The organism is Paracoccus mangrovi, assembly GCF_042648425.1.
Classification (GTDB): domain Bacteria; phylum Pseudomonadota; class Alphaproteobacteria; order Rhodobacterales; family Rhodobacteraceae; genus Paracoccus; species Paracoccus mangrovi.
In genome coordinates this window covers 1-56,483 of the sequence record NZ_JBHRXJ010000012.1, presented here as the reverse complement: position 1 = coordinate 56,483, position 56,483 = coordinate 1, and the positions used below count along the sequence as shown (strand labels likewise).

The 56,483-nt window shown below is 63.7% G+C and carries 52 protein-coding genes, 1 tRNA gene and 1 pseudogene (1 of these 54 running past the window's edge); 24 read left to right on the top strand and 30 right to left on the bottom strand.

The window, feature by feature from the left end:
- Positions 1-857: the 5' portion of a lipoprotein-releasing ABC transporter permease subunit gene (locus ACFOMH_RS15195; RefSeq protein ID WP_377745528.1), read on the bottom strand. The gene continues 445 nt to the left of window position 1, outside the view; 857 of the gene's 1,302 nt are visible here — the first part of the coding sequence; the start codon lies at positions 855-857; its stop codon lies beyond the left edge, outside the window.
- A 126-nt stretch (positions 858-983) separates the two neighbouring features.
- Between ACFOMH_RS15195 and ACFOMH_RS15190 the strand changes: the two genes are divergently transcribed.
- Positions 984-1,481, top strand: coding sequence for a GNAT family N-acetyltransferase (locus tag ACFOMH_RS15190; RefSeq protein ID WP_377745526.1), 498 nt, complete (start codon positions 984-986; stop codon positions 1,479-1,481).
- Here the strand turns inward: ACFOMH_RS15190 and ACFOMH_RS15185 are convergent.
- Complete coding sequence (locus ACFOMH_RS15185; RefSeq protein ID WP_374426012.1) at positions 1,478-1,942, bottom strand: Lrp/AsnC family transcriptional regulator; 465 nt, start codon at positions 1,940-1,942, stop codon at positions 1,478-1,480. The two genes, ACFOMH_RS15190 and ACFOMH_RS15185, sit on opposite strands and share 4 nt — an antisense overlap.
- A complete protein-coding gene (locus ACFOMH_RS15180; protein ID WP_374426010.1) occupies positions 1,939-2,394 on the bottom strand; it encodes an Lrp/AsnC family transcriptional regulator in 456 nt (151 codons plus the stop codon). Before ACFOMH_RS15180 ends, ACFOMH_RS15185 begins: the two co-directional genes overlap by 4 nt.
- Positions 2,395-2,522: 128 nt before the next feature.
- On the opposite strand from ACFOMH_RS15180, the gene ilvC reads away from it, so the two are divergent.
- Positions 2,523-3,545: a ketol-acid reductoisomerase gene (gene ilvC, locus ACFOMH_RS15175; RefSeq protein ID WP_377745522.1), complete on the top strand. Its 1,023-nt coding sequence runs from the start codon at positions 2,523-2,525 to the stop codon at positions 3,543-3,545.
- A 194-nt stretch (positions 3,546-3,739) separates the two neighbouring features.
- Here ilvC and ACFOMH_RS15170 read toward each other — a convergent pair whose 3' ends face one another.
- Together ACFOMH_RS15170 and dnaE are read right to left on the bottom strand one after the other, a co-directional pair.
- On the bottom strand, positions 3,740-4,801 hold the full coding sequence (locus tag ACFOMH_RS15170; RefSeq protein WP_377745519.1) for a hypothetical protein: 1,062 nt from the start codon (positions 4,799-4,801) through the stop codon (positions 3,740-3,742).
- 49 nt (positions 4,802-4,850) lie between these two features.
- The gene (dnaE, locus tag ACFOMH_RS15165) at positions 4,851-8,336 is read right to left on the bottom strand and encodes a DNA polymerase III subunit alpha (protein ID WP_377745517.1); all 3,486 of its coding nucleotides are present in this window, start codon (positions 8,334-8,336) and stop codon (positions 4,851-4,853) included.
- Between the two features lie 93 nt (positions 8,337-8,429).
- On the opposite strand from dnaE, the gene ACFOMH_RS15160 reads away from it, so the two are divergent.
- The 6 genes from ACFOMH_RS15160 to ACFOMH_RS15135 all read left to right on the top strand — a co-directional run bounded on the left by ACFOMH_RS15160 (position 8,430) and on the right by ACFOMH_RS15135 (position 15,562).
- The gene (locus ACFOMH_RS15160) at positions 8,430-9,950 is read left to right on the top strand and encodes an ABC transporter ATP-binding protein (protein WP_377745515.1); all 1,521 of its coding nucleotides are present in this window, start codon (positions 8,430-8,432) and stop codon (positions 9,948-9,950) included.
- Positions 9,937-11,010, top strand: coding sequence for an ABC transporter permease (locus tag ACFOMH_RS15155; protein ID WP_377745512.1), 1,074 nt, complete (start codon positions 9,937-9,939; stop codon positions 11,008-11,010). The genes ACFOMH_RS15160 and ACFOMH_RS15155 overlap by 14 nt, the downstream gene beginning before the upstream one ends.
- Positions 11,007-11,360 (top strand): hypothetical protein, encoded by a 354-nt coding sequence (locus ACFOMH_RS15150; RefSeq protein WP_377745510.1) that lies wholly within the window; start codon positions 11,007-11,009, stop codon positions 11,358-11,360. Before ACFOMH_RS15155 ends, ACFOMH_RS15150 begins: the two co-directional genes overlap by 4 nt.
- The gene (locus tag ACFOMH_RS15145) at positions 11,357-12,244 is read left to right on the top strand and encodes an ABC transporter permease (protein WP_377745508.1); all 888 of its coding nucleotides are present in this window, start codon (positions 11,357-11,359) and stop codon (positions 12,242-12,244) included. Before ACFOMH_RS15150 ends, ACFOMH_RS15145 begins: the two co-directional genes overlap by 4 nt.
- A gap of 31 nt (positions 12,245-12,275) precedes the next feature.
- Entirely contained in the window at positions 12,276-13,352 is a 1,077-nt protein-coding gene (locus tag ACFOMH_RS15140; protein ID WP_377745506.1) for a BMP family ABC transporter substrate-binding protein, read from the top strand.
- Between the two features lie 242 nt (positions 13,353-13,594).
- Complete coding sequence (locus ACFOMH_RS15135; protein WP_377745504.1) at positions 13,595-15,562, top strand: hypothetical protein; 1,968 nt, start codon at positions 13,595-13,597, stop codon at positions 15,560-15,562.
- Positions 15,563-15,629: 67 nt separating this feature from the next.
- On the opposite strand, the gene ACFOMH_RS15130 is transcribed toward ACFOMH_RS15135, so the two are convergent.
- The 4 genes from ACFOMH_RS15130 to ACFOMH_RS15115 form a co-directional block, all read right to left on the bottom strand.
- Positions 15,630-15,863: an acyl carrier protein gene (locus tag ACFOMH_RS15130; protein ID WP_010397399.1), complete on the bottom strand. Its 234-nt coding sequence runs from the start codon at positions 15,861-15,863 to the stop codon at positions 15,630-15,632.
- 136 nt (positions 15,864-15,999) lie between these two features.
- Positions 16,000-16,737 (bottom strand): 3-oxoacyl-ACP reductase FabG, encoded by a 738-nt coding sequence (fabG, locus tag ACFOMH_RS15125; RefSeq protein WP_374425992.1) that lies wholly within the window; start codon positions 16,735-16,737, stop codon positions 16,000-16,002.
- 70 nt (positions 16,738-16,807) lie between these two features.
- Positions 16,808-17,734 (bottom strand): ACP S-malonyltransferase, encoded by a 927-nt coding sequence (gene fabD / locus ACFOMH_RS15120; protein ID WP_374425991.1) that lies wholly within the window; start codon positions 17,732-17,734, stop codon positions 16,808-16,810.
- Between the two features lie 81 nt (positions 17,735-17,815).
- A complete protein-coding gene (locus ACFOMH_RS15115; protein ID WP_377745615.1) occupies positions 17,816-19,156 on the bottom strand; it encodes an ATP-binding protein in 1,341 nt (446 codons plus the stop codon).
- Between the two features lie 57 nt (positions 19,157-19,213).
- On the opposite strand from ACFOMH_RS15115, the gene ACFOMH_RS15110 reads away from it, so the two are divergent.
- The 6 genes from ACFOMH_RS15110 (at position 19,214) to ACFOMH_RS15085 (ending at position 25,135) form a co-directional block, all read left to right on the top strand.
- Positions 19,214-20,080 carry an MBL fold metallo-hydrolase gene (locus ACFOMH_RS15110; protein ID WP_377745499.1) on the top strand — a complete coding sequence of 289 codons (867 nt, stop codon included), beginning with the start codon at positions 19,214-19,216 and terminating at the stop codon, positions 20,078-20,080.
- Between the two features lie 99 nt (positions 20,081-20,179).
- Positions 20,180-20,254, top strand: a tRNA-Asn gene (locus ACFOMH_RS15105).
- Between the two features lie 134 nt (positions 20,255-20,388).
- Positions 20,389-22,326, top strand: coding sequence for a tyrosine-type recombinase/integrase (locus ACFOMH_RS15100; protein WP_374425975.1), 1,938 nt, complete (start codon positions 20,389-20,391; stop codon positions 22,324-22,326).
- Positions 22,311-22,580, top strand: coding sequence for a hypothetical protein (locus ACFOMH_RS15095; protein ID WP_143793994.1), 270 nt, complete (start codon positions 22,311-22,313; stop codon positions 22,578-22,580). The genes ACFOMH_RS15100 and ACFOMH_RS15095 overlap by 16 nt, the downstream gene beginning before the upstream one ends.
- 291 nt (positions 22,581-22,871) lie before the next feature.
- Complete coding sequence (locus tag ACFOMH_RS15090; protein ID WP_114349983.1) at positions 22,872-23,195, top strand: hypothetical protein; 324 nt, start codon at positions 22,872-22,874, stop codon at positions 23,193-23,195.
- Entirely contained in the window at positions 23,192-25,135 is a 1,944-nt protein-coding gene (locus ACFOMH_RS15085; protein ID WP_377745496.1) for a hypothetical protein, read from the top strand. The genes ACFOMH_RS15090 and ACFOMH_RS15085 overlap by 4 nt, the downstream gene beginning before the upstream one ends.
- 6 nt (positions 25,136-25,141) lie before the next feature.
- On the opposite strand, the gene ACFOMH_RS15080 is transcribed toward ACFOMH_RS15085, so the two are convergent.
- From ACFOMH_RS15080 to ACFOMH_RS15070, 3 genes are all read right to left on the bottom strand, one after another.
- Positions 25,142-26,533, bottom strand: a complete 1,392-nt coding sequence (locus ACFOMH_RS15080) for a hypothetical protein (protein ID WP_377745495.1) — start codon at positions 26,531-26,533, stop codon at positions 25,142-25,144.
- Positions 26,534-26,693: 160 nt separating this feature from the next.
- Positions 26,694-27,173 carry a hypothetical protein gene (locus ACFOMH_RS15075; protein ID WP_143793990.1) on the bottom strand — a complete coding sequence of 160 codons (480 nt, stop codon included), beginning with the start codon at positions 27,171-27,173 and terminating at the stop codon, positions 26,694-26,696.
- Between the two features lie 54 nt (positions 27,174-27,227).
- Positions 27,228-27,533, bottom strand: a complete 306-nt coding sequence (locus ACFOMH_RS15070; RefSeq protein ID WP_377745493.1) for a hypothetical protein — start codon at positions 27,531-27,533, stop codon at positions 27,228-27,230.
- A gap of 81 nt (positions 27,534-27,614) precedes the next feature.
- Between ACFOMH_RS15070 and ACFOMH_RS15065 the strand changes: the two genes are divergently transcribed.
- Positions 27,615-27,875 carry a helix-turn-helix domain-containing protein gene (locus ACFOMH_RS15065; protein ID WP_255471223.1) on the top strand — a complete coding sequence of 87 codons (261 nt, stop codon included), beginning with the start codon at positions 27,615-27,617 and terminating at the stop codon, positions 27,873-27,875.
- Positions 27,876-27,997: 122 nt separating this feature from the next.
- On the opposite strand, the gene ACFOMH_RS15060 is transcribed toward ACFOMH_RS15065, so the two are convergent.
- Positions 27,998-28,441, bottom strand: a complete 444-nt coding sequence (locus ACFOMH_RS15060) for a hypothetical protein (RefSeq protein WP_143793988.1) — start codon at positions 28,439-28,441, stop codon at positions 27,998-28,000.
- A 137-nt stretch (positions 28,442-28,578) separates the two neighbouring features.
- Between ACFOMH_RS15060 and ACFOMH_RS15055 the strand changes: the two genes are divergently transcribed.
- Together ACFOMH_RS15055 and ACFOMH_RS15050 are read left to right on the top strand one after the other, a co-directional pair.
- Complete coding sequence (locus ACFOMH_RS15055) at positions 28,579-28,779, top strand: helix-turn-helix domain-containing protein (protein ID WP_185968546.1); 201 nt, start codon at positions 28,579-28,581, stop codon at positions 28,777-28,779.
- 890 nt (positions 28,780-29,669) lie between these two features.
- Positions 29,670-30,368, top strand: a complete 699-nt coding sequence (locus ACFOMH_RS15050; protein ID WP_374425971.1) for a thermonuclease family protein — start codon at positions 29,670-29,672, stop codon at positions 30,366-30,368.
- A gap of 76 nt (positions 30,369-30,444) precedes the next feature.
- Here ACFOMH_RS15050 and ACFOMH_RS15045 read toward each other — a convergent pair whose 3' ends face one another.
- The 4 genes from ACFOMH_RS15045 to ACFOMH_RS15030 form a co-directional block, all read right to left on the bottom strand.
- The gene (locus tag ACFOMH_RS15045; protein ID WP_377745491.1) at positions 30,445-31,317 is read right to left on the bottom strand and encodes a helix-turn-helix domain-containing protein; all 873 of its coding nucleotides are present in this window, start codon (positions 31,315-31,317) and stop codon (positions 30,445-30,447) included.
- Between the two features lie 416 nt (positions 31,318-31,733).
- Positions 31,734-32,225: a YciE/YciF ferroxidase family protein gene (locus ACFOMH_RS15040; RefSeq protein WP_377745488.1), complete on the bottom strand. Its 492-nt coding sequence runs from the start codon at positions 32,223-32,225 to the stop codon at positions 31,734-31,736.
- A 77-nt stretch (positions 32,226-32,302) separates the two neighbouring features.
- On the bottom strand, positions 32,303-34,363 hold the full coding sequence (locus tag ACFOMH_RS15035) for a catalase (RefSeq protein WP_377745486.1): 2,061 nt from the start codon (positions 34,361-34,363) through the stop codon (positions 32,303-32,305).
- A gap of 97 nt (positions 34,364-34,460) precedes the next feature.
- Positions 34,461-35,690 (bottom strand): NAD(P)/FAD-dependent oxidoreductase, encoded by a 1,230-nt coding sequence (locus ACFOMH_RS15030; RefSeq protein ID WP_377745484.1) that lies wholly within the window; start codon positions 35,688-35,690, stop codon positions 34,461-34,463.
- Between the two features lie 186 nt (positions 35,691-35,876).
- Here ACFOMH_RS15030 and ACFOMH_RS15025 point away from each other — a divergent pair, with 186 nt between their 5' ends.
- The 3 genes from ACFOMH_RS15025 to ACFOMH_RS15015 are packed head-to-tail and all read left to right on the top strand — an operon-like array spanning position 35,877 to position 37,338.
- Complete coding sequence (locus ACFOMH_RS15025; protein WP_377745482.1) at positions 35,877-36,293, top strand: CopG family transcriptional regulator; 417 nt, start codon at positions 35,877-35,879, stop codon at positions 36,291-36,293.
- 31 nt (positions 36,294-36,324) lie between these two features.
- Positions 36,325-36,669, top strand: coding sequence for a hypothetical protein (locus ACFOMH_RS15020; protein WP_377745481.1), 345 nt, complete (start codon positions 36,325-36,327; stop codon positions 36,667-36,669).
- Positions 36,670-37,338: an extracellular catalytic domain type 1 short-chain-length polyhydroxyalkanoate depolymerase gene (locus ACFOMH_RS15015; protein ID WP_377745613.1), complete on the top strand. Its 669-nt coding sequence runs from the start codon at positions 36,670-36,672 to the stop codon at positions 37,336-37,338.
- Positions 37,339-37,694: 356 nt separating this feature from the next.
- Here ACFOMH_RS15015 and ACFOMH_RS15010 read toward each other — a convergent pair whose 3' ends face one another.
- The 13 genes from ACFOMH_RS15010 to ACFOMH_RS14950 all read right to left on the bottom strand — a co-directional run bounded on the left by ACFOMH_RS15010 (position 37,695) and on the right by ACFOMH_RS14950 (position 53,124).
- Positions 37,695-37,856: a hypothetical protein gene (locus ACFOMH_RS15010; protein ID WP_377745479.1), complete on the bottom strand. Its 162-nt coding sequence runs from the start codon at positions 37,854-37,856 to the stop codon at positions 37,695-37,697.
- Entirely contained in the window at positions 37,853-38,158 is a 306-nt protein-coding gene (locus ACFOMH_RS15005) for a transposase domain-containing protein (RefSeq protein ID WP_377745477.1), read from the bottom strand. Before ACFOMH_RS15005 ends, ACFOMH_RS15010 begins: the two co-directional genes overlap by 4 nt.
- A 53-nt stretch (positions 38,159-38,211) precedes the next feature.
- A complete protein-coding gene (locus ACFOMH_RS15000; protein WP_114350811.1) occupies positions 38,212-39,966 on the bottom strand; it encodes a PHA/PHB synthase family protein in 1,755 nt (584 codons plus the stop codon).
- A gap of 83 nt (positions 39,967-40,049) precedes the next feature.
- Positions 40,050-40,697 carry a LutC/YkgG family protein gene (locus ACFOMH_RS14995; protein WP_377745474.1) on the bottom strand — a complete coding sequence of 216 codons (648 nt, stop codon included), beginning with the start codon at positions 40,695-40,697 and terminating at the stop codon, positions 40,050-40,052.
- The gene (locus ACFOMH_RS14990) at positions 40,694-42,127 is read right to left on the bottom strand and encodes a lactate utilization protein B (RefSeq protein WP_377745472.1); all 1,434 of its coding nucleotides are present in this window, start codon (positions 42,125-42,127) and stop codon (positions 40,694-40,696) included. The genes ACFOMH_RS14995 and ACFOMH_RS14990 overlap by 4 nt, the downstream gene beginning before the upstream one ends.
- 5 nt (positions 42,128-42,132) lie before the next feature.
- A complete protein-coding gene (locus ACFOMH_RS14985; protein WP_374303347.1) occupies positions 42,133-42,900 on the bottom strand; it encodes a (Fe-S)-binding protein in 768 nt (255 codons plus the stop codon).
- Between the two features lie 7 nt (positions 42,901-42,907).
- The gene (locus tag ACFOMH_RS14980; protein WP_374303349.1) at positions 42,908-44,677 is read right to left on the bottom strand and encodes an L-lactate permease; all 1,770 of its coding nucleotides are present in this window, start codon (positions 44,675-44,677) and stop codon (positions 42,908-42,910) included.
- A 186-nt stretch (positions 44,678-44,863) separates the two neighbouring features.
- Positions 44,864-45,328: a hypothetical protein gene (locus ACFOMH_RS14975; protein WP_374303351.1), complete on the bottom strand. Its 465-nt coding sequence runs from the start codon at positions 45,326-45,328 to the stop codon at positions 44,864-44,866.
- A gap of 65 nt (positions 45,329-45,393) precedes the next feature.
- Positions 45,394-47,160: a dihydrolipoyl dehydrogenase gene (lpdA, locus tag ACFOMH_RS14970; protein ID WP_377745468.1), complete on the bottom strand. Its 1,767-nt coding sequence runs from the start codon at positions 47,158-47,160 to the stop codon at positions 45,394-45,396.
- A 14-nt stretch (positions 47,161-47,174) separates the two neighbouring features.
- A complete protein-coding gene (gene aceF / locus ACFOMH_RS14965; protein WP_374303727.1) occupies positions 47,175-48,443 on the bottom strand; it encodes a dihydrolipoyllysine-residue acetyltransferase in 1,269 nt (422 codons plus the stop codon).
- Between the two features lie 24 nt (positions 48,444-48,467).
- Positions 48,468-51,122, bottom strand: a complete 2,655-nt coding sequence (aceE, locus tag ACFOMH_RS14960; protein ID WP_377745465.1) for a pyruvate dehydrogenase (acetyl-transferring), homodimeric type — start codon at positions 51,120-51,122, stop codon at positions 48,468-48,470.
- Between the two features lie 11 nt (positions 51,123-51,133).
- Positions 51,134-51,859 carry an acetoacetyl-CoA reductase gene (gene phbB, locus ACFOMH_RS14955; protein WP_272860136.1) on the bottom strand — a complete coding sequence of 242 codons (726 nt, stop codon included), beginning with the start codon at positions 51,857-51,859 and terminating at the stop codon, positions 51,134-51,136.
- A 92-nt stretch (positions 51,860-51,951) separates the two neighbouring features.
- Positions 51,952-53,124, bottom strand: a complete 1,173-nt coding sequence (locus tag ACFOMH_RS14950; RefSeq protein ID WP_377745462.1) for an acetyl-CoA C-acetyltransferase — start codon at positions 53,122-53,124, stop codon at positions 51,952-51,954.
- A gap of 399 nt (positions 53,125-53,523) precedes the next feature.
- On the opposite strand from ACFOMH_RS14950, the gene ACFOMH_RS14945 reads away from it, so the two are divergent.
- The 4 genes and pseudogenes from ACFOMH_RS14945 to ACFOMH_RS14930 all read left to right on the top strand — a co-directional run.
- Entirely contained in the window at positions 53,524-54,432 is a 909-nt protein-coding gene (locus ACFOMH_RS14945) for a FadR/GntR family transcriptional regulator (RefSeq protein ID WP_377745460.1), read from the top strand.
- A gap of 214 nt (positions 54,433-54,646) precedes the next feature.
- The gene (locus ACFOMH_RS14940) at positions 54,647-55,501 is read left to right on the top strand and encodes a DMT family transporter (protein WP_377745458.1); all 855 of its coding nucleotides are present in this window, start codon (positions 54,647-54,649) and stop codon (positions 55,499-55,501) included.
- Between the two features lie 312 nt (positions 55,502-55,813).
- Positions 55,814-56,059 (top strand): annotated as a pseudogene (locus tag ACFOMH_RS14935) (transposase); the annotation flags it as partial.
- 208 nt (positions 56,060-56,267) lie between these two features.
- On the top strand, positions 56,268-56,483 hold a 216-nt coding region (locus ACFOMH_RS14930), incomplete at its 3' end, for a hypothetical protein (RefSeq protein ID WP_377745457.1).

Sequence of the window (56,483 nt, the reverse complement as noted above, 5' to 3'; positions counted from 1 at the left end):
ATATCCAGCGCACGCAGGAAATCGCCCGAGGCATCGCGCCATGTCCAGACCTGCGCGCGCTCGCCCGCCGCATCCAGCAATTGCGGCGTCCAGTCGTCGATCTTTTCGGGGTCGGTGACGAAAACCTCGATCTCGTCGGCGACGCCCTCGCGGTTGAAAAAGCTCTGCGCTCCGGCCATAGGCATATAGATGCGGGTGCGGTCGATGTCATAGCGCCCGGCCGAAAACACATAGACCACGTCAAAGCTTTCGCGGCGGGGCGTGGTGCCAAAGGGGGTCTTGGCGCCCTGTGGCGCGGTCAGTTGCAGCTTGTCGCCGACGCCGACGCCCAGCTCGCGCGCAAGGCCCGCGCCGATGGCGATGCCATTCCCGAAATCGTCGATATTGCCGCCCGAGGTTTCCGGGTCGGCGATCCGCTCCATCGCCTTGAGCGCGTCCAGCGTGACACCGTAAACCTCGGCCACATTGGCGGCGTCGGCCTGGCTGGCCATGACCTGCGCGCGCACGACCGGATTGGCGCGGGTCACGCCCGGGATCCGGGCAATCTGCGCGGCCAGCGCGTCGTAATCCGAAATCCGGCCGGGGGAGATATAGGTTTCCTCGGTCAGGTCGTTATAGACCGAGGTCGGCGTGTAATAGACCGTGCTATGGGCATTGGCGCCCAGAATGGTGTCGACATATTCGGCGCGGAACCCCGCCCGCACCGCCAGCGTGGCGATCAGCGCCATCACCCCAAGCGCGATGCCGATCAGGCTGATCCAGGTCATCACACTGACCCCGCCCTCGGCCCGGCGCGCGCGCAGATAGCGCCATGCGATCAGGAATTCATAACGGGAAAAGGGGCGTGGGCTGGCCATCTGTCACCTTGTTTTTGCTGGCAACTGCTTGGCCCGCCGCGCGCGATTATGCAAGCCAACAAGGGCGTGACCACGGCTTGTCGGCGCAACCGGGGGCGGTTAATCTGCATGCAAAAGGATCCGATCATGCAAAGCCCCGCCGGCGACGTCATCAGCACCGCGATCAGACCGGCGCTTCCCGAGGATCTTGCGGCGATTCAGGCCATCGCCGAGGCCGCCTATCGCCCCTATGTCGCCCGCAACGGGCTTGAGCCGGCGCCGCTGAACGACGATTACGCCGCCCGCATCCGAAAGCGACAGATCTGGATCATGGTGCTTGAATACGCGCCGGGCGGCGTCGAACATGAACGCCCCTGTGGCTTTGTGGTTCTTGTCGAAGAGCGCGATCACCTGATGCTCGACAATATCGCGGTCGACCCGCTGGCCCAGGGCCGGGGCCATGGCCGCGCCATGCTGGAATTTGCCGAAGGCTATGCCCATTGGACGGGCCTGCCCGCGATCCGGCTTAATACACAGGAAATCATGGTCGAAAATCTCGTGATCTATACCGGGCGCGGCTATCTTGAGACGCATCGCGTCATCGAGCACGGCTTACCGCGCATCTATATGGAAAAGCGGTTCTAAAGCGGGCCGGGACGGCGTTCCTCGGACAGCATCACATTGGCCTCGACCTGGCCCACACCGGGAAGGGTCATGATCCGGCGGCGCAGGATGCGTTCGAAATCGGCGATGTCGCGGGCATGGATGCGCAGGCGGTAATCGAACTGGCCCAGAACATGCTGGACGGTCTGGACCTCGGGGATGGCGGTCACCGCGCGCTCGAAATCCTCAAGGCTGGTGCGCCCCTTGGCGGCCAGCCGGATGCCCAGAAAGACGGTGACGCCGAACCCCAGCGCGGCCGTGTCGACGACGATGCGGCGCCCGGCGATGACACCGGCATCCGTCAGCCGCCGGATCCGCCGCCAGATCGCCGGTTGGGTGACGCCCAGCTCACGTCCGATTTCGGCCGCGCTCAGCGTCGCATCCCCCGCCAACAGCCGCAGAATGGCCAGATCGGTCGCATCGGGCGTGACCGGTCCGCTCATATCGGCAGCTCCTGCACATCCTTGATGGTTGAAACCAGCATCAGGGCGTCGCTGTCGGACACATGCGGCAGGGTCAGGATGCTGTCGCGGTAAAGCTGTTGCCAATGCGCCATGTCCCGCGCGATCACCGAAAGCCGCAGGTCGACCGAACCCAGAAAGGTCTGGATTTCCGTGACCTCGGGCACCTTGCGGGCCGCGGCCATGAAATCGTCAAAGGCGCGCGGCTCGGTCTTGTCGAGGGTGAAGCGCAGGCTGACCTGAACCTCATATCCCAGCTTGCGCCAGTCGATGCGGGATTCGATGGCCCGGATGACGCCGGTTTCGCGCATCCGTTCCAGCCGCCGCCACAGGCTGGCGGGGGTGACCCCTGCCCGCTCGGCCAGTTCGGGATTCGGGATGGACGGGTCCGCCAAAAGCTGGCGCAGGATGCGGCGATCCGTGGTATCGGACATGATTACTTCACCTCTGCATTATCTATGACATGATATTTGCGAATTTTCCAGTCATATCGCGAAAATTGCACAGAACTGGCGCGAATATCTTGCTAAAACCCATGCATCGAACAAACGGAGAGACGCAGATGCGCGTTTACTATGATCGCGACGCCGATGTGAACCTGATCAAGGACAAGAAGATCGCCATGCTGGGCTATGGCTCGCAAGGCCATGCCCATGCGCTAAACCTGCGCGATTCGGGCGCCAAGAACCTCGTGGTCGCGCTGCGCCCCGGCAGCCCGTCGCGCGCCAAGGCCGAGGCCGAGGGTCTGAAGGTCATGGACATCGCCGAGGCCGCCGCCTGGGCCGACCTAATCATGTTCACCATGCCCGACGAATTGCAGGCCGAGACGTACAAGAAATACGTCCATGACAACCTGCGCGAAGGCGCGGCGATCGCTTTCGCCCACGGCCTGAACGTGCATTTCGGCCTGATCGAGCCGAAGCACGGCGTCGACGTGATCATGATGGCCCCGAAAGGCCCCGGCCATACTGTGCGCGGCGAATACACCAAGGGCGGCGGCGTCCCCTGCCTGTTCGCGGTCCACAACGACGCGACCGGCAAGGCGCAGGATATCGCGCTCAGCTATTGCTCGGCCATCGGTGGCGGCCGCTCGGGCATCATCGAGACCAACTTCCGTCAGGAATGCGAAACCGACCTCTTCGGCGAACAGGCCGTGCTCTGCGGTGGTCTGGTCGAACTGATCCGCATGGGCTTCGAGACCCTGGTCGAGGCCGGCTATGAGCCGGAAATGGCCTATTTCGAATGCCTGCACGAGGTGAAGCTGATCGTCGACCTGATCTATGAAGGCGGCATCGCGAACATGAACTATTCGATCTCGAACACCGCCGAATATGGCGAATATGTCTCGGGCCCGCGCATCCTGCCCTATGAGGAAACCAAGGCCCGCATGAAAGCCGTGCTGACCGACATCCAGACCGGCAAATTCGTGCGCGACTTCATGCAGGAAAACGCCGTGGGTCAGCCCTTCTTCAAGGCGACCCGCCGCATCAATGACGAACACCAGATCGAAAAGGTCGGTGAAAAGCTGCGCGGCATGATGCCCTGGATCTCCAAGGGCAAGATGGTCGACAAGGCTCGCAACTAAGCCGATCCGGCATGGAAATCAGGGGCGCGGCAGGATTGCCGCGCCCTTTTCATGTCACAACCCTGAATATGCCGGAAAACGGCCGCGCACGGATGGGCATGCCCGGCGCCCGTCCGGGAAAGGCGCGCGACATGAAAAAGGAAAAAGGGGCGCCCGAGCGCCCCCTTTCCCATCGACAAGTGCCGGATGCGGGATCAGGCGACGGCCTGCACCGCCCGCAGGCGCTGGATGGCGCGGTTTTCCTGTCCGGTCGTATAGCCGGCCTCAAGCAGGCGGACCAATTGCGCGATCAGCTTGGGATCGCTGGTCTGAAGGGCCGCGATCTGCTGATCCGGCAGCAGGTTGACATATTCCAGCGCGACATCGTCGCTATCGGTGAAATGCGCATCCTCAAGCCGGTCGAAAATGGCGCGCAGCCGGCGGGTATTCGTGCCCAGCCCGACACAGAACTTTGCCAGCCCCTTTTCGTCCATGTTGACGGTCACGCCCCAGCCGCCGGTGCGGAAGCGGTTGACGACAAACTCGCCATCCTGTTCGACATAGTTCAGAAAGCCATGCGCGACCTTGAAGCCGACCTTCGAGCTGGACAGATCCATGCGCAGGTCGAGAAAGCTCACCGGATCAAAGGTATAGGCGTTGTTCACCCGGTTCAGCCCGGCGGGCCAGCCCCGCGCGGGCGAGCCGAAGCTGTTCACCTCAAGCCCGCGGACAGAGCCCGCCCCCTGCACCACAGTCACCGCCGAAAGCGCGTTCGAGGTCACCAGATTGCCCTGGCTGTGGCAATAGATGGGCGTGCCCAGCATGCCGCCGGGCTGACCGATCAAAAGCGCGAAAAGCGATTGCGCGGCGGCATTGCCGGCCAGCATCTCATTGGCGAAATCCGCCTTGCTCAGCGTGGGCCGGGTTTCGCGCTGTTTCTTCCAGACCTCGTCGAAAAACGCGATCCAGTTGGTGTTGTGATTGACATTGCTGGTCTGGATATTGGTCAGCCGCGCCTTGTCGGACAGACATTGGAACAGATCAGCCCAAAAGCCGTCCTTCTTGTTATAGACACCGACGACCGGACAGCCCAGCATCAAGGACAGTGCCTCGGCGCTGGCGCGATGGTCGGCGCCGGTATTCATCATGCCGTTGACGAAAATCACCGGCCGCGTCGGATTGAACCAGGATTTGTTCTTAACCTCGGGGGAAATAAAGCGCGTGACCGCCCCGTCCGCCGTCGGCGTCGTGTCCTGCGCGATAGTCGGGAACCTCATCTAAACCTCCTGATTGAAAACGAATCCCTGGATCGGCGCCATAAAGCCGTCATTCTTCCAACACTTCAAGAACCCCCGGTATGACGCGTAGCGCCTGACGCGCGGGGGTGGTCAGCGGCGCGTCCTCGGCGATCTCGATATCGACCAGATCGTCGCCATCTTTCAGCCGCAGCGCGATCGGACCGCGCGCCCGTGATGGCGCCCGGATTTCGGACTGGATGCGGGCCAGCGCCTCGGCGATGCCGGACACCGCGTCAAGGCCGGTGATCTCGACCGCCAGACGGCTGGCACCGGCATCGGCCACCGCCTGTTCCAGAGGCGTGACGCCGCGTGCCAGCAGCTTGACCTGATCGCCCGAAGGCTCGACCTGCACCTGCAGGACGACATTTTCGCCCGGCTCCAGATGCTGGCGATGCGCATCCAGCGTATCGGAAAACACCGTAACCTCATACAGCCCGGTCGGATCCGACAGACCGACAAAGGCAAAGCGGGTGCCGCGGGCGGATTTCTTTTCCTGCCGATGTGCAACCGTGCCGGCCAATTGCGCAACCAATGCGCCATCCTGCGCGGCGGCAGTCACCTCGGCCAGGGTCTGGACCCCCTTGCGGCGCAGCGCCGGCTGATAATCGTCCAGGGGGTGGCCCGACAGGTAAAAGCCCACAGCGGCGTGTTCCTCGCCCAGCTTTTCGGCCGGCATCCAGATCGGCGCCGGCACCGGACGCGGCGGCGGCAGATCCTCACCCCCGCCGAAAAGCGAGGACTGGTTCGACGCCGCCGCCTCTTGCACGGCCGAGGACCAGGTGACCCATCCATCCAGAGATTTCAGTATCTTGGAGCGACTTTCCTCGATCACGTCAAAGGCCCCGGCGCGGGCCAGCATTTCCAGCGGACGCTTGCCCACGCGGCGCATGTCCACGCGGCGGGCGAAATCCAGCATATCGGCAAAGGGCCGGTCGCCGCGCGCCTGCGTGATCAGGCGCATCGCCTCGACCCCGACGCCCTTCAACGCGCCAAGCGCGTAAAGGATCTTGCCATCCTTGACCGCGAAGGTCGCGGCAGAGCGGTTGACACAGGGCGGCACGGTTTCGATCCCCATCCGGTCGGCCTCGCGCTTATAAACCGCAAGTTTGTCAGTCAGATGAATATCGCAGTTCATCACCGCCGCCATGAACTCGACCGGGTGGTTGGCCTTGAGCCAGGCGGTCTGATAGCTGACCACCGCATAGGCCGCCGCATGCGATTTGTTGAACCCGTAATTGGCGAATTTCTCAAGAAGGTCAAAGACCTCTCCGGCCTTTTTCGAATCGACGCCATTCGCGACCGAGCCATCGACGAATTTCGGCCGTTCCTTGGCCATTTCCTCGGCGATCTTTTTGCCCATGGCGCGGCGCAAAAGGTCGGCACCGCCCAGCGAATAGCCGGCCATGACCTGCGCGATCTGCATCACCTGTTCCTGATAGACGATGATGCCCTGGGTTTCGGCCAGAATGGGGTCGATGCTGGGATGCAGCGATTCCAGATCGCGTTGACCGTTCTTGACCTCGCAATAGGTGGGGATGTTTTCCATCGGACCGGGGCGGTAAAGCGCCACCAGCGCGACGATATCCTCGATGCAGGTCGGTTTCATGCGCCGCAGCGCATCCATCATCCCCGAACTTTCGACCTGGAACACCGCCACGGTGCGGGCGCTGGCAAACAGCTCATAGCTGGCCGTATCGTCCAGCGGGATGGCGTTGATCTGGTTTTCCGCGCCCTCGGCGGGCTCATAGAGCCGGCGCCCGTCGGCCGCGACATGCAGCGGCCGGCCACCACCATTGATCAGGTCGACCGCATTCTGGATCACGGTCAGGGTCTTGAGACCCAGAAAGTCGAACTTGACCAGCCCGGCCTGTTCGACCCATTTCATGTTGAACTGCGTGGCCGGCATGTCGGATGCCGGGTCGCGGTAAAGCGGCACGAGTTGTTGCAGCGGCCGGTCGCCGATCACCACACCGGCGGCATGGGTCGAGGCGTTGCGCAACAGCCCCTCGACCTTGGCGGCATAGTCCAGAAGGCGGGCGACCACCTCTTCCTTGGCGGCCTCGCGCAGGCGCGGCTCGTCGGCCAGGGCCTTGGTGACGCTGACCGGCTTCACGCCCTCGACCGGGATCATCTTGGACAGGCGGTCCACCTGACCGAAAGGCAGTTGCAGGACGCGGCCCACATCGCGCACCGCCGCCTTGGACAGAAGCGCGCCGAAGGTGATGATCTGGCCGACCTTTTCGCGGCCGTATTTTTCCTGAACATAGCGGATCACCTCTTCGCGGCGATCCATGCAGAAGTCGATGTCAAAGTCGGGCATCGAGACTCGTTCGGGATTCAGAAACCGCTCGAAGAGCAGGCTGTAACGCAATGGATCCAAATCGGTAATCGTCAGCGCATAGGCAACCAGACTGCCCGCCCCCGAGCCCCGGCCCGGTCCGACCGGGATGCCGTGATCCTTGGCCCATTTGATGAAATCGGCCACGATCAGGAAATAGCCCGGGAACCCCATCTGTTCGATGATGCCCAGCTCGAATTTAAGGCGTTCTTCATATTCCTCGACGCTGACGGCGTGGGGGATGATGGCCAGACGCGCGCGCAGCCCGTCCCAGGCCTGACGGCGCAGTTCCTCGACCTCGTCATCGGCGAAACGCGGCAGGATGGGCTTGTGCTTGCTGACGGCAAAGGCACAGCGGCGGGCGATTTCCACCGTGTTCTCGATCGCCTCGGGCAGATCGGCAAAGAGCGTCGCCATCTCGGCGGGCGTCTTGAAATAATGCTGCGGCGTGAGCCGGCGGCGCGGCGCGGTCTGATCGACATAGGCGCGTTCGGAAATGCAGATCAGCGCGTCATGGGCGGCGTAAAGTTCGGTTTTCGGGAAATAGACATCGTTCGTCGCCACCAGCGGCAGGTCCAGCGCATAGGCGATGTCGATCATGCCGCCCTCGGCCGCCTGTTCCTCGGGGACGGGGCGGCCCTCGGCGTCGTGATGGCGCTGCAATTCGATATAAAGGCGGGTCGGAAAGGCCGTGGCCAGCGCCGCGGCCAGATCGCCTGCATCCTGTTGACGCCCCTGCCCGACCAGCTGTCCCAGCGGCCCCAGCGCGCCGCCGGTCAGACAGATCAGCCCCTCGGCCCGGGCGGCCAGCTCATCGAGCGTGACATGGGGCAGCGCGCCATCGCCGCGCAGGTAAAGACAGGTCGACAGATCCATCAGATTGAGCCAGCCGGCCCGATCCTGCGCCAAAAGCACCACTGGCCCGGTGATCCCCGGCGCCACGGGGCCGGCCTCAAGCGTGATCTGGCAGCCGATGATCGGCTGGACGCCCGCATCCTGTGCCTTGACCGAAAATTCCAGCGCCGCGAACAGCGCGTTCGTATCGGTCAGCGCGACGGCCGGCATGCCGTTCTGTGCCGCAAGATCGGCCAGTTTCTTGACCGGAATCGCGCCTTCCAACAGGGAATGTTCGGAATGTGTGCGCAGGTGGATGAATCGGGGGGCGTTTTCAGGCATGGCGACAATCTAGGCCCGACCTGCCGAACTGTGCAATTGCCCTTGGGCGGAAATCCGCTAAGACTTGCGCGGGTAAGAAAAAGAGGCGCGCAAGTGAGCGACATTTTCCGGGCCGAGGGCCTGGGCAAGACCTATCCCGGCGTGCGTGCCAATGACAATGTGTCCTTCACGGTCAAGGCCGGGGAAATCCACGCGCTTCTGGGCGAAAACGGGGCCGGCAAGTCGACGCTGGTTAAGATGATCTATGGCCTTGTGCGGCCCGACGATGGCGGAATGTTCCTTGCCGGACAGGCCCATACCCCCGCCGATCCGCGCGCCGCCCGTGCCGCGGGCGTGGCCATGGTGTTTCAGCATTTCTCGCTTTTCGATGCGCTGACGGTCGCGGAAAACATCGCGCTTGGCATGGAAAACCCGCCCCCCCGGGCCGAGCTTGCCCGCCGCATCAGCGAGCTGTCACAGGGTTATGGCCTGCCGCTGAACCCCGCGCGGCGCATCGCCACCCTGTCGGCGGGCGAACGTCAGCGGGTCGAGATCCTGCGCTGTCTGCTGCAAAACCCGCGCCTGCTGATCATGGACGAACCGACCAGCGTCCTGACCCCGCAAGAGGCCGAGATCCTTTTCGCCACCCTGCGCCAGCTGGCCGAACGCGGCACCGCGATCCTTTACATCAGTCACAAGCTCGAAGAAATCCGCAGCCATTGCGACCGCGCCACGATCCTGCGCCACGGCAAGGTCGTGGGCACGCTTGATCCCCGCGCCCACAGCGCCGCCGAACTGGCCGCGATGATGGTGGGCGCCGAGATGCGGGTCATCGACCGGTCGGGCCGCAAGCCGGGGGCGCCGATCCTTGAGGTGGCCGGCCTTTCGACCCCCGCCGCCACGGCCGAAGGGGTGGTCTTGAAAGAGATCGCCCTTGGCCTGCATGCGGGCGAGATCCTTGGCATCGGCGGCGTCGCCGGCAATGGGCAGGAAGAGCTTTTATCCGCCCTCTCGGGCGAGATCGCCACCCCCGCCGGCACCGTCATTCTTGAGGGCGCGGACCTTTCGGCCCTTGGTCCCGAGGCGCGCCGCCGCGCGGGCCTTCTGGCCGCCCCCGAGGACCGGCTGGGCCATGCCGCCGTCCCCGAATTCAGCCTGACCGAAAACACGCTGCTGACCGCTGGCAGCCGTCAGAACCTGATCCGGCGCGGTTTGATCGACCAAGGCGCCGCGCGCCGGTTCGCCGAACGGGTCATCGCCGAATTCGACGTGCGCACCCCCGGCCCCGGCACGGCGGCGGGTGCGCTCTCGGGCGGCAATCTGCAAAAATTCGTCATCGGCCGCGAGGTGCTGGGCCGCCCGCGCGTGCTGGTCGTGAACCAGCCGACATGGGGCGTCGATGCGGGCGCCGCCGCCGCGATCCGGCAGGCGCTTCTGGATCTGGCGGCGGGCGGCGCGGGCGTCATCGTCATCAGCCAGGATCTGGACGAGCTTTTGGAACTCTCGGACCGGTTCTGTGCCCTGAACGAGGGGCGCCTGTCGCCGCCGCGCGCGACCGAGGGGCTGAGCGTGGCCGAGATCGGCCTGATGCTGGGCGGCGCCCATGGGATGGAGGTTGCCCATGTTCCGGCTTGAACCACGCAGCAAAGCCTCGCTCTTTTGGCAGGTGGCGACCCCGGTTCTGGCCGTCATCGCCACCATGATCATGGGCGGCATCCTGTTCGCGGCGCTGGGATTCGATCCGGTCGCCGCGATCCGCACCATCTTCTGGGATCCGCTTTTCGGCCCCGCCGCCAGCTATTCGCGCCCGCAACTGCTGGTCAAGGCCGGGCCGCTGATCCTGATCGCCTGCGGCCTTGCGCTGGGGTTTCGCGCCGGCATCTGGAACATCGGCGCCGAGGGGCAGTATATCATCGGCGCGATCTGCGGCGCCGCCGTGGCGCTGGCCGCCTATCCCGCCGACGCCTTCTGGATCTTTCCGGCGATGATCGCGGCGGGGGCGCTTGGCGGCTGGGCCTGGGGGATGATCCCGGCTCTGCTCAGGAACTGGTTCGGGGCCTCTGAAATCCTTGTCTCGCTGATGCTGGTCTATGTCGCGCAGAAGATCGCCGCATGGATGGCCTTTGGCCCGATGAAGAACCCCGAGGGATACGGCTTTCCCGGCTCGCGCAATCTTCAGCAATATGAGGCCGCCTCGAACCCGGAACTGATCGCCGGGACCGGGCTGCATTGGGGCGTCATCGCAGCCGGGATCGCGCTGGCGGTCACCTGGTTCGTCATGTCGCGCCATGTGCTTGGCTTTCACATCCGCACCGCCGGCGCCGCCCCCCGCGCGGCCCGTTTCGCCGGCGTCCGCCCCGAGCGGCTGGTGGCGCTGTGCCTTGGCGTCTCGGGGGCGCTGGCGGGCCTTGCCGGCCTGTTCGAGGTCGCGGGCCCGGCGGGGCAGATCACCGAAAGCTTCGGCTCGGGCTATGGCTTCACCGCGATCATCGTGGCCTTTCTTGGCCGGCTGCATCCGCTGGGCATCCTGCTGGCGGGGCTTTTGATGGCGCTGACCTATATCGGCGGTGAGCTGGCGCAGCTGACGCTGCAACTGCCCGCCGCAAGCGTGCAGGTGTTTCAGGGGATGCTTCTGTTCTTCCTTCTGGGTTTTGACGTGCTGACCCGCTATCGCGTCCGGCGGAGGCGCGCATGACCGCGCAACCCGACCGCAATACCGAACGCAAGATCACGATATTCCTGCTTGGGCTGGTGGTGGGCGGGCTGCTGGGCGCCTTGCTGCTGGTGCCTGTCATCGGCGCCGTTGTCCTTGGCCTTGTCATCCTGTTCGTGGTCGCGATGTGGTTCAATCTCGACCTCATTTCCGATCTTGCGGCATGGCTGATCGGTGCGCTGTGGCGCATTGCCGCCACGATCTGCGACCGGATCTTTCCGGGCCGCGCCAGCGCGCATCCCACTGCCGAGCGCCGCCTCTACGGGCTTGGCATCGCCAGCGGCGCGGGCTTGATCCTTGGCCTTTCCTATCTTGGCAGAGGTGCCGCATGATCGATCCGATTGCCGTTTTCGTGCTGTTGCTGGGGGCCGCGACGCCGATCCTGTTCGCGGCGCTTGGCGAATTGGTCGTCGAACGCGCGGGCGTTCTGAACCTTGGGGTCGAGGGCATGATGATTGGCGGCGCGCTGGCCGGTTTCGCCGCCGCCCATGCGACCGGCAGCCCCGCGATCGGCTTTGCCATGGCCGCGCTGGCCGGTGTCCTGCTGTCGATGGTTTTTGCCGTGCTCAGCCAGTATCTGCTGTCCAATCAGGTCGCGACCGGGCTTGCGCTGACGATGTTCGGCCTTGGCCTGACGGCGATGTTCGGCAAGCCCTATGAAGGGGTCAAGGCCCCGGCGATGATGGCCGGGCCGCTTGGGCTGAACCTCATGATCTGGCTGGGCCTTGTCATGGTGCCGGTGGTCTGGTGGGGGCTGATGCGCACGCGCGCGGGGCTGGTCCTGCGCGCGGTGGGCGAAAACCACGACGCGGCGCATGGGCTTGGCTATCCGGTGCGCCGGGTGCGGCTGGCCGCCATCGCATTCGGCGGCGCCATGGCCGGCATGGGCGGGGCCTATATTTCCATCGCCACCGTCCTGCAATGGACCGAGGGGATGACGGCCGGCGCCGGCTGGATCGCGCTGGCCATCGTTGTCTTTGCGCAATGGAACCCCTGGGGCGTGCTGGCCGGCGCCTGGCTTTTCGGCGGCGTCACCGTCTTGCAGCTGCGCCTTCAGGCGGCGGGCGTCGCGGTGCCGGTGCAATTGCTCTCCATGGCGCCCTATCTTGCCACCATCCTTGTGCTCGTGCTGATCTCGGCACGGCAGAAATTCGGCCGCTCAGCCGGGGGCACCGCCCCCGGATCGCTGGGCCGGCCCTTCCATGCGCTGCGCTAGAACAGCCGCGCCCCACCAACAGGAGCCCCATATGAAACGCAGAACCCTTCTTGGCAGCGCCGCAGCCCTTGTCGCCGCGACCGCCCTGCCGGCCTTGGCGCAGGATGAAAAGCTCAAGATCGGCTTCATCTATGTAGGCCCCGTGGGCGATGGCGGCTGGACCTATCAGCACGATCTGGCCCGCAAGGCCGTCGAGGCCGAATATGGCGACAAGGTGGAAACCACCTTCATCGAATCCGTTCCCGAAGGGGCCGATGCCGAACGCGCCCTGACCCAGCTGGCGCTGGCCGGCAACAAGCTGATTTTCGCGACCAGCTTCGGCTTCATGGACGCGACCATCAACGTGGCCAAGAAATTCCCGGATGTGAAATTCGAACACGCCACCGGCTACAAGCGCGCCGACAACGTCTCGACCTATGATGCCCGCTTCTACGAAGGCCGCGCCGTCATCGGCACCATCGCCGGCCGCATGACCAAGTCGAACAAGATCGGCTATATCGGGTCCTTCCCGATCCCCGAGGTAATTCAGGGCATCAACTCGGCCTATATCCACGCCAAAAAGGTGAACCCGGATGTCGAGATGAAGGTGGTCTGGGTCTATAGCTGGTTCGACCCCGCCAAAGAGGCCGATGCCGCCGCCGCCCTGATCGCCGAAGGCGTGGACGTGTTCATGCAGCACACCGATTCCACCGCGCCGCTGGCCAAGGCGCAAGAGGCCGGCGCGCTTGGCTTTGGTCAGGCGTCGGACATGGCCGCATTCGCGCCCTCGCCCCGAATTTCGTCCATCGTCGACAACTGGTCGCCCTATTACATCAAGCGCGTGGGCCAGGTTCTGGACGGCAGCTGGAAATCCGAAGGCGTCTGGCTGGGCATCGGTGACGGCGAGGTCGAGATCGGCGAGATCACCGATGCCGTCCCCGCCGAGGTCAAGGCCGAGGCCGAGGCCCTGAAGGCCAAGATCGCTTCGGGCGAATACCACCCCTTTACCGGCCCCCTGAAAAAACAGGATGGCAGCGACTGGCTGGCCGAGGGCCAAAAGGCCAGCGACGAAGAGCTTTCGGGCATGAATTTCTATGTCGAGGGCATCGCCGCACCGATGCCGCAGTAAGGGCGAGCCTGTGAAACAGAAGCGCCGGGGCCAACAGCCCCGGCGCTTTCATATGTCACGCCCCGATGGCATCGGGGCATCAGGGTCCCGACCGCCCCGCGCCGATGGGGCCTTGCGGCGGCGATCCCGCGCGCCCCGAAAGGGTTCATTTCCACCCCCGGTTTCGCTAGCAACATGATCAGGGGCGCGCAGCCCTCTTATCCGCGCGTCATGACCATCGCCCGACCCCTAAAGGCAAGCAGATGAAGTTCAGATATATTCTTGCAGCCATATCCATTTGCGCGCTGACCGCAGCCGCGTTCTTTTGGCTGGGCCAGGCCCCTCTGTCGCGGGGCAGCGCCCCCGCAGGCTATGTCTATGACGGCATTCGGATCGTCGATTCCGAAACCGGCGATGAGGTCGCGTTCGACGAACATGACCCCTTTGGCGACATGTTTGCCGCCATGGCCGCCGAAATGGCTGCGGCCATCGAAAACGGCGTGCTGATGGTCGATCCGGGCACAGGCAAGGCCACGCTTCTGGTGCAGGGAACCAAGGCCGTGGCCCCCCTGCCGGAACCCGGCCAAGAGGTGCCCTTTGACACCGGAACCAGTGGAAGCGCGCCGATCTTTCTGTCCCGGTCACCCGAAACCGACAGCTTCGCCCTGCGCGCGCCCGAAAGCGCGATGGAGGCCGGCGTGGATTTCATGGTGACATTCATCCGCAGCCAGGGCGATGTTCAGAACCGCATCGCTGCACAGGATGCCTTGCAGGCGGCGCGGGCGGCGGCGCTGCGCCAATGGAACGGCGACATGGACCGCCTTCAGGCCGAATTGGCCAAGGGCCTCGTTCCGGCGGCGGAAACCTATCGGCTGAATCTGCCCGGTGATTTCGCCACCATTGCCGTGCCGCTGTCTGCCGGCTTTGATGACAGCACCGATAACGGCCAACCCGGCGTGGTGGACCGGCTGACGGGCAAGACCCTGTTCAACCTGCGTCTCGATACGGCCCAGACGCTGAAACAGGCGCTCGCGGCGCAGCGCGAGGGGATTGCCCATCCCGATGACGATACCCGCCTCCTTTATGAAAACGACGATATCCTGATCCTCGCCCGCCGCGACGCTTCGTTCCAGCTTTTTGGCACGGCCATTCCCGGCGCGGCCGGCTATGCGATCTATGGCGAGGCAGAGGATCTGACCGGGTTACGGACCGTCTGGAATGCCGTCGAAAGCATCTCGGATCGACGCCCCGATCCCGGCATCGTCGCCTCGGCCGATTTCGATGCGCTGGCCTGGTTCGGGGATCGCGGCGTCGATCTGGCCGCGCGCGCCGGTTTCGGCGCCCCCTTTGACGATAGCTTTGCTGAACAGCTCTCAAAGGCGCTGGTGACCGACAGGCTGATCTCGGGCCAGTCCGGGATTCGCGGCGACATCGCATTGCGGGAACGCGACCGGATCGACGACCCGCTCGCAACGCTGTTTCAGGTCAATTACGCCTGCCTTCCGCGCCCAAGTGCGGATGAAAGCCCGGTCGCATTGCAGGCGGCACTGTCGACGAACCCGTTCTCTGACGGGCTGGGCCATCGCGACATCTATCTGGACGAGGTTGGGGCGCGCATCGCCAAGGACGCCAAGGGCGTGGCCGGCGATCATGCGTTCAATCCCGAAACCGATATGCCGGTGCGCCAGCCGCCGATCTGGGCCTGGCAATCGCCGACCGGTGCGTTCGGGGCCGACAACCTGTCCTATTTCGCCTATCGCGTGCGCGATCTGGATGTGCGGCTTCAACTGGTCTGCGCGACCTCGTCAGAAAACCCCTATGCCGCCTTGGCGGGGCTGCAAATTCTGAACAGCCAGTCCCTGCCCGACCTCTCGGGATTGCCGCCGCTGGCCTCGGAAATGTTCGGCCATTACAACAGCGCCCATGCCATCGGAGACGGGCTCTACAAGGTTCGCGAAACCCGCGACGGTGGCCATCTGCTGATCGACGCGATGGGCAAAAGCCTGTCGGACACGCCCTTTGACAGCAGCTGGAACTACCCCACGCATGGCGTCTTTGAGACGACGGACGAGAATGGCAAATCCGCCCTCTGGTCCTATTCGGGTCAGCAGCTTCTGCCTTATGAATATGATGATTTCGACGGTGCGCCGGACGGTATCATCCAGGCACGAAAGGGCGAAGAGACGCTCTTTTACGCGGTGGCGCAGCGCCGTTTCGTCCCACAGCCCTGAATCCCAATACGCCAAAGAAAAAGGGCGGCGCCGATCGGCACCGCCCCTGAAATTCCGTGGGATCGGATCAGACCGCGCCCTGGATGAACTTCACCGCGTCGCCAAAGGTCTGGATGGTTTCGGCGGCGTCATCCGGGATCTCGATGCCGAATTCTTCCTCGAACGCCATGACCAGCTCGACCGTGTCCAGCGAATCGGCGCCCAGATCGTCGATGAACGAGGCGGTTTCGGTCACCTTGTCCTCATCGACACCCAGGTGCTCGACGACGATTTTCTTCACGCGATCAGCGATATCGCTCATGTCTCTTCCTCGTTTTCGCGGGCATCCGCCCAAATTGTTCCAGCACATGCCGGGCACAGCCCAGGGCGGTTCCCCTGCAGCCTTCCGAGCGGGATATAGCACGGAGACGTGATCTTGCAACCCGCATAAACCATGTTCAGATCATCGCCATGCCGCCATTCACATGCAGCGTGGCGCCCGTGACATAGCCGGCCTCGGCGCTCGACAGATACAGTACGGCGGCGGCGATTTCCCCGGCCGATCCCATGCGCCCGGCCGGGATCTGGGTCAGAATGCGGCCCTTCTGTTCCTCGTTCAGCTTATCGGTCATCGCCGTCTCGATAAAGCCCGGCGCCACGCAGTTCACGGTGATCCCGCGCGACGCGACCTCATAGGCCAGCGACTTCGACATGCCGACCAGACCGGCCTTGGCCGCGGCATAATTGCCCTGCCCGGGGTTGCCCGTCGCCCCCACGACCGAACCGATATTCACGATCCGGCCCCAGCGCGCCTTCATCATGCCGCGCAGAACCGCCCGGCAGAGCCGAAAGCTCGAGGTCAGGTTGACCTCGATCACCTGCGCCCATTCCTCATCGGACATGCGCATGAACAGGTTGTCGCGGGTGATCCCGGCATTATTGACCAGAATGTCGATGCCTCCCATGGCCTCGGCCGCCGCCTTGGGCAGGGCCTCGACCGCCTCGGCATCGCCCAGATTTGCGGTCGCGACATGCGCCCGCGCACCCAGACGATCCGCCAGCTCGCGCAGTGGCGCCTCACGCGTCCCGGACAAGGTCACCACCGCACCCGCCGCATGCAGCGCCTCGGCCACCGCGCCGCCAATGCCGCCCGACGCCCCGGTGATCAACGCCTTCTTGCCTGTCAGATCAAACATCCCAAGCCTCATTCTTTCATGTCCAAATATCCCGGGGGAATCCCGCAGGGATGGGGGCAGAGCCCCCTCTTCAACCTTTCAACGCCGCGATATCCGCGGGCGTGCCGATATTGCGCGTCACCGCATCCTTCGAGATGCGCTTGATCATCCCCGACAGGGCCTTGCCGGCGCCGATCTCCCAGAACTCGGTCACGCCCGCCTCGGCCAGAAACGCGATGGATTCGCGCCAGCGCACGGCACCGGTCACCTGCTCGACCAGCAGACGGCGGATCGCGCCCGGCTCGATCACCGGCTCGGCGCGCACATTGGCAATCAACGGCACCGCCGGCGCCACGATTTCGACCCCGGCCAGCGCCTCGGCCATGGCCGCCGCCGCCGGCTGCATCAGCGCCGAATGGAACGGCGCGGAAACCGGCAACATCAGCGCCCGCTTGGCGCCACGTTCCTTGGCCAGCTCCGCCGCCCGCTCGACCGCCGCCTTATGGCCGGAAATCACCACCTGCGCGGGATCGTTGTCATTGGCGGCCTGACAGACCTCACCTTCGGCCGCATCGCGCGCGATCTGATCGACCGCGGCGAAATCCAGCCCCAGAATCGCGGCCATGGCGCCCTGCCCGACCGGCACGGCCTCTTGCATGGCCGCCCCGCGCAGACGCAGCAGCCGCGTGGTATCGGCCAGGCTCAGCGCACCGGCGGCGCAAAGCGCCGAATATTCCCCCAGCGAATGGCCGGCGACGAAATCCGCATCCCCGATTCCGAAACCCTCCGCCTCGAGCGCCCGGAACGCCGCGATCGAGGTCGCCATCAGCGCCGGCTGCGCATTCTGGGTCAGGGTCAGCGTCTCGATATCGCCGGTCCAGATCAGGTCGGACAGGCTTTCGCCCAACGCCTCGTCGACCTCGTCAAAGACCGCGCGCGCCGCAGGATAGGCCTCGGCCAGCTCACGGCCCATGCCGATGACCTGCGCGCCCTGCCCCGGAAATACGAATGCCCGCATGGCGGAATTCCTTCTCTTTTATGTCGTTGTCACAGGATTAGCCCGCGCCGCCCCGTCCCGCAACGCGTGAAACGCCCTGATTCAGCGTGGAATCACGATCTCGGCGCGCAAACCGCCCAGCCGCGCGCCATGGCCCAGCCGCAGCTGCCCGCCATGGGCGCGCGCGATGTCGGTGGCAATGCTCAGCCCCAGCCCCACCCCTTGGCCTCGGTTCTGATTGCGGGCCGGGTCCAGCCGGGTAAAGGGGCGCAGCGCCTCGTCCCGGCGCTCGGGCGGGATGCCCGGCCCGTCATCCTCGACCGAGACCCGGAACCAGCCCGGCCCAAGCGCGGCCTCGATTTCCGCATGATCCCCATAGCGCACGGCATTGCCGATCAGGTTCTCGATGGCGCGCCGCAGGCTGTCGCGACGAAAGATGGCCAGCTCGTCCGGCGCCCCCTGGGCGGAATGCAGCTGTACCTGCTGGCCGCCGCGCTGCGCATCGGCCACGATCTCGCGCACGAAATCCAGCGCCGCGACCGGCTCGGGCGGGCCGTCCTGGGCGGCGTCGCGGGCATGGTCCAGAAAGGCGTCGACCATCGCCCCCATGGCGGCGACATCGCGTTCCAGCGCCTCGACCTCTTCGGCCTCGGGCGGATCGTCGGCACTCAGCATCGACAGGCCCAGCCGCAGCCGCGTCAGGGGGGTGCGCAGATCGTGGCTGATCCCGGACAGCATCTGGTTGCGCTGGTCGTTCTGACGCTCGATCCGGGCGCGCATGTCCAGAAACGCGGCACCGGCGCTGCGGATCTCGATGGCGCCGGCGGGACGATAGGGGATGATGCGCCCCTTGCCATATTCCTCGGCGGCATGGGCCAGACGCCGGATCGGGCGCAGCTGATTGCGCAGAAATATCGTGGCGATCGCCGTCATCAAAAGCGAGGTGCCGGTCATCAGCACCAAAAGCTGATGCGGATTCGAGGCGCTGACCCGCGAGCGCGGCACGATCAGCACATAATCCCCCCAGCGCCCGCCCAGCGTGATCCGCACCTCGCGCCGCACCCGCAGATCGACAGAACGGACCGAGGGCACCCGTTCATGCAGCTGCGCGATAACGACGCGGCCCGAGAGGTCGTAAAACGCCCTCTCCTCGCGCCCCGCCACGACCGCCGGCAGCTCAAGGCGCAGGTCCAGCGGCGCCGCCACCCGCTCGGCCGAGGCGCGCGCCGCGGCAATATCGGGCGCGGCCTCGATCCGCTCGGCGATCAGCGCCACCTCGACCGCGACGCCTGCCGTCATCTGCCGGGTCACATCCTCGAAATGGCGTTGCAGGAACATGACCGTGACCACCAGCGTCACCGCCACCACCGGCAGGAACAGGATCAGGGCCGCCCGCCCGTAAAGACCGCGCGGCATGATCCGTTTCAGCCATTGGAAATTCATCATCAGCACCCTGTTCTGGACTTGGACAGCCCGCCGGACCAAGGCTAGGTTAGCCCCATGACGCATGCCATGAAAGCCCTGCGGGTCATCACCGCCAACAACCCCTCGCCCCTGACCGGGCCGGGCACCAATACCTTTCTTCTGGGTCGGGATCAGATCGCGGTCATCGATCCCGGTCCCGATCTGCCCGCGCATCGCGCGGCGATTCTGGCCGCCGCCGGCCCGGGGCGGATCACGCATATTCTGGTGACCCATGCGCATCTGGACCATTCGGGCGGCGCATCGGCCCTGGCCCGGGCGACGGGCGCGCCGATCCTCGGCTTCGGCCCCGCCGAGGCCGGCCGCTCCGAGGTGATGCGCCGCCTTGCCGAACAGGGCGGAATCGCCGGGGGCGAGGGTCTGGACCGCGATTTCCGCCCCGATATCGAATTGCGCGACCAAAGCCCGGTGGAAACAGATGAATGGTCGTTGACCGCGCTGCACACGCCGGGCCATTTCGCCGGGCACCTGGCCTTTCAGTATCAGGACGCGGTGCTCTGCGGCGATGTCGCCATGGGCTGGTCCTCGACACTGATTTCGCCGCCCGATGGCGATCTGGCGGATTATTTCCGCACCCTGACGCGGCTGGACTCGCTGAAAGCGCGCGTCCTTTTGCCGGCCCATGGCGATGCAATAGAGGCCCCCGCCGCCCGTCTGGCCGAGCTGGCCGCGCATCGGCGCATGCGCACGGCACAGATTCTGGGCGCGCTGCGTGATGGCCCGGCCTCGGCCCGGGCGCTGGCCCTGCGACTCTATGAGGTGGACGCCCGGCTCATCCCGGCCGCCACGCGCAACGTGCTGGCACATCTGATCGCGCTCGCCGAACTGGGCGCGATCCGCAGCGATGAACCCGTCTCGGACACGGCGATTTTCAGGCTGGACTAAGGTTCCACGATCCATCCACAGCAAATTTCATCCCCGACGAAAAAAATCCCAGATCGCATCTGGACGCCCCTGAATCAGGTTGCTATATCGCCCCCGTGTTCCGGCGTAGCTCAGCGGTAGAGCAGTTGACTGTTAATCAATTGGTCGTAGGTTCGATCCCTACCGCCGGAGCCAAACTCAGCTAACTCTTTGGTTTTGTTTGGATAAGCACCTCTCATAGGCTGCGGTGCATGTGTGTGTCATACATCTGACACCAGTTCGCGCCTTAGCACGCCCGTGAAATCGGCTCCTCAACGCAGGAGTTCGACATGGGCATCCAGATGCATACCTTTCGGCGCGGCGCCACCTACACGTGGCGCAAGCGTCTGCCTGCCAGCCTGGGCGGCGGGGTCTTTCAGATCAGCCTGCGCACCACCAACCCCTTGATTGGTCGGCGACTTGCCACAATCTTATGTGCTGAAAGCTGCGCGGTGGTCGATGCGATGATCCATGATGGCCTGAACAAGGACGAGGCACGCAAGCTGCTTGTGGCCGTCATCGCGCGTGAACATCACAAGATCGCGGCGCTGCGCTTGGCAGAAGCGGAAAACCCCGCCGCCGGTGCATGGGAACGGGCCAAATCCGCTGATTGGGCCATGGGCAAGGCATTGAGCTTGCTTGCGGAACGCGGCGCTTCTGGTTGCCATCTGACCGATGCGGATCGGGTTGCGATGCAGACCGAGGGGCGCAGCGATTCGGACATCAAGATGCTGGAACGCGTTCTGGATCAGGAAGCCCGGAACTATGCCGAGGATCCTCGGCAGGGTCTGAACAACCGGTCGTTCAGCATGATGCGGCATATTCTTGGCCGCGAACAGTTTTCCGCTCTGGAGCTTATCCACGGGCGGCAGATCTATTATCGCGGCCGCGGCGCGGTGCTGCTGAGTGGTTCAGAACAATCCATTTCCGAGCAGGAAACCCGCGAGGCGGCAGAGCTGGCACGATGCGATTTCGGTTCGGATCAGGACCAGCCCCCAGCTTCTCGGCAAGGCAGGGAAAACCCTACGGCTGATGACGGGGGCGCATCGCATTCAAGCTGGCCCGCACCATCGGCTGATCCATCACCGGCTGCAATTGCGACTCAGGCTGGGACTGACCCGCCCGCCTATGACCCGGCGCTCATGGCTCTGGTCGGACGGCTCATGGATGACAAGCGTCGCCAGAAAATGTCGGAGCCGATGATCACGCAGATGACGCAAAGCTTCAGGATTTTCGCCGAAGCCACCCATGTCAGCGACATCCGCTTTCTGCGTCAGGAGCATATCGCCAGATTTGTCGAGGTGATGCACAAGATGCCGGTGCATCATGGGAAATCTCCCAAGCAGCGCGACAAGCCGCTGTCCGAAATCCTGAAAAACCCGCTGAATCAGCCCGTCGGTTTGTCAGCAACGACGATCAATCGCAATCTGGGCTATCTTGGACAGCTTTTGATCAAAGGCCGCAGCGAGGGTTTCCGTAATCTGGGCGATCTTGATCCGGGCAGCCTGCGCCAACGCAAGACGAGGCGAGAACGCGACGAGCGTCCACCATTCAGCGCCGAAGACGTTCAGGCAATCTTTCGCCACCCAATCTGGCATGGTTATCGCAGCAAGGGCAAATGGCACGAGCCCGGCAATGTCGTCCTGCGTGACGGGCTTTACTGGCTGCCGATGATTGCCGCGCTCAGCGGTGCGCGACGCGGCGAGATTGCGGGGCTGAAGGCTGCGGAAATCCTGACCGTTGACGATATTCCCTGCATGATGCTTCAGATCAACGCGAACCGGGGCCTCAAGAACCTGACCTCGGCGCGCCTGGTGCCTCTGCATCCTCAGCTGCTGGAGATGGGTCTTGTGGCATGGGCGCAAGATCGAATGCTGCGCGATGGTCCGCGCGCCGATCTGTTTCCCGACATGCGCCCCCAAAAGCTGCCGCCCATCGAACAAGCGACCGGCGATGAAGAGGGCGGGAAGTTCGGCGATCAGATCAACTACCGCTTTAATAAACTGGTGGATCGCCAGATCACCACTCAGCGTGCCGAAAAGACCTTTCATTCGTTTCGCCATTACGTCGCCACCCAGCTGGGGCGAATGGCGGATGTTCGCGAACAGGTCCGCAAGGATATTCTGGGCCATGCCGGAGGCTCGATGACCGAAGAGCGCTACACCGAAACCAGCCCGCCTGACCTCATGCTTGCGGCAATCTCCCAACTGCCGTGGCTGCCGTTGTGACAGAGGCTGAATTGATCGAAATCGGGGATTGCGATGAGATGGCCGACCGTATTGGTGGCGGTGTCCTGCGGCCCGGCGATTATGTGCTGATGATCAGCGATGGTCAGATTATCGGTGGGGAGCGGGTGACCGACAACACCCCGCCGGAAATGCTGCTGCCCGCGATGCAGGACTCGTATCCAGGCCACGATGCTGTTCTGGCAGAGTTCACCGCAGAGGGATTTGCGATAAGGATGCGATATCGCCGCGCCTGATGGAAATCGCGGCCAAGGGGCGGGGCTCGGCCTGCTCGCGGGATAACGGGCTGTCGTGCTAGGGGACGGGCTTGGGACACTGTCGGTATCCCGCGCAGTCGTAGCATCGCAATGGCACGCGCTCGGTTCCCACACCCTGCATCACGGGTCGCAAAAAGATCTGTTCCGATTTTCGCGGTTTTCGGTGATTCTCGCGCCGAGCGAAAGAACGTGGAAACAGAGGCTGCAACAAGAGTCCCCAAGAGCCGGGGGTAAAACAAAATCCATGATGACAGAACAATAGGATCAGACATGCCCCGCCCTAAGAAGCCCTCCGCCGATCTGGCCAAGCGCAGGGAAATATATGCCCCTCAGGCGGTCTGGGAAAAGGCCGGGACGCTTGCAAAGGCAGCGGGCATGTCCATCTCCGCATATCTGTTGCGGGACGTGATGGAGGCCCAGCAGTCCTCAGCAGTGGTTGATCTGTTGGAAGAACTTCAGGCAATGCGACGCGAACTGGCGCATGTCTCGCAGGCTCTTCAGACAGAGGGCAATCCTACCGTCATCAAGGTGCATATGGATCTGGTGACGATAGATCGCAGGCTGGTGCGTCTGGCAGAAAGTCTAGCGCTATGATGCTGACCTGGTCGCCACATTCCGGAGACAGGCCGGATACCAGTCCGAAAATCGCAGTGGATTACATGCTGAATTCGGCGGTGCGAAAGACAATCGCAGAGCAGCCCCTAAGTTTGCAGCGCGATCCGCAGCCAGAGCTTTTGCTGGGCGACAAGGATATTTTTCCGCTAGGTCTGAATGCCTTGCCATTCAAGCATCGCTACAACTTTGCCACGCTGTCTTTCCATGAGCAGGATATTTCAGTCTCCGCCTTCAATGCTGGCGACCCAGATTCACGGCAAAAAATTGCTCAGACCCTGAAGCTGTTTTTCGAAATCGCATGGGCCGGGGTTCCGGTTTCTGCCCGGATGCAGCCCCTGGTCGGCACCCACACCCATACCGGCAGGCTTGAAGTGAATATCATGATGGCGCGCGGCATTCGGAATGAAAATGGGCACTGGCGATCCTATAATGCACATTTCCCGAGAATGGGCAGTTCGGAAATCTGGGATTTCTTTACGGACTATGTGAACCTGAGGTTTCGATGGGCTGATCCGCGCGCACCTGAACGGCGAAAGCTGGTCAGACTGTCCAATAAAATCCTCAAGCAGAAGGCCGAAGCCGAAAGACTTGGAAAGCCATTTGACATCTCCGTGCCTGAGCAGACGGTGGCGTTGGCAGAGGATCTGATCAAACAAGGAGGCATCAAAGACCGCAAATATCTGATTGCCTCCATGAAGCCGGGGTTGGATACCATGGGTATCAACGTTGTGCAGTCAAGAAAGAACGACGTCGTTTTCCTTGAGAGAAGCACCCACCGAAAGTGGGCGCTCTCCGGGCTGTGTTTCAGTCAGGAATTTTCGCCGGGCGCCCAGTTCATGCGGGTTTATCTACAGGAGCCGGGGGTCGATCCCGACTGGCCTGCCGCAATAAGGCGCCGCCGCCGCCAGAGGATTACCTCCTTGCGAGAACTGATTCATTCCTATGAAGAACGTGCAACGTATAATTCGCGACGTTACGGCTTTTCAAAAAGACCCGACCCAGACTTCTGGCAGATCCTGCGTCAACAACCCGGTATTGATCTGCCAATCTCCCATCCCAGAATCACAGGAGGCTATCTTGACGGATATGCTCAGCCCGCTGGAATTGAAGCTCACACAGCAGATCGAGCAGTTTCTTCATCAGCAAAACAACCGGATTCAGCATCTCGAGGATCGCGTGGCACAACTCGAGGAAGAGCGCGCCGCGCTGACGACCATGCTGAATTTATTCGACGCGCTGAAAACCCCTTTGAGCTCTTCGTAAACCTAGGGCGCCGCCTGGCGCGGATCATGTCTAACCTGCGGCGCAGGCAGGCCGGGCGAATTCTGGCAAAAGCAATGCGCGAGCATTTTTTGCAAAGATGGCAAAACATTGGCAACAGGTTGGAGACTTTGAATGACGGCACCCTCACCCCCAACAGAATGGCCAGCGCTTTTGGCCGAACTGCGCAAGCTGACGGCATTGATCGGGCCGCTACAGGCATTGCTGGCGCAGGAAGAGGCGCCGGGCCTTTCGGACCGGATCGACCTCTTTCTGGCCGAGATCACCCGGGTGGGCGATCAGGTGGAACGGGCGGCAACAGCAATGGAGGCCGAGGGCCAGAGCCGCGATCTGATGCAACAAATCACAAAGAATCTCGCCGTGCAGAAACACCAGATCGACAAGTTGCAGGGCAGGATGGCACAGATTCTGGGCGTGTTGGGCGCACCACTGGACGGCAGCGACTGACGCGCGCCGAGCTGATCTGCCGTGCCCGGCAGATCGCGCAGGACGAGGGGATCGAGGCGCCGCGCCTGTCCTTCGTGCGGGACGAAGATCAGGAGCGGCTTCGGATGGCGTTCGGCACCACGGTGATCATGGTCAACGGCGACGGCAATCTTGTGCAAGATGTCGGCGTGTCGGAGCCGGATCTGCCCTGACCACCCTCACTGCCCGATAACATAGACTACCGGCGTCCTGCCCTCTGCGCCTTCGATGGCATAGATCGCGATTTCTCTTTGGATGGCCTCGATGCCGGTGGTGTTTTTCAGCGGATCATAGGGCAAGTTGGCGGTCAGGGGCTGGCCTGCGCCTGCGGCGAAAGTCGGGACGCCGCGGCCGCCGGTGATCGGGGCTTTGCGGGCCTGGCGGATGTCTTCGCGGTCGTAGTCAGCGATGGTGGTGAGGCCGTCGAAGGCACCTGCGGCATCGCCGAGGAATGTGGTGAACGCCGCTTCCGCGCTGGTGGCGGCGGGCTGTTCGATGACGCCGTAAGCGCCGGTCAGGACATGGCTGCCGTCCTTGGGTTCAAAGATCAGCACGGCGCAGCGGTCGAACACCTCGGGGGTGTAGCAGGCGAGGCCCGGGCCAAGGCCCCTTGTGTCGACCGCGCTCGCCCCGCTTCCGTAAAGCAGGTCGGTCACGCTGATATGCTCGCCGTCCTGCGGCATCCAGCCGGCCTCGCGTTGCTGCAGATACAGCCGGAAGCCCTTGGCCGGATCATGCGCCTCGTCCTGTTGCACCGCGCCGTCCTTCCAGAAATAGGCCACGCGCTTGGCGGTGCCCCAGTTTACAAAATCGCTGCTGGCCATCACCGGCCAGAGCGGCTGCAGATGCTGTTTCGCGTCGTCCCAGCGCGTGCCAAGCGGCGGGATCCCGGCGGCGGTCAGGATGGTTTGCCGCGCCGCCTCGGTCTGTGCGACCACAGCATCAGGATCCGCGGCGATGGCGTCAGGCGGGATGATCTGGCCGATCTCGCTGCCCGTGGTGGTGGAATAGGTGACGCGGGCGACATGGCCTTCGTAGCCGCCGCTGCGGGTCCGGGATTTGCGGATGTCGCGGATGTCGACCCGCGCCAGCAGGCTGTCCTGACCGATCTTCTGGCGCAGGGCCCGGCCTTCGTCCCGCGTCGCCGGGAACAGCGCGACATCCTGCCAGTTGCGGAAGAACAGGCTGCGGCCCATGGACAGCGGCAGGCGTGAGGTCGGGGTAAAGATGCTGACCGGAAAGCCGCCGCGCGCGCTGTCGTAATCGCCAAATTCGGCGCGAATCGACAGCACCACCTCGGCCGTGGCGGGGTCGATATTGGCGCGGTCGGCCGCAAGGCGGGCCATGACCTTGGTCCGTGCCTCGTCGCGGCTGAATTCGTCGGCGGCGAGATATTCTGGGTCTTGCAGCGCCAGCGCCTCAAGGTCGGGCGCGGTGCCGTCGAGGGTTTCCAGGAAGGCGCCCCACCAGGCGGAATCGGGATCGGTATAGGTTTCGGCCAGCGACGGGGTGGCCAGCGGCGCGGCCAGGATCAGGCCGAGGCAGGTGGTCAGAGCGAGGGTCTTGAGCATGGGGGCGTCCTCCGGTAACGGGCATATAAGCGGGATGGCCGCCGCGCGGCGGCGCGGCGGGGGCTGGGGCATGGGATTGTCGGGCGGCGTGTCGTGCGCTGCGCAAGGATTGCGTTCGTCAGATGCGCGCATTGCGCATCGCGGCCCGGACGTGCCGATCCTAGCGGATCAGCGCCTCGAAGCTGGCAAAGATGCCGTTGGGCGTCGGACGATAGCCGAGGCCTCGCAGCGTCGCCTCGATGTTCCGGCCGGGATCCACGCCCGGATGGCAGGCGCGCAGATACATGTTCGCGACCAGTTCCGTCGCGCCAGAGATCTGGCCCAGGTTCAGGCCCTGATAGCCGCCGCCCTTCAGCCCAAAGGCCGGGCGGGCGGTGCTGCAAAAGAACCGCACCTCGGAGGGCGCCTCGAACTTCAGGCGCCTTTTCGGCGTATCGGGCCGGTCCGAGACCGCCTCGCGCAGCGTCACCCGGACCAGCTGGCCCGGCACCCGTGCCGAGCCCTGCCCTTCGACGCGGCGCCCGCTCTGGTCGTAATGCAGGCATTCGCCCATCTTGCAGCGGCCAAGATAGGTCTCGGCGGCGACCGGGCTGGCCAGCGCTGCCAGCGCCAGGGCAAGGAAAAAGGATTTGGGATTCATGCAAAACTCCTGCGAAAGATGTGCGAGATCAAAGGGAATTGCGGGCCGAGATCCCTACCGGAACCAGTATGCCTGGCCGCGGCTGAAGATCACGCTGCCAGACTGAAGAACCAGCCCCAGCGCGACGACGCCACAGACCACGGCGCCTTCCCAGACGCCGGTCGCCCAGAACACCACCAGGCCCGCCAGAAACAAGGCCAGTTGGCGCCGCAGCTTCGGAATCTTTTCCGGGCCGACGACGCGACCGCTGGCGATGCGGCCGACGCCGCGCTGCGCATGGCAGGCGGGGCAAGTCCGGACGCTGCGTTTGACCGGCGTGCCGCAGTGGCCACAGTCGATTGTCGGTGAGGGTTCAGGCATCGCGGGCCTCCGTCAGATCACGATTTGAATTCATAGCATTTGCGGTGTAGCATCCTTCCCGAACCATCCGGAGCACAGCCCTTGTCGATAAAACCCGCGCCCCGCACCGTCGAGCCCCTCGCCCTGGCCTTCGCCACCGTCCTGCGCCGCCGCCGTCTGGCGCAGGACCTGTCGCAAGAGGCGCTGGCGCGGCGCGCCGATGTCTCGATGCGCTTCGTCTCCCTGCTGGAGCTTGGCCGCCACATGCCGACGATCAACACCATGCAAAAGCTGGCCCGGGGGCTGGGCATGCCGCTGTCGGATCTGGTCCGCGAGGCCGAGGACGAGCCGCCGCAGGAATAGCTGGGCCGCCAGAACACCCGTGATCGTTGGCCTGCAAAGGGCAATCCTGACGCGAGGGATTGACCGCAAGTGCGGTTTCCGAGTCGGGTCGCGCTGCGCGCATTGTCCTGGCCGCGTCTCCATTAGCCCTTCTCCCGCGCCGCCAGCAGCCGCATCGCATCCGCCAACACGCCCGCCTCGAACTCGGGGCGCAGCTGCCCATCGAGTGAAAGCAGCGCGATCTTGAGGCGCAATTCCGCCAGATTGCCGGCGGGCCGCGCCGCAAGCCCGGTCTCGATATCGCGGATGCGGTGCTGGATCCGGTCCATCCCGGCCATCGCCGCACGGCCTGCGTCAGTCGTAGCAAAGCCCGCTTCGGCGGCACGATGATCGCAGGCGGCATAATCGACCCAAGCCTTTTCCAGCGCGGCCCGGGTCGTCAGGAACGCAGGATCAATCTGGTGGTCAGCACCTTCCCCGGCGACGCCAGCCTGCATCAGATCCGATAGATCCGGCAGCGACAGGCCGTCCGGTCCCTCTGCCAAAACACCATCCGGCCGGCCGTTGTCGATTTCCGGTTCCTGCATCGGCCACCCCTGAACACTGGTTGAAACTCACCGCACTATGTGAGCAATATACAGTGATATTTGCAAGAGGGGCAGCGACAATTATTTCCGGCATCAAAACACGACCCACAGATCCGCTCATTCCCTCCTTCGCCACGGTGCTACGAAGGCGGCGCGAGGCGCTGGATCTGTCGCAAGAGGCACTGGCCCGGCGCGCCGGCATCTCGACGGTCTTCGTCGGCAGGGTCGAAAGCACCCGTAATCAGCCGACGATCAACTCCATGCAGAAGCTGGCGACGGGACTGGACGCGCGGCTCTCGGACCTGATCCGCGAGGCCGAGGCGCTGGCGAAGCGGTGAAGGGTTAGACGCGGCGCAGAGCCGCAGCAGGTGCATACTGGATCATCCGGCGTCCGCGCGCGCATTCCTTCGCGGTCCCGATCGCGCAGCAAAGGTCGCCACAGGCTTGCCCGGACAATGCCGCGGCAGGCCCCCTGGATCAGCGACAGCCGCTGCGCATGGACTGCATGGCGATCCGCGTTCAGCATGATCAAAGGGTGACAAGCCTCAATTGATCAAATGAAGCTTTGATGATGAAACCTGCGGATCCGCAAAGTCGGACGCGGCCAATATGTTCATTTGATCATTGGGTGATCTGCTTCATTGCCTCATTGGGTGGAAAGCCTCATATGATCATGGTGCCAGCGACTAAGACGTTACCCCAGACTTCTATCCAGCGTGAGCAAGACGCCGGATTTGAGCTTCAGCTGTTTGGACGGGATAGGTAACCGGGTCTGGCGCGACGGGGCTATCCCGGTTCTCTCAGCATAGGCATTCACGCAACTGGTCACGACCTTGATGGCACCGCCGGGGCCGCCACAGGTTTGCCCGGCCAATGGCGCGGCAGGCTCCCTTTATCAGCGACCACTGCTGCGCAGGGACTGCGCTGCAACGCGCGTTCAGCATGATCAAATGGTGACAATCTTCATCTGATCATCTGGGGATTTGAATGCGCAACCTGCGGATCTGCTGTGATGGACACGAGCCAGAATGTTCATTTGATCATTTGGTGATCTGCCTCATAGGCTCATTTGGTGATTGTCTTCATTTGATCATGGCTCATGTGACGGCGCGGTATGGGTGACGGCCGCTCCTCTACACCAAACACCATCCGCTAAAATTCTTAATAAACAGTTCCCTCTCTGGACCTGTTGGTGCTTTGCCCGGCCCTGCCCAACGGATAGGCAGGGGTGAGCCATCCGAAACGTCTGGTGAATCCCGCCCTTGCTGCCATTACCCTTGTTCTCGCCGGTGCTTTGCCCGCCTGTTCCGGCGAAACGGTCGACCCCGATCTGCAGGGCGTGGCCTCGGTCATTGACGGCGACACCATCGAGATTCACGGCACGCGGATCCGGCTGAACGGCATCGACGCGCCGGAAAGCGGCCAGCGTTGCCAGAACGCGCGCGGCACGGCATGGCGTTGTGGCCAGCAGGCGGCGTTGGCGCTGTCTGATCGGATCGGACGACGGCAGGTCAACTGTCAGCAGACCGACACCGATCGCTATGGCCGGGTGGTGGCGGATTGCTTTGCGGGCGGCGAGAACCTGAACCGCTGGATGGTGCGCGAGGGTTGGGCGGTGGCCTACCGCCAGTATTCGACCGCCTATATCGCCGCCGAGGACGACGCCCGGACCGGCCAGCGCGGGATCTGGCAGGGCCGTTTCGACATGCCCTGGGATTGGCGTGCGGAACGTCGTAGCGGTCAGAATGTGGCACCGACAATGCAGAGGCTTTACGAATTCGCAGGACAAAACTGGTCCTGCGGCCCGCGCCGGACCTGCTCGCAGATCGGCAGCTGCGACGAGGCGCGCTGGTATCTGCAGAACTGCCCTTGGTGCGGCAAGCTTGACCGCGACAATGACGGCATCCCCTGCGAGAGTATCTGCTGAGAGATTCAGGCGGTCCGGCATCTCGGCGCGGGGTCGTGTCGCCTGCGATGGCAGCCGGATCGTCAGTTCACTGCGGCTAATCCGCCAGTCGCCTCACCGACCAGCCGCCGCTGTGCCCTTTGCGCAACCAGGCCGCGACCAGCTGAAACCCGCTTTGCGGCCAGTCCTTCGGCGTGTCGATCAGCACCAGCTCTGCAATGCCGAACCCGGCCTCATCCAGATCGCGCAGCCGCGCCCTGGTCGTCAGATTGGTCAGCGGCGCCAGCCAGACGACATTCGGCGCAATCCGCATGGCATGGCGGGTAAAATCGCGCAGCCGCGACCAGGGCGGATTGGTCATCACCCAGTCGACCGGTTCGTGCCAGTCTAGAAAATCGCGTCCCTCGGTGATCTCGCACCAATGCCGGTTAAGATGGGCGGGAAACAGGTCGTGAAACGCCCCTCGCCCTCTGGCCGGGTCCAGCACCTTGCCCGTCATCCGATCTGCGAAATACGCGATCACCGCTGCCGCCAGCTCCGGCGGCGTCATCACCAAATCCTGCGCCGGGGTATTCGTCGCAGGCACCAGACCGCCGCGTCCCGAGGGGGCCGCACGCAGAACCGGCCTGAAGCGCAGCACTGCCGCCGCCCTGACCAGCGTTGCGACCGTCGCACCCAGATCCCGCTCAAGCGCAATGATAACCGGTCGGCTGACCCCGATCCGATTGGCCAGCTGCGCCTGGCTGAACCCCCGCGCCCGCCGCCGATCAGCCAGAGCCCGCGCCGCCTGCACCCGGTCCGGCGCCCAGCCCCAGCGCAGATCCAGCACCGCCATGACCGCGACCAGCGCTTGAACACCACCCTCGCCCCGCTCAAGCGCCCGAAGCGTCGGCAGGCTGATCCTGGCTGAGGCCGCGACTGAGGCTTGCGTCAGTCCATATGTGCAACGCGTTGTGCGCAAGGTATTCATGTCAAGAATTTCTTGCTTTTATTGCGATCAAAAGGAAATGATTCATTACACCATCTGCACCGAGTCATCCCGTCGACGCCAGACGAAAAACGTTGAGAAGGGCGGGAAGCCGACATGCGGCGGCGCGGCAGGGCAGTCGCGGCAATCTGGGTTAGCAGACGTTCGTGCCTGGCCCAGCGAGGATCCACGATTAGCGCGAGGAAGCTGATATGGTCGGCTGCCGCCGAATTTCATACGATAGAGCGGAGTTTGCAGAAGTAAGCTTATGCTGCTCTTCGGCATGCTGATCGACGGCCCGCAATCACCATTCTCGTCGTATTGGTCAGGGGGGCGGCGATATGGCGAGTTTGGTCACCCGACATGAAAAGAAGCCCGCCTGCAGGGGCGGGCTTCTGGAAGTGGCTTCCGACAACCGGTTACTTCTTCGACGCCTTGCCGGAGGCGTTGATGGCCGTCACCGCAAGCGCGGTGAGCTTGTTGTTGGCGGCCTTCTCCTCGTCGAGGATCGAGGTCAAAAGCGTATGCGCTTCATCATTCCCCAGAAGCTTGGCCCATTCGCGCAGCGTGCCATAGCGGGCGATCTCGTAATGCTCCACCGCCTGCGCGGCACCGATCAGCGCGACATCCAGCGCGTGTCCGCTGGCTTCCTCGATCAGGCCGTCAGCCTCTTTCAGAAGGCCATCCATGGCATCACATTTCTCGCCCTTGGCTTCCTTGCCGATCGACTTGAAAACGGCTTCGAGCGTCTTGATGTGCCCCTTCGTCTCCTTGAGATGATCGTCCATCGCCTTTTTCAGCTCGGCGCTGCTGACCGCCTTGGAAACCTTGGGCAGCGCCTTGGACAGCGCGTTCTCGGCCCAATAGATATCCTCCAGCGTATGTTCGAATGCGTCGTTCAGCGTCTTCATCAGATATTCTCCCTGGTTGTGTAGACGTTGTTGGACCGGCGCCTGGAACGTTATCTAGGCGCCTCTGGACTAGGCGATCAGGCCAGATCACGGACCTTCGGCTCGCGATCCCAGTAGCGCAGCTTGGCCGCCTCAGGCAGCCCGGCCAGGTCGGTGACGCCGTCATCCGCTTCGACACCCGCCCGGTCCAGCAGGGCCTTTGCGCCGTCGGTCGCGCCGATCGCCTTGAGATGCGCGAAGGCGTCCGACACGAAACCGATGGCGGCGCTGTCCTTGGCCAGCGTGGCGGCGGCGTCCTCGGTCAGGACCAGCGCGACCGCGTCGAACAGCACCGAGGGTGAGCCGGCCAGCTGGCCATCTGCCTTCATCATGCCGCGATCGAGCGGGATGCCGCCGACCTTGGGCGCGATGGTGAAGACAGTGCCCTTGGCGGCCTCGACCGCCTTTTTCAGCGCGTCGATATCGGCCTTGCTGGACCCCTCGGCGAACAGGATCGCGACCTGCCGGCCTTGCAGCGTCTTCTGCCAGTTCTTCTGGATCGACAAGGCGCCCGAGGGTGCCAGATCGACCGGCGCCTTGAACGGTTTTGCGGGTTTCGGCAGGTCCATGCCGATGCCAATGGCCACGCGCTTGCCAAGATCGGGGTGGATCACCTGCAGATGGGCCAGCATCCGGTCGCGGATATGATCCAGCGACACCTTGGACAGTTCAAAGGTGATGGCCGAGGCGACATGCGCCTGTTCGTTCTCGGTCAGCGAATTCCAATACATGCGCGGCTGGCTGTAGAAATCGCCGAAACGCTCGGCCCGGATGCGCAGCTTTTCGCCCTCGACCGGCTGTTCGGCGGTGCGGAACCCGGTGCTGACCGGGCGCGGTCCGGGGTCTTCGCCGGCCTGGTCCAGGCTGTTGGGTTCGTAATTCGCACGGCCCTTGGGCACATGGGTCTGCATCAGCCCGTCGCGCTGCATATTGGCGAAGGGGCATTTCGGCGCATTGATCGGGATCTGGTGGAAATTCGTCGTTCCCAGCCGCGATTTCTGCGTGTCGAGATAGGAGAACAGCCGCCCCTGCAACAGCGGGTCATCGGTGAAATCGATCCCCGGCACCACGTTCGAGGGCAGGAAGGCGGCCTGTTCAGTCTCGGCAAAGAAGTTGTCGGGATTGCGGTCCAGAACCATCCGGCCGATCACGCGCAGCGGCACGACCTCTTCAGGGATGATCTTGGTCGCGTCCAGCACGTCATAGGGCAGCGAATCCGCCAGTTCGCTGTCAAAGACCTGCACGGCGAAGTCCCATTCCGGGAAATCGCCCCGGTCGATCGCTTCCCACAGATCGCGGCGGTGGAAATCATTGTCGGCGCCCTGGGTCTTGGCGGATTCGTCCCAGACGAAGGATTGTGTGCCCAGCCTGGGCCGCCAGTGGAACTTGCAGAAGCTTTCCTGCCCCTTTTTGTTCACCAGCTTGAAGGTATGGACGCCAAAGCCCTCTATCATGCGCAGGCTGCGGGGGATGCCGCGATCCGACATGGCCCACATCAGGGTGTGGAAGGTTTCCGGCATCAGCGAGATGAAGTCCCAGAACGTATCATGGGCCGAGGCCGCCTGCGGATAGGCGCGGTCGGCCTCCATCTTCACGGAATGGATCAGGTCGGGAAACTTGATCGCGTCCTGGATGAAGAACACCGGGATATTGTTGCCGACCAGATCCCAATTGCCTTCGTCAGTATAGAATTTCACCGCAAAGCCGCGCACGTCGCGGGGCGTATCGACCGATCCCGCGCCGCCTGCGACCGTCGAAAAGCGGGTGAAGACGGGCGTCTTCTTGCCCTTCTTGGCAAACAGGCTGGCCCGGCTGAGTTCCGGGATCGGATCGGTGCATTCGAAATAGCCATGTGCGGCCGATCCGCGCGCATGCACGATCCGTTCCGGGATACGTTCATGGTCGAAATGAAAGATCTTTTCGCGCAGCACGAAATCTTCCAGCAGCGTTGGCCCGCGCGCGCCAGCCTTCAGACTGTTTTCGTTATCCGATATGGGGACGCCGAAATTCGTCGTCATCGCAGGCGTATCGCCGGTGGCGATCTGATGCGTTTCGCCCGCATTGCCCTGTTCGGTCTTGAAATGCTTGTCCTCGGCCATCGATCCTGCCTTTCAAGGGTGGATTAAGCTGGTTGGCGCGGCGATCGGACGCCGCGCCAAGAAACCCCCGAAAAACGGCAAAGTTCCGCCGCTTAACTTATCTGAAGGCAAAGACAGGGGCGTCCGTATCTTCCCGCCCCGCGATCCGCGCCGCGATGATCTGCGCCCCGATCACCGAGAATGTGATGCCGTTGCCGCCAAAGCCCATGATCGTGTGGATGCGCGTGAATTCGGGCACCGTGTCGATGATCGGCAGCCCGTCCTTCGTGACGCTGAACGGCGCCGACCAGCTATAGGCGGGGCGGCCGATATCCACCCCGGTCAGATCGCGCAGCTTGCCGGCGATGGCCCGCGCCTTGCGTGCCAGCTTGGCCGGGTCCGAATTGGTGGTCGCCGCGTCCTCATCCTCGCCGCCCGCGATGATCCGGCCCGCCGCGTCGGTCCGAAAGTAGAGATAGGGTTCGGCGGCTTCCCAGACGATGGTGTCGCGCATCCAGCCCGGCAGGTTCTTGATCGGCCGCGATGCCAGCGCCCAGGTCGAGGTGACATGATGCGACGGTGTCTGCATCTGCCGCAGATGTTCATAGCCGGTGCAGAAAACCGCCTGATCGGCGGTCAGCACCTCGCCCTGCCGCGTGGCCAGCGCGATCCCGCCCGGCAATTCGGCCATGTCGGTGATCTCGACCGGCGAGATCAGCCGCGCCCCGCGATCCATCGCGCGGGCCAGCAAGCCCGCCGTCAGTTGCGCGGGATTGGCGGATGCCGAATCCTGCGACAGGATCGCGGCCTGACGGTCCATGCCATAGCCCTCGATCAGCGCCGCGCGGGTCAGGTATTCGGCGGCGATCCCGATCTTGCCGCGCGCCGCGACCTCGGCCTGCAGGGCGCGTTTGCCCATCTGATTGCCGGCCAGATACAGCGCCGGCTTGCGCTCCATCGAGCAGTCGATCCGGAGCTCGTTGACCAGATCCACCAGATCATTCGTCGCCTTGACCGAGCGGAGCCAGGCCGCATTGGCCTTTTTCGGGCCGATCTGCTTTTGCAGTTCGGTCAGCGGCACATCGATTTCGTGCTGGATCATCGCGGTCGATGCCGGGGTGGACCCGCGCACCGGCGGGCGGCGGTCGAGGATCACGACAGAACGCCTGGCGCGGGTCAGCGCCTCGGCCATCAAGGCGCCGCTGATCCCGGCGCCGACGACGATGACATCCACATGACCCGTGTCGGGACTGCGTTCGGCGGTCACGGTGGAATTCGGCGTCCTGACCCAGAAGGGCGTGCCGATCCTCAGGTCATCCTTGCGCGTTTCGGCGTCTAAATCTGGCATGGCATCCCCCGCAGCGGTCAGCTGGCTTCTGGACAAGCATCGCGGGTCAGAAACGTTCCACGGAATGATCGCCATTATTGCGACGCCCCGGCGCCAGCCCGATTGATTTAGGTGAAGCGGCGCAGGGGCGGGCTTGCCGAAGATCCATATGCAATCCATATACCATCCATACGGATGGAGAATCCCATGCAGAACGTCACGCGCCTGCCGGAACGACAGGCCGAACCGGAAAAGATCACGATCAATCTCGGCCATGTCGATCTGGGCCGTATCGATCTGCTGGTGCGCGAAGGGTTTTACGCGAACCGGACGGATTTCATCCGCACCGCGATCCGCAACCAGTTGACCAACGAGGGCCGTTCGGTCGCGCAAACCATCGACCGTTATCAGCTCGAACTGGGATTGTTCGACATTACGCGCGCCGATCTCGAGGCCATGGCGACGGCTGGTGAAAAGCTTCGCCTCAAGGTCGTCGGGCTGGCCAGAATTGCGGCGGATGTCACGCCGGAACTGGCCGAAGCGACGATCGGCTCGCTGAACGTCTTGGGGTCGCTTCAGGCGTCGAAGGCCGTGAAGGCCGCGCTCAAGGACCGCACCACCTGAGGCTGACCGCCTCATCACAAGGAAGACACCAATGACCAATGATTTCGCGACGGGCATGCGCCGGGCGCTTGAGAAGTATCGTGCCATCGATCCCGCGGTTGCGACCTCGCTGGTTCAGGAGGTTCTGGGCGCCAACGGGATCGCGCTTCCCGGCGGCCTCGACAGGCAGCCGACCCGGGCGCTGCTTGAAAACCCTTTCTCCAGCCTGATGCGCGACCGTTGCCAGCCCTCCGCCGGCGGCGGCTTGGTGCAGGGGCTGAACCTGCCCGGCCTCTCTGGCCGGCCCGCTGGCGTTACGATCGAAGTGCCCGAGGGCGCCAGCTATGAGCGGCGTCAGCATTCCAGCCCCGCCGGGTCGCGCAAATATACGCTCTAAATTCCGTCGGACCGTCCCGAGGGGCTTCAGGGCGTCGTGTTGATGCTGCATGGCTGCACCCAGTCCCCCGACGATTTCGCGCGTGGCACGCGGATGAACGAGGCGGCCGAGAAGGCCGGCTTCCTCGTCGCCTATCCCGAGCAGTCGCGCGCCCACAACATCCAGTCCTGCTGGAACTGGTTCCGCCCGGAGGATCAGGCGCGGGACCGGGGCGAGCCGGGGATTCTCGCCGGAATTGCCCGAGACCTGCTGGAGGAGTTCGGCCTGGCCGATGGTCGGGCCTTCGTGGCCGGGCTGTCGGCGGGCGGCGCGATGGCGGCAATCATGGTCGATGCCTATCCCGACCTCTTCGCAGCGGCCGGCGTGCATTCCGGCCTTCCCAGCGGTGCGGCCAGCGATGTCGTTTCGGCCTTTGCCGCCATGCGGGGCGAGGGCAATGCCCGCCCACGCCCACGCCCGCGCCAGACCCCGGTGATCGTGTTCCACGGCATGGCGGATGCGACAGTCGCACCGGTCAACGGCGACCGGCTGGTCATCGGCTCCGGCATCGAGACGCGGCACGAGGGCAACGGTCGCACATGGTCGCGACTGGTAGGCAGCGATGGCTCGGAGCTCTGGCGTGTCGAGCGGGCCGGCCATGCCTCGTTCCCGAAACGGGACGACGACTAGGAGTGAACGGCAGGGGCGGCGCAAGCCGCCCCTTTGCCGTTCCATTCAGTCGCTCACGCGGGCAGCCTGCGGCCAAGAAGATCGATGGAGGCCCGAGCCGACGCGCGGTCCAGGATGAACGGTGGCCGTGCCGGGGGATCGACCGGGCAGGCCCGGCTCACCCCCGACCCGACGATGTTTCTGTCTGTTTCATCCGCCACGCATCCCTGCCTCTGCCGGTCAAGGGGCAAGCGCCGCGCCCGCCGCGCGTCGTCGTCGAGGCGGGCCGTGTCCTCGCGCATGACCGGGGCCTGACCCACCTCCACCACTGATCAGTTCCGTCGGCTCAGGCCCCGGCGCAAACCGCATCAAGGGGTTCACTCCATATCCGGCTCACTTCTGGGTGGAAATAAACACGCCGCGCCCACCAACTGAAGCCGGTTGCGATCAGTCACATCCTGCGCAAGATCGGAGCTGTCGCCAGCGCGCAGGCGCTGCATGACGCCTTCGCCATAGTGGGCTTCGATATGGAAGGTCACCACCTTATAGGGCATGAGAAGTGTGTTATTTTGGCGACCCAATCAGCGATAGGCCCAACCCACCCCTGTGACGATTTGCGCAAAGTCATGGCAGGCATCACCGCCGAAACCGTTCGATCTGACCGCTTCCGGTTCCATCGCCAGGGCATCAGTTCATCGACCTTTGTGATCTCGTAGTCTGGTATGCTTGCGAGGGTGTCGGCGAGCCAAGCGTTGAGATCGGCTCCGCTGAGCTTAGCCGTTTCGATCAGGGTGTAGGGCGGAAAGATGGAGAAACCAGCAGCCGTCAAGCATCTCTGCACAGGGTCACGCCGTCGCGCTTACCCCAAACGATCTAGACCGAAGCTGAAGGTGATTATCCCGCCCGCACATAGCTGCCGGGTGCCGGCTCGATCGGTTTCAGCGCTCCGCTACCAGGCACATAGGCGGGAACCTTCTTGCCCTTGCTGTGGCTTTCGATCCACTCCGCCCAGTTCGGCCACCAAGACCCCTGATGCGGCGTGGCCTTGGCCAGCCAGTCCTGCGGATCGGCGGGATAGGCAGCCGCGCTGGTCCAGAACCCGTATTTCGGCCGTTTCGCTGGCGGGTTGATCACCCCCGCGATATGCCCCGAGCCACCCAGAACGAAGGTCGTGTCACCGCCCAGCAACCCGGTCGTCGGATAGATCGAGTTCCAGGGCGCGATGTGATCCTCTTTCGTCGCAAAGACATAGAAAGGGATGTCGATCTTGCTGATGTCGATGGGCACGCCGTCCATGGTCAGATGGCCGGGCTGGCGCAAGCCGTTCTCGATATAGATCTTCTCCAGATACCACAGCAGCATGGCCGCAGGCAGGCGCGTGCTGTCGCCGTTCCAGAACAGCAGATCGAAGGCGGGCGGCTTGCGGCCCATCAGGTAGTTCATCACATGGAAGGACCAGATCAGGTCATTTTCCCGGATCATCGAGAACATGTCCTGCAGGTGATGGTTTTCCAGATAGCCCTTTTCGGCCATGTGTTCGCGCAGAACCTGCAGCCGGTCGCGGTCGATGAAAACGCCGATCTCGCCCACATCGGTGAAATCCACCATCGTGGCCAGCGTCGTCGCCGTCTTGACCCGCTTGTCACCCTTTGCCGCCATATAGGCCAGCGTCGCCGTCACCAGAATCCCGCCGATGCAGAAGCCGAGAATGTCGAACTCATCCTCGCCCGTCGCATCGGTGATCGCGTCCAGCGCGGTCAGCGGCCCAAGGCGCATGTAATCCTCGAAGGTCAGTGCCGCGTGCTGCTTGGTCGGATTGACCCATGAAATCAGGAAAACGCTGTGGCCCTGCTCCAGCATATAGCGGACGAGGCTGTTTTCGGGCTTCATGTCGAAGATATAGTATTTGTTGATCCAGGGCGGCACGAACAGCAGCGGGCGCTTGAACTGGGTCTTGGTCAGCGGTTCGTAATGGATCAACTGGATCAATTCGTTCTGATAGATCACCTGCCCCGGCGTCGTGGCCAGATCGCGCCCGACCTCGAAGGCCGCGCGGTCGGTCATGTTGATGTCCAGCCGCCCACCGCCGCGTTCCAGATCGTCCAGAAGGTTGCGGAAACCGTCCAGCAGGCTGCGGCCATCGGTTTCAAGGAAACGCTCACGCGCGGCGGGGTTCAGCGCCAGGTAATTGCTGGGCGACAGCGCGCTGAGCAATTGCCGCGTATAGAACCGCACGCGCAGACTGTCCTTGTCACCCTCGGGCAGGGTCTCGATCAGCCGGTCGGCGGCGCCTTCGATAGCCAGATGCACGTCGCGCAGGCCACGGCTGACCCGATCAGTAGTCCAGCGGCCATCGCGGAAGCGGCGGTCCTTGCTGTCCTCGCCCTCGCCCGACCATGCGCCTGCCCATGCTTTCGCGCTGTCGGCCCAAAGATCGATCTGGAACTGCGCCAGCGCAAACGGGTTCTGCGCCAGCTTGATCCCCGCGCGCGCATAGGCCTGCGCCACGGTCCCGGAATCCACCACCGAGAATTCATTGCCCGTCGCTTTGGCCAGGGCACTGGCGCTGCTGCGCTGCGCAAGCTCCTGCGCCCGCTGCATCAGGCTGGCAAATTCTGCGGTCTGTTCGGCAATTTTGCTTCGGTCCATTCCGGGTCTCCTTGGGGGTAGCTAGGACGACCGGCTCTGCTGGCAACGGCCGGCGGTGGTGGGGACTGGCAACCGGCAGGTTGTCAGTCTGTGCTTGCAACAAGGATCACATGCAGGAAGCCCGGCCCATGCGCCCCGCGCACATAGCTCCCCTCGATATCGGTCGTGCCGCTGGGTCCGGTGATCAGGATCGCGTTGCGCGGATGGGGCCGCTCCGCCAGCTGCGCAGCATAGTCCTCGAGATGGGACAGGATATCGGATTCTTGCAGCACCACGATATGATGCAGGGGCAGGAAAGACAGCAAGATCGGCGTATCGGCGCCCGAATGCACGATCATGGACCCGCTTTCGGCGATACCCCAAAGCGCCTTTCCGAGCGCTGCCGGCTGGTCCGGGGCAAGAGTGGTGCCGGTGTCAAGGCCCGTCCAGTCGAGTGCGGTCAGCGCCGGCGTCGGTTCCACGGCCAGTGACAGTGACAGGCCGTGTCCCGACAGATAGCGCCGCACGGCGTCGGGGACGGCTTCCATGCCGCCAACCCGGTCGATGGTCGTGCCGATCGCCTCAGCCTTCAGGATGAAGGCATCGACCAGCCCCTCGGCGACCAGCCGGGGGCGGCTGGTGTCGGGATCAGCCAGCAGGGCCTTGGCCTCGGCGGCGATGGCGTCGGGCGCCGGGCGTTCCTGTGGCAGGGCGGCGCGGATCGCGGACAGGATGCGGTCGCGGGCGGTCATGGGCGGTCCCCCTTATCTGCCTGCTGGGCGCGATACTGGTCCATGAAGGTGCGGCCCGACGGACGCGGCAGGTCGCGATGGGCGGTCCAACCCCCCGCCAGTGGCAGGCGGGCGATCCAGCCCCCCTTGCCGAATAGCCGGATGGCGCGCACGCCGATCCGGCTGGCTAGCCGGTAAAGACCGGGCCGCCGGGCCAGAACGGCCCAGATACCGATACCGGCGCGAAGGCTTCCCGGTTCCAGCCTTTCTCGCCAACTGCGGATCCGCCATGCGCGCAGCAGCGTGGGGATGGGAATCTCGACCGGGCAAACTTCGGCGCAGCGGCCGTTCATGGTGCAGGCATTGGGCAGGTCGCGTGAACCGGCAAGCCCGTTCAGCACTGGTGTCAGAACCGAACCCATCGGTCCGGGATAGGTGCCGCCATAGGCGTGCCCGCCGATCTGGCGATAGACCACGCAATGGTTCATGCAGGCCCCGCAGCGGATGCAGCGCAGCATCTCGCGGAACTCGTTGTCCAGCATTCTGGTGCGGCCGTTGTCCACCAGCACGATGTGCATCTCCTCGGGACCATCGGCATCGCCAGGACGTTTGGGTCCGCAGTGGAATGTCGTGTATTGCGTCAGTTCGCCGCCCGTGGCCGACCGCACCAGCAGGCGCAGCAGGGACAGGGCATGGGCGGTGGTGGGCACGATTTTCTCGATCCCCGCCGTCACGATATGAATGCGCGGCGGCGTGGTGGTCAGTTCGGCATTGCCTTCATTCGTCACCGTGCAGGTGGCACCCGTATCGGCCACCAGGAAGTTCGACCCCGAAATGCCTATGTCGGCCCCCAGAAACTTGGCGCGCAATTCGCGCCGCGCGCTTTGCACCATGGTGGCCGGATCGTCGGCCGAGGGCGGCAGGTGATGAGCCATCTTGAACAGTTCGGCCACCTGTTCGCGGGTGCGGTGCATCGCGGGCCAGACGATGTGTGAGGGGGCCTCTCCGGCAAGCTGGATGATGTGTTCGGCCAGGTCGGTCTCGACCCGCTCGATCCCGGCATCAGCCAAAGCATGCGGCAGACCGATTTCTTCGCCCAGCATGGATTTCGACCGCGTCACCAGCTTGGCCTTTGCATCCAGGCAGATGCGGGTGATGATTGCCCGCGCTTCGGCATCGTCGGATGCCCAGTGGACCTTCGCGCCAGATGCGGTGGCGTTGCGCTCGAACTGTTCAAGATAATGGTCCAGATGGGCGATCACGTGATCCTTGATCGCGCGTCCGCGGGCGCGGGCGGCCTGGAATTCGGGAAACGCCGCGACTGCCACCGCGCGCTTGGCCTCGGCCGTGCCGGTGGTGCGGTCGATGGCGATCTTCAGCGTTCTGTCCGCCAGTGCCGTCTTGGCACGGTTCTTGAACGAAACCTGCACAGATGCCTCTGGTGCGCTCATGATTCTCAGCCCTCCTCGCCGATGGCGGGACCGTCGGCCCGGCCTGCCAGAACCTCGATGGTGTGGAAACAGCGCGTCCTTGCGCCCCGGCGGTTCAGCTTGCCTGCCATGTTCATCAGGCATCCCAGATCTCCCGCCAGAAGCAGGTCGGCCTCGGTGCGCTCGATCGCCTCGGCTTTTTCGGTGACGATCGCGTTCGAGATGTCGGAATACTTGACGCAGAACGTGCCGCCAAAGCCGCAGCAGACATCATTGCCTTCCAATCCCCGCATCTCCAGGCCCGCGACCTCCGCCAGAAGCGCACGGGGTTGCGCGGCGATGCCCAGTTCGCGCAGCCCTGCGCAACTGTCGTGGTAGGTGGCCGTCGCTGACAGGCGACGGCCCTTTGGCCGAAAACCCATCACATCAACCAGGAAACTGGTAATCTCGTGGGTTCTCGTGGCGAGGATCCGGGCGCGGGGCGCCCAGACCGGATCTTTGGCCAACAGGTCCGGATAGCCGTGCACGATGGTTCCCGCACAGGATCCCGAGGGCAGCACAATATAGTCGAAGCCCTCGAAAGCAGCGATGGTCTGTCGCGCCAGTGCTGCTGCATCCTTTTCGTCTCCGCTGTTCAAGGCCGGTTGCCCGCAACAGGTCTGTGCCTGCGGCACCTCGACCCGGCATCCGGCCTCCTCCAGAAGCTGAATGGCGGAAAACCCGATGCTGGGGCGGATTGCATCCACGAGACAGGTCACGAAAAGGCCGACGCGGGGATTTGGTTGTACGGACATGACGACCTCAGCGTGTTTGGGTGGCGGAAACAGCCCCGCGATTGCGCGACATCAGGAACAGCACGGCGGCCGGCCAGATCAGCACGGCGATCCACCACAGGTTCGGCCCGCCCGCCAGGATAGCAAGACCAAGAAAGCCGCCCTGGACGATATAATAGAACATCGGGATCAGGGTCATGCGGATGATTTCGCCCTCGCGGTCCACAAGTCCCACCGTGGCCGAGGCTGCCACCACGTTGTGCACGCAGATCATATTGCCTGCCGCACCGCCGATGGCCTGCAGCGCAACAACCAATCCGGCCCCGGCCGCGCCCAGACCGATCTGTTCAGCGGTCGAGAACTGGAACAACGAGAACATCATGTTCGAAATCGTGTTCGATCCGGCGACGAAGGCGCCCATCGACCCGATCAGTGGCGCGAACATCGGCCAGGCACTGCCGACCACGGCCGAGACGCTTTCGGCGAGCACGATCGGCATCGACGCCATCGTGTCCGAGGCAGAGTTGATGAACACCTGCACCATCGGCACCGCCAACAGCAGTGCCGGGGCCGCCGCGATCATTGTCGATCCCGACGTACGCAATGCCTTGCCGTAATCGGCCGGACGCATTCGATGGAACAGGAAGGTGAACAGCGAAGCGAGGATCAGCACCGTTCCAGGCAGATACAGCCATTGCACGCGGGCATTGATGCCCGACCCGAACAGATCATCGAAGGCCATGGTCCGTTCCGGGGCGGTCAGCCAGGCCTTGAAATCGGGAATCGTGCGCGTCGCGACCAGCAGAAGAACCACGAATATGTAGGGCGCCCAGGCCTTGAGCAACGACATCACCTCAAGCCCGGCACGGTGATCCTCCAGATCGTCCAGCTTGCCGACCCATTTTCCGTCCCACTGTTCGCGGGGCGGGAAGTCGAAGGACTCCTTCGGGATCAGGAAGCCGGCCCGTGCGGCGGGAACGACGATCAGCAGTCCGATGATGCCGCCCACCAGGGACGGAAATTCCGGGCCAAGCAGGCTGGCAATGATCCAGTACGGAACGGTGAAAGCAAGCCCGGCGAACAGCGCGAATTTCCAGATTCGGAACCCTTCGGTGAAGGACCGCCGGGAACCGAAGAACCGCGTCATCATGCCGATCATGATCAACGGGATCAGAAAGCCGATCAGGCCATGCAGTGTGGCAACCCTGACAGCAATCTCGACCAGATAGTCAGCGAAGGCCATCGGTGCGATGGTCTGTTCGACAATCGCCTGACCCGAAAGCCCGGTATTGACACCGACAAGAATCGGCGTGCCGACTGCCCCGAATGACACAGGCGTGGACTGGATGATCAGCGTTACCAGCACCGCCGCCATGGCCGGAAAGCCGATGGCAACCAGCAGTGGCGCGGCGATGGCCGCGGGCGTTCCGAACCCGGACGCCCCCTCGATCAGCGATCCGAACAACCAGGCGATGATGATCGCCTGTACCCGCCGGTCAGGCGAAATGCTGGTGAACCCTGCCCGGATCGACCGGATGCCGCCGCTTTCCTCCAGCGTATAGAGCATCAGGATCGCACCGAAGATAATGTAGAGCAGGCTGACTGCGGTCACGGCACCGTTCACGGTGGCGCCAAGAATCTTGTTGAGGTCCGTGCCCCAGACCAAAAGCGCGGTCGCGGCCGTGACCAGATAAGCAACGCCCATCGAAAGCTTGGCCGAGCGTGCGAGCACCACCAAGAGCAGAAACACTGTGGCGATTGGCAGCAGGGCCATGACGAATGTGAAAACTTGGGACATCTTTCCTCCTCAGAAGCGTCGGGCCGATCCGGCCCTGTGGGGGTCTGTGACAACGCAGCCGATATTCTCGGGCGTGCCGGATTCGTGGCGCACCATGGTCGGGGTCGAATGGTCGATCACCAGCAGGAGCGCGCCGATGCTCTTGTGCGCGTCGCGGTACAGGATGGGGTCACCCGACCTCGTCGCTCAAGCGCCGCGCAAGTCCTTGATGGCCGCATCCACCTCAACTGCAAACCGTTTCTGAGTTTCGGTCATCGCCACCAGCGATTCCTCCGAAAGCCGCTGCATCAGCGCGAGAGCCTTGTCGGCCGCGTCCGAAAGAACCTTGATATTGTTCCCAGACGCCTCGGAGCGGACGGATGTGTCGAGCCGCTTCATGCTGTCTGTTGCGGCAGCCGTCATCTCGTCGAAAATCTGGAACTGACGCTCGATCTGCAACCGGTAGAGGGATCTTGCGTGCTCGTTGGCACTGGCCAGGGCATCCAGCCGTTTCTGCCACATCTTCAGCATTGAGGCGGGATCGAGGCCGTCAACATTCTGACGGCGGAACCAGTCCGCCATGCCCTGAGAGTTCATGAACGGAAACAGGGATGTCGGATCAAACGCCTTGAGCGCTTCATTGAACTCCATGGTGGGCTTCTTGTCGGTCATTGCAGGCTCCTGTTGCTGTGCTGACGGAAGGCATCGGGCGATCAGCTGTGGCCGCCCGATCACGGTCAGTGACGCTTCTTCGGCGGAATCAGGTCGGTGATCGTGCCCTCGAACATTTCGGCAGCGAAGTTCACCGTCTCACTCAGGGTAGGATGCGGGTGGATGGTGTGGCCAAGGTCGACCGCATCGGCCCCCATCTCGATAGCCAGGGCCACCTCGGCGATCAGATCGCCGGCGTTCGGGCCGACGATGGCCGCGCCGATGACGCGTTGATCGGTTTCGTCGAAGATCAGCTTGGTGATGCCCTCGGACCGGCCAATTGAAAGCGACCGTCCAGAGGCAGCCCAGGGGAAAACGCCCTTGCCGACCTTCAGGCCACTGGCCTTGGCCTGGGCTTCCGTCACGCCGACCCAGGCAACTTCGGGGTCGGTGTAGGCGACCGAGGGAATCACGCGGGCGTCGAAGTGGCGGTTGTGCCCGGCCGCGACCTCGGCTGCGACCTTGCCTTCATGGACTGCCTTGTGCGCCAGCATCGGCTGGCCCACCACGTCGCCGATGGCGAAGATATGGGGAACATTGGTACGCTGCTGGCTGTCCACGGCGATGAATCCGCGGTCGTCCACGGCCACGCCCGCGGCGCCGGCGTTCAGCATCTTGCCGTTGGGCCGACGCCCGACCGACACAAGGATCTTGTCGAAGCGATCGGTGGTGGTGCCGCCCTTGTCGTCCTCGAAGGTGACGGTCAGCCCGTCCTCGTCGGCCGAGACCGCCGTGACCTTGGTCTTGAGCAGGATCTTCTCGTATCGGGCCTCGATCCGCTTATGCAGGGGCTTGACGATGTCCTTGTCGGCGCCGGGGATGATCTGGTCCATCAGTTCCACGACCGTTACGCTGGACCCCAGCGCGTCATAGACGCAGGCCATTTCCAGCCCGATGATGCCGCCGCCCAGAACCAGAAGGCGTGTGGGCACGCCGTCCAGTTCCAGCGCGCCGGTGGAATCGATCACGCGGGGATCGTCATGGGGAATGAACGGCAGCTTCACGGGTTCGGACCCGGCGGCGATGATGCACTGGTCGAAGCTGACCGTGGATTTCGCCCCGTCGATGTCGACCGCGATCATGTTGGGTCCGGCAAAGGTGCCAAAGCCGGTCACGACCTGAACCTTGCGGCCCTTTGCCAGACCACTGAGACCGCCCGTCAACTGCGTGACGACCGAGTTCTTCCAGCCGCGCAGCGCATCGAGATCCACCTCGGGCGGCGAGAAGCGCAGGCCATGATGGCCCATCTCCTCGGCTTCCGAGATGACCTTGGCTGCGTGCAGCAGAGCCTTGGACGGAATGCAGCCGACGTTCAGGCAGACCCCACCCAGCGTTGGATAGCGTTCGATCAGCACGACCTTCTTGCCCAGGTCGGCCGCGCGGAACGCCGCCGTATAGCCGCCCGGACCTGAACCGAGCACGACCACCTCGGCATGGATGTCGCCGCGCGCCGAAGCGGACAGCGCTGCCGGGACGGGCTGAGCTGCGGCCGGGCTGCTGTCACGACCGCCGCTGCTGTCCTTGCGCGGCTCCTCCTTGCCCTTGGCGGGTTCGGCGGCGGCGCCGGCGGCGTCCAGCGTCAGGATCACCGATCCTTCGGAGACCCGATCGCCTTCCTTGACCGAGATCGCGGTGATCCGGCCTGCGGTGGGGCTGGGCACCTCCATCGTCGCCTTGTCGGATTCCAGTTCGATAAGCGGCTGCTCCTCGGCAACCTCGTCGCCCACGGCGACCAAGAGGGTGATGATCGGCACATCCTTGAAATCGCCGATGTCGGGAACCTTGACGTCCATGTTTCGGCCCTCCTTCACAGCATGATCCGGCGCACGTCGCCGAGCAGGTGCTTCAGCGTCGCGGCAAAGCGAGCCGCCAACGCCCCGTCGATGGCGCGGTGGTCATAGCTGATGGACATCGGCAGCATGTTGCGCGGCACGAATTGCTGGCCGTCCCAGACCGGCGCCATCCGGGAGCGCGTCAGGCCCAGGATCGCCACCTCGGGGGCGTTCACGATAGGGGTGAAGGCGACACCGCCGATGCCCCCCAGCGACGAGATGGTGAAGGTCGCGCCCTGCATGTCCTGGGACTTCAACTCCCCCGCGCGGGCCTTGGCGCTGAGGCCGCCCAGTTCCTTCGAGATGTCGACAATCCCCTTGCGGTCGGCGTCCTTGATGACCGGCACCACGAGCCCGTTCGGCGTGTCCGCGGCAAAGCCGATGTTGTAATAGGACTTGCGGATCAGCTTGTCGCCGTCGGGGTGGATCGACGAGTTGAACTCCCAGTGCTTGCGCAGTGCGGACACGCTGGCCTTGATCACAAGCGCTAGCAGGGTGACGCGATAGCCGTCCTTCTTGGCCTCGTCGTCCAGTTCCTTGCGGAACTGGTCGATCTCAGTGATGTCGGCTTCCTCTTGATGGGTGACATGGGGGACGTTCAGCCAGGACCGGTGCAGCGCCGGGCCGGACAGCTTCTTGATGCGGGGCATTTCCACGTTTTCGACCGGACCGAACTTCGAGAAGTCCACCACCGGAATCGGCGGGATGCCCATGCCGCCGCTCAGCGCCGCGCCGCCCGATGCGGCAGCGACCGGGACTGCGCTGGCCTTCAGCGCCGCCGTCACGTCGTCGCGCAGAATGCGCCCCTTGCGGCCCGAGCCGTTGATCTTGGCCAGATCAATCCCCAACTGCCGCGCAAAGGCGCGGATCGACGGCGAAGCATGGGCCTTGTTGAACCCCGTATCTGTGACGGCGGGAACTGCGGGGGCTGCCGCCGCCGGAACCGATGCGGCAGGCGCGGCGGCGGGCGCCGATGTAGGCGCCGATGCGGCGGCAGCGGCGGCGCTGCCCTCGGCCTCGACCGTCAGGATCACCGATCCCTCGGAGACCCGGTCGCCTTCCTTCACCACGATAGAGGCGATGCGGCCTGCGACGGGGCTTGGCACCTCCATTGTGGCCTTGTCGGATTCAAGCTCGATCAACGGGTCCTCGGCGGCGATGGTGTCGCCCACCTTCACCAGAACGGTGATGACCGGGACATCCTTGAAATCGCCGATGTCGGGAACGTTCACTTCAACAGGCATGATGTGTCTCCTCCTTCTTCCCGCTCAGACCAGCCGAGGGTTCGGCTTGGCGCCGTCGATGTCATACTTGGCAAGGGCAGCCTTCAGCGTCGCCTCGTCGACCGCACCGTCACGGAACAGATCCACCATGGCTGCGGCGGCGATGTGGTTGGCATCGACCTCGAAGAACCTCCGCAGGTTCACCCGGCTGTCGGAGCGACCGAACCCGTCGGTCCCCAGCACCGTGTAGCGGCCCGGCACGAAGGCCCGGATCTGCTCGGCATAGTTCTTCATGTAGTCGGTGGCGGCGATCACCGGTCCCTTGGCCTTGGACAGCGCCTGCGTGACATAGGGCACGCGCGGCGCCTCAAGCGGGTTGAGCCGGTTCCACCGCGCCGCGTCCTGGCCGTCGCGGGCCAGTTCGTTCAGGCTTGTCGCCGACCAGATGTCGGCGGTAATGCCGTAATCGGCCTCAAGCATCTCGGCGGCCTTGATCGCCTGGATCAGGATCGTGCCCGATCCCAGCAGATTGACGTGCTTCCTGCCCGGCTTCTTGACCTCTTTCAGGCGATAGAGGCCGCGGATGATGCCCGCCTCGCAGCCTGCCGGCATGTCGGGATGGGCATAGTTCTCGTTCATCAGGGTGATGTAAAAATACACGTCCTCCTGATCCTGATACATCCGCGTCATGCCGTGCTGCACGATCACCGCCACTTCGTGCTGAAAGGTCGGGTCGTAGCTGATGCAATTCGGGACGGTGCCCGCGATGATATGGCTGTGGCCGTCCTCGTGCTGCAAACCCTCGCCGTTCAGCGTTGTGCGCCCGGCGGTGCCGCCCAACATGAAGCCACGCGCCCGGCTGTCGCCCGCAGCCCAAGCCAGATCGCCCACCCGCTGAAAACCGAACATCGAATAGTAGATGAAGAACGGGATCATCGGCACGCCGTGGTTGGAATAGGACGTGGCCGCCGCGATCCAGTCGGCCATGGCACCGGCCTCGTTGATGCCTTCCTGCAAGACCTGCCCATCCGCTGCTTCGCGGTAATAGGACATCTGCTCGCGATCTTCGGGCGTATAGTGCTGGCCGGCGGGATTGTAGATCCCTATGGATCGGAACAGCCCCTCCATGCCGAAGGTGCGGCTTTCGTCCGGCACGATCGGCACGATATGCTTGCCCAGCTCCTTGTCGCGCAGAAGTGTGGTCAGGATGCGCACAAAGGCCATCGTGGTCGAAATCTCGCGCTCGCCCGTGTTCTGAAGCTGCGCCTTGAACGCCTCGAGCGGCGGGATTGCCAGCTTGGGCGAGTTGCTGACACGCTGCGGGAACGCGCCACCCAGGGCCTTGCGCCGGTCCGCCAGATAGGCCTTCTGGGCGTTGTTCAACGCGACGAAGGGGGCCTTCGGCAAATCCTCGTCGGACACGGGGATCTTGAAGCGGTCTCGGAACGCGCGCAGTTGGTCCTCTGCCAGCTTTTTCTGCTGGTGGGTGGTGTTCTGCCCTTCGCCCGCAGATCCCATGCCATAGCCTTTGACCGTCTTGATCAGCAGGCAGGTCGGCTGGTCCCTAGTGTCGGTCGCCTTGCGGAACGCGGTATAGACCTTTTCAGGATCGTGGCCGCCCCGGCTCAGCGACCAGATCTGCTCGTCGGTCCAATCCTCGACCAGAGCCGCAGTCTCAGGATACTTGCCGAAGAAATGCTTGCGGATATAGGCGCCGTCCTTCGATTTAAAGGTCTGATAGTCGCCATCCACCGTTTCATCCATTAACTGACGCAGGCGACCGGTAGTGTCATTCTCCAGAAGTTCGTCCCAGCCCTTCCCCCAGAGCAGCTTGATGACATTCCAGCCCGCGCCTCGGAAATTGCCTTCCAGCTCCTGCACGATCTTGCCGTTGCCGCGCACCGGGCCGTCCAGGCGTTGCAGGTTGCAGTTGATGACGAAGATCAGGTTGTCGAGACCCTCGCGCGCGGCCAGGTCGATGGCACCGCGGCTTTCCGGCTCGTCCATCTCTCCGTCGCCCAGGAAACACCAGACCTTGCGGTCGGCCATATCGATCAGCCCGCGATTGTGCATGTATTTCATGAACCGCGCCTGATAGATCGCCATCAGCGGGCCAAGTCCCATGCTGACGGTCGGGAACTGCCAATAGTCCGGCATCAGCCAGGGATGGGGATAGGACGACAGCCCCTCGCCCCCGACCTCGGACCGGAAGTTCAGCATCTGCTCTTCGGTGATGCGGCCTTCCATGAAGGACCGGGCATAGATGCCGGGCACCACATGGCCCTGGAAGAATACCAGATCGCCGCCGTGAATCGCCGACCGCGCGCGCCAGAAGTGGTTCAGCCCGACATCATACATCACCGCCGAGGAGGCGAAGGATGCGATATGCCCGCCGTATTCGCTGGATTCCTTGTTGCGGCGCACGACCGTCGCCATGGCGTTCCAGCGGTTGATGGTGCGGATGCGCCATTCCATGTCCAGATCGCCCGGAAACTCATACTGATCGTCCACGGGGATCGTGTTCTGGTAAGGGGTCGTTGCAGAGAACGGCAGCGTTGCCCCGGCGGCGCGGGCCTGTGCGACGGCTCTATCGAGAAGGAAATGAGCCCTGTTGGGGCCATCGCGTTCAATCACGTCGGCAATGGCGTCCTGCCATTCGCGGGATTCGATCGGGTCGATATCGGGACCGAGGTCTCTCATGGGTGTTTCCCTCAAACGAAGAACTGGCCGCCATTGGCGGAGATGGTGGAACCGGTGATGAAGCCCGCGTCGTCGGACGCCAGGAACACCACGGTGCGCGCGATCTCCTCGGGCTCGCCCAGACGGCCGACCGGGATCTGCGGGATGATGCGTTCGTTCAGGACCTTTTCGTCGATGGCCTTGACCATCTCGGTCGCGATATAGCCGGGGCAGATCGCGTTCACGGTGATGCCCGCCCGGGCGCCTTCCTGGGCCAGGGCCTTGGTAAAGCCCAGGTCGCCCGCCTTGGCGGCGGAATAGTTCGCCTGGCCGGCCTGGCCCTTTTGTCCGTTGATCGAGCTGATGTTGATGATGCGGCCGAACTTGCGGTCGCGCATCCCCGACCAGACCGGGTGGGTCATGTTGAAGAGGCCGGTCAGGTTGGTGTCGACGACCTCTTTCCACTGCTGCGGGGTCATCTTGTGGAACATCGCGTCGCGGGTGATGCCGGCGTTGTTGACCAGCACGGCGATCGGGCCCAGCTCGGCCTCGATCTGCTTGATGCCTTCCGCACAGGCGTCATAGTCGGCGACCGACCATTTGTAGGTCTTGATGCCGGTTTCCTCGGTGAATGCCTTTGCGGCGTCGTCGTTGCCGGCATAGGTGGCGGCGACGGTGTATCCCGCCTCCATCAGTGCCCTGGAAATTGCCGCGCCGATGCCGCGCGACCCCCCGGTAACAAGTGCAACCTTGGACATGAATCCCTCCCTTTTCAAGAATTTGCCGTCCCTGAAATATTGCTACAAGGATGGCCAAACTCGCGCAATGATATTGCGCACGTTTTCCTGCCTTACCGTTCCAGGCACATGGCGACGCCCATGCCGCCCCCGATGCACAGCGTGGCAAGGCCCTTTTTCGCGTCGCGCCGCTTCATCTCGAACAGCAGGGTGTTCAGGACGCGCGCGCCCGATGCGCCGATCGGGTGGCCGATGGCGATGGCGCCGCCGTTCACGTTCACAATCTCGGGGTCCCAGCCCATGTCCTTGTTGACGGCACAAGCCTGGGCGGCAAAGGCTTCGTTCGCCTCGACGAGATCCAGGTCGCCCACGGACCAGCCCGCCTTTTCCAGTGCCTTGCGGCTGGCCGGGATCGGGCCGGTGCCCATGATCGCCGGGTCAAGCCCTGCCGTTGACCAGGATGCGATGCGCGCCAGGGGGGTCAGGCCGCGGCGGCTGGCCTCGTCCTCGGTCATGACCATCACCGCCGCCGCGCCGTCGTTCAGGCCGGACGCATTGCCCGCCGTGACCGTGCCGTCCTTGGAAAACGCCGGGCGCAGCTTCTGCATGGCGTCGATGGTGGCGCCGTGACGGATGTATTCGTCCTTGTCCACGACCGTGTCGCCCTTGCGGGTCTTGACCGTGAAGGCCACGATCTCGTCATCAAAGCGGCCCGCCTTTTGCGCGGCCTCGGCCTTGTTCTGCGAAGCAAGCGCGAATTCGTCCTGCTGGTCGCGACTGATCTGCCATTTCTGGGCAACGTTTTCGGCCGTGGTTCCCATGTGATAGTTGTTGAAGGCATCCCACAGGCCGTCGCGGATCATGGTGTCGATGAACTGCATGTCACCCATCTTCTGGCCCGCACGCAGATAGGCCGCATGGGTGGACATCGACATGCTTTCCTGGCCGCCCGCCAGCACCACCGTGGCATCGCCCGTCGTTACCTGCTGGGCGGCCAAGGCAACGGCCCGCAGTCCAGACCCGCAGACTTGGTTCAGAAGCCAGGCCGAGGATTCGGCCGGCAGGCCCGCGTTGATATGCGCCTGTCGCGCCGGGTTCTGGCCCTGGCCCGCGGTCAGGACCTGGCCCAGGATCGTTTCGGAAACTTCGGCCGGGTCGATCCCGGCCCGGGACACGACTTCCTGCAGGACCGCTGCGCCCAGGTCATGCGCGGGGATATTGGCGAACGATCCCAGAAAGCTGCCGACGGGAGTGCGTGCGGCGGCAACGATTACGGCTCTGGTCATAGCATCGATCCTTTTCCTAAGGTCGTTTGAAAGGCGCTCAGTTTGCTGTGGAAGTGCCATCGGCAGAACAAAGCAACGCGGCTCGACATAGCCGATTTGATGGCCCCTCGCCCAAAAAGTCAGCGGCGCGGCACCGTGGCCAGGCATGGCGGAGAAAACCTGAGCGACTGACCGGCCAAGCAGGCCTGCGGTCCGGCCCGACCGTCTCGTGCTGCAGCATGGACGCCCCCTCCCAGAGTTGGTTAGGAGCGCTCAGCGTCCCACCTACGTCATAACAGGTATATAAACTTTACCACTTATCGTAGTCAACAAGTTTATTTACCTTTAGATTGGGCGTCGTGAAAAGTGATTGTAGGTTGACGCAGCGCGCTCGGCAGTGTGAGGCTCACCGGATACCCCATGGATATCAAGAAAATACTGATTTTCAGACAGAAAAATACACGACTGGAGAAGATTCTGACCTTGAAATCAGACTCCGATGAGGTAAATAATATTGATGTCTGTCTATCGACAGCCCTAAGGAGCTCGCCGCCCATGATTGCTGCGGAAATTTTTGAGCCGATTGATCACGCATCAGTCGTCGATACGGTTGTCGGCAAGGTTGAAACGATGATCGTCGATGGGGTTCTGAAGGACGGTGCTCGTTTGCCGTCGGAGCGCGAAATGGCCGACGCCTTCGGGGTGTCGCGGCCAAAGCTGCGTGAAGCGCTGCAGACGCTCGAGGCTCGCGGCCTCGTGCATGTCCGCCACGGTGACGGAACTTACATTGCCGAACTGACCGGCAGGGCCATGTCGCCGGCCATGTTAGCGCTTTATTCGCGCCATGGCGAAGCCTTTTACGACTATCTCGAATACCGGCGCGAGCAGGAAGCCTTCGCGACCCGCCTTGCCGCGCAGCGCGCGACAGCTGCGGACAAGGAGCGTCTGTCCGCGATCAGGGAAGAACTCGAAGCGGCCTGGCTTGGTCAGGACGCAGAGGCGGAAAGCGAAGCTGATTTCCGGCTTCACCGTGCTGTGGTCGATGCCAGCCACAACACAACGCTGATCCACATGATGGCGTCGGTCTATGATCTGACACGTCGCGGAATCTTCTACAATCATGACCTTCTCCGCAGTATCGATGACAGCGGACGCAAGCTTCTCGATCAACACATAGAGATCATTGAGTCGGTTCTGTCCGCCGATCCTGTACGTGCCGAGGTGGCTGCGCGCGACCACATGGACTATGTCGAGGAATCGATACGTCGTGGTCGGGAGCTGCAGCGACGAGAGCATCGCGCTCGAATGCGATTCAAGACTGGGGTCTGAGTGAGCTGGCTTCATCATTTCCTTTCTTCCGGGTATCTGATGGAGCAATGTTCTGAACCTGCCTGCAAACTCAGCTCGCTTCCCGTTGGCCTGCCGCCCCCCGCCCTGCGTCTGCGGGACTTGGCAGGCTTGCTTCAGCCGGGGATGCGGGGGGGTCCGATCTGGCCTTGCGCGCTGCCGGATAGCGTGCCGATGCGGACTGAAGGAAATGCTGATGCAGAGCCCTGCGCCCCTGACGGTTCTTGGCCTTGTCGCCCTTGCCACCACGGCGATCGTCTGCGGCGACACGGCCGGCAAGCTGCTGACGGGGGCGGGGGTGCAGCCGCTGTTCGTGGCCTGGTCGCGCTTCGCGCTGGCGGCCCTGCTGCTGTTCTGGGTGCTGGGCCTGGGGCCGGCCGGCCTGGGGCGCCTGCTGGACTGGCGGCTGATCCTGCGGGCGGCCCTGATCGTCGGCGCCATCGCCTCGATCCTGACCGCGCTTCGGACCGAGCCCATCGCGAATGTCTTCGGCGCCTTCTTCATCGGCCCGATCGTGGCCTATGTGCTGTCAGCCCTGCTGCTGGGCGAGAGCGTGTCCTGGGCGCGCACGGTGATGCTGGCGCTGGGATTTGCCGGCGTGCTGCTGGTCGTCCGGCCCGGCGGCGAGATGGGGACCGGCATGATTTTCGCGGTGCTGGCCGGCACGCTATACGGCTCGTATCTTGCCGCGACGCGCTGGCTGACCGCCTTCTATCCGCCGCCCTTCCTGCTCGGCTCGCAACTGCTGATCGGCGCGGTGCTGCTGCTGCCTGCGGGCCTTGCCAGCATTCCGGCAAGCAACGACCTGCGGGTCTGGGTGCTTGTGATCGTCAGTTCGCTTGCCTCTGCCTTCGGCAACTATCTGCTGGTGGTCGTGAACCGGACTACGCCGGCGACGGTCTCGGCGCCCCTCATCTATTTCCAGTTGATCGCCGCGACCGTGATCGGGTTCTTCGTCTTCGGCGACTGGCCGGAACCGCTGACCCTGCTGGGCCTTGCCCTGATCTTCGCCTCGGGTGTCGGCGGCCTGGCGCTAGTGCCGAGGCGCTAGGCGCGGCGGCCCCGCTGGTGGCGTACACTGACAAGCGCCACGAAGCTGCTCTGCAGTAGCTCATCCCCTGCACGCGATCCACCCGTGCAGGGGCGCGGGAGGGCTGCAGGCGCCTTGTTCCCCGGACACGCCCGAGAAACCTAAACGCCGTCTGCAGAGCGTACTGCGCCCAAGCGACCGTATGCAAACCGCAAGAGGGCCAAAGGCTCAGCCCGCGGCGCTCGAGATCTCGGAGGAATTCGGTCCAGAAGGGCTCGGTGTTAATTTCCACTCAGAACTGAGTCGGCTCAGTTCTGGGTGGAAATCAACAGGCCGCTGCATCTGCTGATCGACAGCACCGGGATCAAGGTCGAAGGCGAGGGCGAGTGGAACGCCCGCAAGCACGGCGGCGCCAAACGCCGCGTCTGGCGCAAGATCCACCTCGGGATCGATGAGCAAACGCTGGAAGTCCGCGCTATCGAAGTCACCAAAAGCGACATCGGCGACGCCCCCATGCTGCCGGAGCTTCTCGGCCAGATCGCCCCACGCCACGAGGTGGCGAGCGTCACCGCCGATGGAGGCCGCGTGCGGCCGGAACGGGAGCCCGGCTCGAAGGGATGGCAATCATCAGGCTCAGCTGATGGGCGCGTTTCTCATCCGCTGGCATCAGCTTTGCCCTGTTGCCGGCGATCGCCACAGCACTTCGCCGGCAACCGTGCGCAGGACTCTACGGTTATGTCGCAAACTTTGTAACCGTCCGGTCTAACCGCTCTGCCGCGGTGTGAGAGTGCGGGATCCCGAACCCGACGCGGAGGATGAGATCGAAGGGACGACCTGCGCCTGGTCGCCTCCCCTTCCTACGCTAGGTCGCCAACCAGACACCCGCACCAAGCCCCGGCGCCCGAGTTTCGACGAGGCCCGCCTGCCCGAGGATCTGATCGCAAAGCTGCGCTTCGTCGATTATCGCAAGCGCCGGATCTGGCTGCAGGACGGATCCTCGGTC

Coding starts and splice junctions, on each gene's coding strand:
- ACFOMH_RS15190 (WP_377745526.1), top strand. CDS start 984: ATGCAAAGCCCCGCCGGCGACGTCATCAGCACCGCGATCAGACCGGCG.
- ACFOMH_RS15185 (WP_374426012.1), bottom strand. CDS start 1,942: ATGAGCGGACCGGTCACGCCCGATGCGACCGATCTGGCCATTCTGCGG.
- ACFOMH_RS15180 (WP_374426010.1), bottom strand. CDS start 2,394: ATGTCCGATACCACGGATCGCCGCATCCTGCGCCAGCTTTTGGCGGAC.
- ilvC (WP_377745522.1), top strand. CDS start 2,523: ATGCGCGTTTACTATGATCGCGACGCCGATGTGAACCTGATCAAGGAC.
- ACFOMH_RS15170 (WP_377745519.1), bottom strand. CDS start 4,801: ATGAGGTTCCCGACTATCGCGCAGGACACGACGCCGACGGCGGACGGG.
- dnaE (WP_377745517.1), bottom strand. CDS start 8,336: ATGCCTGAAAACGCCCCCCGATTCATCCACCTGCGCACACATTCCGAA.
- ACFOMH_RS15155 (WP_377745512.1), top strand. CDS start 9,937: ATGTTCCGGCTTGAACCACGCAGCAAAGCCTCGCTCTTTTGGCAGGTG.
- ACFOMH_RS15150 (WP_377745510.1), top strand. CDS start 11,007: ATGACCGCGCAACCCGACCGCAATACCGAACGCAAGATCACGATATTC.
- ACFOMH_RS15145 (WP_377745508.1), top strand. CDS start 11,357: ATGATCGATCCGATTGCCGTTTTCGTGCTGTTGCTGGGGGCCGCGACG.
- ACFOMH_RS15140 (WP_377745506.1), top strand. CDS start 12,276: ATGAAACGCAGAACCCTTCTTGGCAGCGCCGCAGCCCTTGTCGCCGCG.
- ACFOMH_RS15135 (WP_377745504.1), top strand. CDS start 13,595: ATGAAGTTCAGATATATTCTTGCAGCCATATCCATTTGCGCGCTGACC.
- ACFOMH_RS15130 (WP_010397399.1), bottom strand. CDS start 15,863: ATGAGCGATATCGCTGATCGCGTGAAGAAAATCGTCGTCGAGCACCTG.
- fabG (WP_374425992.1), bottom strand. CDS start 16,737: ATGTTTGATCTGACAGGCAAGAAGGCGTTGATCACCGGGGCGTCGGGC.
- fabD (WP_374425991.1), bottom strand. CDS start 17,734: ATGCGGGCATTCGTATTTCCGGGGCAGGGCGCGCAGGTCATCGGCATG.
- ACFOMH_RS15115 (WP_377745615.1), bottom strand. CDS start 19,156: ATGAATTTCCAATGGCTGAAACGGATCATGCCGCGCGGTCTTTACGGG.
- ACFOMH_RS15110 (WP_377745499.1), top strand. CDS start 19,214: ATGACGCATGCCATGAAAGCCCTGCGGGTCATCACCGCCAACAACCCC.
- ACFOMH_RS15100 (WP_374425975.1), top strand. CDS start 20,389: ATGGGCATCCAGATGCATACCTTTCGGCGCGGCGCCACCTACACGTGG.
- ACFOMH_RS15090 (WP_114349983.1), top strand. CDS start 22,872: ATGCCCCGCCCTAAGAAGCCCTCCGCCGATCTGGCCAAGCGCAGGGAA.
- ACFOMH_RS15085 (WP_377745496.1), top strand. CDS start 23,192: ATGATGCTGACCTGGTCGCCACATTCCGGAGACAGGCCGGATACCAGT.
- ACFOMH_RS15080 (WP_377745495.1), bottom strand. CDS start 26,533: ATGCTCAAGACCCTCGCTCTGACCACCTGCCTCGGCCTGATCCTGGCC.
- ACFOMH_RS15075 (WP_143793990.1), bottom strand. CDS start 27,173: ATGAATCCCAAATCCTTTTTCCTTGCCCTGGCGCTGGCAGCGCTGGCC.
- ACFOMH_RS15070 (WP_377745493.1), bottom strand. CDS start 27,533: ATGCCTGAACCCTCACCGACAATCGACTGTGGCCACTGCGGCACGCCG.
- ACFOMH_RS15060 (WP_143793988.1), bottom strand. CDS start 28,441: ATGCAGGAACCGGAAATCGACAACGGCCGGCCGGATGGTGTTTTGGCA.
- ACFOMH_RS15045 (WP_377745491.1), bottom strand. CDS start 31,317: ATGAATACCTTGCGCACAACGCGTTGCACATATGGACTGACGCAAGCC.
- ACFOMH_RS15040 (WP_377745488.1), bottom strand. CDS start 32,225: ATGAAGACGCTGAACGACGCATTCGAACATACGCTGGAGGATATCTAT.
- ACFOMH_RS15035 (WP_377745486.1), bottom strand. CDS start 34,363: ATGGCCGAGGACAAGCATTTCAAGACCGAACAGGGCAATGCGGGCGAA.
- ACFOMH_RS15030 (WP_377745484.1), bottom strand. CDS start 35,690: ATGCCAGATTTAGACGCCGAAACGCGCAAGGATGACCTGAGGATCGGC.
- ACFOMH_RS15025 (WP_377745482.1), top strand. CDS start 35,877: ATGCAGAACGTCACGCGCCTGCCGGAACGACAGGCCGAACCGGAAAAG.
- ACFOMH_RS15020 (WP_377745481.1), top strand. CDS start 36,325: ATGACCAATGATTTCGCGACGGGCATGCGCCGGGCGCTTGAGAAGTAT.
- ACFOMH_RS15000 (WP_114350811.1), bottom strand. CDS start 39,966: ATGGACCGAAGCAAAATTGCCGAACAGACCGCAGAATTTGCCAGCCTG.
- ACFOMH_RS14995 (WP_377745474.1), bottom strand. CDS start 40,697: ATGACCGCCCGCGACCGCATCCTGTCCGCGATCCGCGCCGCCCTGCCA.
- ACFOMH_RS14990 (WP_377745472.1), bottom strand. CDS start 42,127: ATGAGCGCACCAGAGGCATCTGTGCAGGTTTCGTTCAAGAACCGTGCC.
- ACFOMH_RS14985 (WP_374303347.1), bottom strand. CDS start 42,900: ATGTCCGTACAACCAAATCCCCGCGTCGGCCTTTTCGTGACCTGTCTC.
- ACFOMH_RS14980 (WP_374303349.1), bottom strand. CDS start 44,677: ATGTCCCAAGTTTTCACATTCGTCATGGCCCTGCTGCCAATCGCCACA.
- ACFOMH_RS14975 (WP_374303351.1), bottom strand. CDS start 45,328: ATGACCGACAAGAAGCCCACCATGGAGTTCAATGAAGCGCTCAAGGCG.
- lpdA (WP_377745468.1), bottom strand. CDS start 47,160: ATGGACGTCAAGGTTCCCGACATCGGCGATTTCAAGGATGTGCCGATC.
- aceF (WP_374303727.1), bottom strand. CDS start 48,443: ATGCCTGTTGAAGTGAACGTTCCCGACATCGGCGATTTCAAGGATGTC.
- aceE (WP_377745465.1), bottom strand. CDS start 51,122: ATGAGAGACCTCGGTCCCGATATCGACCCGATCGAATCCCGCGAATGG.
- phbB (WP_272860136.1), bottom strand. CDS start 51,859: ATGTCCAAGGTTGCACTTGTTACCGGGGGGTCGCGCGGCATCGGCGCG.
- ACFOMH_RS14950 (WP_377745462.1), bottom strand. CDS start 53,124: ATGACCAGAGCCGTAATCGTTGCCGCCGCACGCACTCCCGTCGGCAGC.
- ACFOMH_RS14945 (WP_377745460.1), top strand. CDS start 53,524: ATGGATATCAAGAAAATACTGATTTTCAGACAGAAAAATACACGACTG.
- ACFOMH_RS14940 (WP_377745458.1), top strand. CDS start 54,647: ATGCAGAGCCCTGCGCCCCTGACGGTTCTTGGCCTTGTCGCCCTTGCC.